This window comes from Streptomyces sp. NPDC001027 (genome assembly GCF_040299045.1).
Classification (GTDB): Bacteria; Actinomycetota; Actinomycetes; order Streptomycetales; family Streptomycetaceae; genus Streptomyces.
The window spans coordinates 1-53,134 of record NZ_JBEPBI010000035.1 but is presented as its reverse complement, the minus strand read 5'-3'; the positions used below and the strand labels follow the sequence as shown (position 1 = coordinate 53,134).

Below are 53,134 nucleotides of genomic sequence, written 5' to 3'. Positions count from 1 at the left end.
TTCCCTCGGTGTTCTCCTCCCACCGCGTGTGGTCGCCCCTGGGCGGCCGCACCCTCCCGCCGCCCCCCTCCCCCGCGGGCGGCCTTCTCCGTCACTCCCAGCCGCCGCCGGTGAGGCGCTCGTAGGCCTCGACGTACTTCGCGCGGGTCGCGTCCACGATCTGCTGGGGAAGCGGCGGCGGGGGCTGCTCGCCGTGCCGGTCCCAGCCGGACTCGGCGGAGGTCAGCCAGTCGCGCACGAACTGCTTGTCGTACGAGGGCTGCGCGCGGCCGGGCTGCCACTGGTCGGCCGGCCAGAAGCGGGACGAGTCCGGGGTCAGGACCTCGTCGGCGATGACCAGGTTCTCGTCCTCGAAGCCGAACTCGAACTTCGTGTCGGCGAGGATAACGCCCCGGTCCCGGGCGATGTCGCGGGCGCGGCCGTAGACGGCGAGGGTCGCCTGACGGAGCGCGGCGGCGGTGTCGGCGCCGACCTGGCGGGCCACCTCCTCGTAGGAGACGTTCTCGTCGTGCTCGCCGACGGCCGCCTTGGTGGCCGGGGTGAAGATCGGGGCGGGCAGTTCGCTGCCGTCGACCAGGCCCTCGGGGAGGGCGAGTCCGCAGACCGTGCGCGTCTCCCGGTATTCGGCGAGGCCCGAGCCGGTGAGGTAGCCGCGGGCCACGCACTCGACGGGGACCATTCGCAGCGACTTGCAGACCAGGGTGCGGCCGGCCCAGTCGGCGGGGGCGCCGGCGGGCAGCTCCGTGCTGAGGACGTGGTTCGGGACCAGGTCGGAGAGCTGGTCGAACCACCACAGGGAGAGCTGCGTCAGGATGCGGCCCTTGTCGGGGATCTCGGTCGGCAGCACCCAGTCGAAGGCGGACGTGCGGTCACTGGCGACCATCACGAGGTCGCCCGCCTCGTTCTGGTACAGCTCGCGCACCTTGCCGGTGTGCAGATGCACCAGGCCCGGCACCTGGAGGGGCTCGGGCTTTTCTACGAATCCGGACACGGTTCCTCCCCGTGGTTCTGTCTCAGTGGCCTGATTGTCCCGTACATCGGGATCGGCCGAGGACAGCGGGGTGGGCGAGCAGCGGGGACAGGGGAGTGGGCGGGCAGCGGGGGACAGCGGGGCGGGCGGGGCAGGGAGCGGGCGTACGGGGTCAGTGGTGTTTGCAGATGCGGTCCAGGAGGTTGGCCGTGGCGCGCTGGACGCGGGGATCCGCATGGCCGGGCCGGTCCAGGGCCGGGGACCAGGCGAAGGTGCCGGAGGCGAAGACCAGGGCGCCGGAGGGGGCGCGGTAGAGGGAGGTCTCCTGGTGTCGCAGGACGCCCTCGCTGTCGCGGTACGGGGAGTGGGCGAGGAGGATGCGGTCCTCGTGGGGCGGCAGCGCGGTCCGCGGGAAGTACCGGTCGGCCTCGCCCGCGACCAGGTGCTCGATGCCGTCGCCCTCGCCCGCCCCGGTCGCCTCCCACAGCCAGTGTCCGGCGTTGCGGACGATCAGCGGATGCGGCTCGGGCACGCGCCCCGCGTACTGGATGCCGATCAGCTGCTGCTCGGCCCGGTCGATCTCCCGCCACAGCACGGCCCGCCCGGGCCCCCTGCGTTTGCGGCAGGTGAGCAGACGCGCCGGGACGCCCGACGGCGACGGGCCCAACTCGACCTGCCAGTAGAGGGAGTTGGCGGAGAGGAAGACCAGCGAGGTGCCGCTGTCGCGGGCGAGCTCCACGGTGCGGCGCATACGCGTCGACCAGTACTCGTCGTGGCCGGGGAAGACCAGGCCCCGGTAGCGGGTGGGGTCCACGGCGCCGACGTGCAGGTCACGGGCGTCGGCGTAGGCGACGTCGTAGCCGTAGCGCTCCGCCCAGCGGATGAAGTCGTAGGCGTGGCCGACGTGCAGCGGGAGGCCCGCACCGGCGTACGGACGGTCGAAGGAGACCGTGGTCGCCGCGTCGGCCTCGCCGAGGAGCCGCCCGTCGTCGTCCCACGCGTGGTAGAGGCTGGCGCCGGTGCGGCCGTCCTCGGGATACAGGTTGTAGGCCTGCCAGGTGACGTCGGGCAGGACCAGGAGCAGATCGGCGCGACGGTGGTCGCGGACCGTGAAGGGCACGTGCGACCGGTAGCCGTCGACGGTGGTGAGGACGGCGACGTACGCGCCGACGTTCCAGTACGACGGGATCTGCAGCCGCCAGGAGAGCCACCAGTGGTGGCAGGAGACCGTGCGGTCGGCGGTCAGCGGCGGAGGCTGGACGATCCCGGACAGACGCGGACTGGTGGTGATCTTGGCCGCGCCGTCGCCGTCGTAGTGGCCGATGCGGTAGACGTCGACGCTGAACTCCTGGGGCGGGTCGACCGTGATGTGGAAGTCGACGGCCTCGCCCGGGGCGACCGCGCCGGTGGAGACGAACCCCTTGATCTGCCGGCGGACGTCGTCGGCGGACCGGGGGGCGCCGGATCCCGGCGCGATGCGCGGGGCGGGGATGCGGGGGCCGCCGGGGGTCTGGGCGGCGCCGGGCGCCGGGTTCGGGTCCACGTACCAGGGGACGACCTGACCGGTGTCGTCGAAGTACGTCTCGCTGCCCCGCAGCCAGGGGACGGGGCCCTGGCCGAAGGGGTCCGTCACGGCGTGGGCCAGCGCCCCCGACTCCCATCGGCGGATGTGCTTCGGTCCTGGTCCGGGTCCCATGGTGCTCCCCTCCCCTGTGCCCCGTGACGACTGGCGATGCGTGCGGCTGGTGACTCGTGTGGCTGGTGACTCGTGTGGCGACCGGTGACTCGTGGCGGCCGGTGACCGCCTCGTGGCGGCTCATGCGCAGGTGAGCGCGGTGCGCGGGGCCAGGTGCTCGGAGGCGGCCGGCAGCCGGCAGCCCACGGTTCCGTCGTCCTCGTCGCTCCGTCTTCGCTCGTCGGCCCGCCGCCGGTCGCCTCCGCCGCCCGCCCCTGCGGCTTGTCCTATGTCCCGCGCCCTTGCCATGGGCTCGTTCGATCCCAGCACATCACATAACGCGCGCAGACAGTCACGATTCGTTGCGAATTGGCCGAAAGTGGAAGAGGCTACTCCGGTGCGCGACCGTCGTCCGGGCCGCTGGACGGGTGCCGGGCGGGGCGCTGGGCGCGTCGCCGCGCTCAACCCAGCCGCACCGGCTTCTCCGGGCGTATCCCCAGCTCCACCAGCCACGTCCGCAACGGGACCGCGTCACCGTCCTCGACGAGGCTGAGGACGCGGGGAGCGAGGTCCGCCACCCGCTCGCCGTCGACCAGGAGGGTCGGGCCGTCCAGCCAGTCGAGGCCCGGGGTCGCGCCGACGGTGTCCATGGCGGCGCAGCACACCATCGCCGTGACGTGGTCGGCGAGCAGCTCCCGGTCGGTGCGCGGCGGCTGGAGGGGGAACAGGGGGAGCGCGCCGTCGTCCCAGAGGGCCGCGTCGGGCCCCTGCCCGGACGCCGGAGGGCCGACGGGAGCCGCGTCCGCGGTCGCCGCCTCCTCCTTGCCGACCTCGGCGCCGATGCGTGCGGCGAGGGCGGCGCTGCGCGGGTTGGCGGCCGACGGCTCGTCGCCGTCGGGACCGGCCTCGGGACGTGGGGCCGCGTCCCCGGGCGGAACGGACCCGGGAGCGGAGCCGGCGGAGCCGACGGAACCGGCGGAGGCTTCGGCCGCGGAGGCGACGGGTTCGGCGGCCTCGGCGGCGGCTCGGGCCCCGTGAGGCGGGCCGGGCGCGTCCGTCAGCGGCAGCGCGGGGGACGGGTCCGCCGACGGCGGCGCGGGGGACGGGCGGAGGGTGTCCGCCGCGAAAGGGCCGTCGGCCGAAGGAGCCGCCGTCGTCCCCGCAGTCGCCGTGTCGGTCAGGTGGTCCAGGACGCGGGCCAGGGTGGGCCCGCCCGCGTGTGCGGCGGCCGAGGGGTCGGGGGCACGGCGGACTCCGAGGGCGTCCAGCACCCGGTGGAGACGGGCCGCGTCGGTGCGCCACTTACGGTCCACGACCTCGTCGGGGTAGTCGTCCCAGGCCACCGGCGACCAGTGCGGGCCGGGCTCCGCGGGACCGCCGTGGAAGAGACGGGCGGCGAGCAGCGACGCGGCCTCGTCGACCACGCCGGGCTCTTCCAGCAGATCGCAGGCGGGACGCTCGCCGAGGCGGGAGGCGAAGCCTTCGGCCAGCCGGTCGCGGCGGGACAGCTCGGTGAGGGCGGCGACGACGCCCGCGTCCAGCCGGGACGGCCAGCGGCCCATCCGCCAGGCGGGCAGCGCCACGCGGGTGAGGAGCCGGTCCCAGCCCGCGTACGCCAGGCCCACCTGCTCCTGGGCGACGATGCGCAGCCCGTAGTCCACGGCCTGTGCGCGCTCGGCGGCCGCGGCGGCCACCCCTCGCTCCATCTCGCCGGCGTGGACCTGGCAGCCGCGCAGCATCAGCCGCGCCACCCAGCCGATCCCGGAACAGAAGGGACGCAGGACGGCACTGCGCCCGGCGCGCTCGGCGCAGACGGCCACCGCGGCGTCCAGACCGCGCACGTACCTGCGGGCCGCGGCTATGTCGGGGTGGGCGGAGGGGCCCGTACCGGCGACGACCGGGGCCAGGACGGCACGCAGCTCGCCCACCCGCATCCACCACAGGAACGGGGAGCCGATGACGAGCACCGGCGCCGTCGCCGTACGGCGGTGCAGGGGGCCGCGGGAGCCGCCGGGGCCGGCTATCTCGTCGGCGCCGCGGGACGGCGGCGAGCCGTGGGCCCGGTGGGTGCGGTCCTCCAGCCAGCTGTCGCAGTCCGGCGTGAGCGCTATCGCGGAGGGCGCGGGGACGTCCAGCCGGTCGGCGAGGTCGCGGACCAGCCGGTACAGGTCGGGGGCCGCCTGCTCGGCGACGGCGACCGTGGGGCTGACGGCGGGCCGGGCGCGTGCGATCACCAGCGCGATCACCCCGGCCGAGAGCAGGACGACGACCGCGACGACGGACACCGCCCAGCGCACGGCGTCCCAGCCCGCGCCCTCGAGACGCCCGGTGGCCCCGCCCACGAGCAGGATCACGGCGGCGGCCGCGGGCAACAGCGCGAGGGCGAGGGCGCGGCTGCGGATGCGCAGCACGGCCAGTGCCCGGGCGCGCGCCGCCCGCGCGCCCATCTCCACACCCATACCGGTCATGACCGGAGCTCACCCCCTCCCTGCAGTCCTGTGTCCCCCGGCTGTCTTCGCAGTGCTCACTCCCCCACTGTGGCACCCGCCACCGACATCGCAATGCCGGTGGGCCAAGTGCCGGAACGACGACCGGGACGCTTGCGCCGCACCCTAGTTGGCGCTCCGGCCCCCGTCAGCCGGATAGCTCAGCGCTCACTCGATGGAATGGCTTTGGGGAAAGGTGTATGACACAGGGCAACGATCAGGCCCCGGGTTCCACGGCCCCTCGATGAGGGGTCCCGTGGAGGCCCGGGGCCTGGATTCTGTCGGGAAGTCGCCTGGTGGGACGCGGGAGACGCGTGGGCCGTGAAGAGCGGGCGACCCGGCCGCGGGCTGTGGGCCGCGAGGAGCGGGACCGCCCGGGGCCGAGCGGGGCCGAGGGGGGCGTTACGCGCCCGCCGCCCGGGCGGCGATGTCCGTACGGTGCTGGGAGCCGTCGAGTCCGATGCGCGCGACCGCCCGGTACGCGCGCTCGCGCGCCTCGCCGAGATCGGCGCCGGACGCGGTGACGGACAGCACGCGCCCGCCGGCGCTGACGACCGCGTCGCCGTCCTGCCTCGTCCCGGCGTGCAGCACGTACGCGTGCGGCGCGTCCTGCGCGGCCACCTCGGCGAGGCCGGTGACGGGGTCGCCGGTGCGCGGGGCGTCCGGGTAGTTGTGGGAGGCGATGACGACGGTGACGGCCGCGTCGTCGCTCCACCGCAGGGGCGGCAGGTCGGCGAGGTCGCCGGTGGCGGCGGCCTTCAGGACACCGGCCAGCGGCGTCCTCAGACGGGCCAGGACGACCTGCGTCTCGGGGTCTCCGAAGCGGGCGTTGAACTCGATGACCCGCACGCCGCGGCCGGTGATCGCGAGGCCGGCGTAGAGCAGCCCGGAGAACGGGGTGCCACGGCGGCGCATCTCGTCCACGGTCGGCTGCAGGACGGTCTCCAGGACCTCCTCGACCAGCTTCGGATCGGCCCAGGGCAGCGGCGAGTACGCGCCCATGCCGCCCGTGTTGGGACCCTCGTCGCCGTCGAGCGCGCGCTTGAAGTCCTGGGCGGGCTGGAGCGGGACCACGCTCACGCCGTCGGTGATCGCGAAGAGGGAGACCTCCGGGCCGTCCAGGAACTCCTCGATGACGACGCGGTCGCAGGCGGCCGCGTGCGCCGAGGCTGCCGCCAGGTCGTCGGTGACGACGACGCCCTTGCCGGCGGCCAGACCGTCGTCCTTGACGACGTACGGCGGGCCGAACGCGTCGAGCGCCTCGGCCACCTCCTCCGGGGTGGTGCAGACGTAGGAGCGGGCGGTCGGCACGCCGGCCGCCGCCATCACGTCCTTGGCGAACGCCTTGGAGCCCTCCAGCTCCGCGGCCTCCTTCGAGGGGCCGAAGACCGGGATGCCGGCCTCGCGCACCGCGTCGGCCACCCCGGCGACCAGAGGCGCCTCCGGGCCGACGACGACCAGTTCGGCGCCCAGCTCGACGGCCAGCGCCGACACGGCCTCGCCGTCCAGGGCGTCGACCTGGTGCAGCTCGGCGACCTCGGCGATGCCGGCGTTGCCGGGCGCGCAGTGCAGCGCGGTGACGGCGGGGTCGAGGGACAGTGAGCGGCACAGGGCGTGTTCGCGGGCGCCGCTGCCGATGACGAGGACGTTCACAGGGGTCAGCCTAACGGTCGGAGCACGCGGCGCTTTGTGCGGGCTTCCGAAGAGCGGGGCGGCTCGGGCCTGTGCGTTCCTCCAGGAGCCGGGGCGCCTCTACTCGTTTACTCGTTGGTGAACTCCTCCACCACCGTCGCGCCCAGCTCGCGCACGATCAGCTCGTAACCGGAGAGGGCCGACTCGTTGAGGTCGGGGTCGTCGTCCTCCGGGATGTCGTCCTCGGGGGCCACCGGCTCGGGGACGGCGGGACGGGACGGCGCCGGCGGTCTGGAGGCGTCGGCTGCGGGGGCCGACGCCGGCCCGGGAGAGCCGGGAGAGGCCGCCTGGCGAGCGGGGCCGGCGGACGCGCTCGTGGCCGGCGACCCGGACGCGGCCATCGCCGACGGCCCTGTCGAACCGGCGCCGCCGTAGCCGCCCGGACCGCCGGAGCCGCCGTGCCCACCGGCGTTGCCGGGGCCGCCGTACCCACCCGGGGCGCCGCCCGCGGCACCGCCGCCTCCGCCGCCGCCGAAACCTCCGCCGAACCCTCCGGTGGCCGGGGGCGCCGAACCGCCGGACGGGTCGACGACCGCGTCGATCTTCCACTGCACGTTGAACTGCTCGGACAGCGCCTGCCGCAGCACGTCCTCGCTGCCGCTGCTCGCGAAGTTGTCCCGGGCGCCGGCGCTGACGAAGCCGATCTGCAGCGTCGTGCCGTCGAAGCCGGCGACATGGGCGTTCTGGCTGAGCAGGATCCAGGTGAACCGACGGCGGTTCTTGACCGCGTCCAAGATGTTCGGCCAGAGCATCCTGGGGTCCGGGCCGCCGGTGGGCGGCGCGTACCCGGCGGGCGCGGCGGCCGGTGCGGACGGCGCGCCCTGTGCGACCGCCGGGGCTGCCGGGCCGGGTGCCGCCGGTGTGGCCGGAGGCCGACCGCCGCCCCCTGCCGGCGCGGCCGTGGGCCAGCCGCCGGGGCGACGCCCGCTGCCCGCCGCGGTGGCGATCGGCCAGGCGCCGGGGGCGGGCTGGGCAGGAGCCTCCTCCACGGGCGGCGCGGCCGTCTCCGGAGCCGTCGGCGGGGCGGCGGGCTGGACGACGGAGGCAGGCGCGGCGGACGCGGCGGGCGGCGCGGACCGAGCGGGCGTCGGCACAGGCGCGCCGGCCCCCTGCCCGGGCCCCGGTCCCGGGCCCTGCGGCTGTCCCGCCGCCTGCCCCTGGCCTCGTACGGCGGCACGGGCCGCCGCCGCCCCGCCGCCGTGCGCCTCCGGCCCCGGCACGTACCCCATGGCGGGCGTGGCGGGCGGCATCGGCGCCATCGCGGTCATCGGCGCAGCCTGCATGGCGGGTGCGCTCTGCGCCGCCGCCTGCACCCCGCGCTCGATGCGGTCGAGGCGGGCCATGACCGAGCGTTCGTCCCCGTAGGCGGCGGGCAGCATCACGCGCGCGCAGATCAGCTCCAGCTGGAGCCGGGGGGAGGTGGCTCCGCGCATCTCCGTGAGGCCCTCGTTGACGAGGTCGGCGGCCCGGCTCAGCTCGGCGGCGCCGAAGACGCCGGCCTGGGCCTGCATGCGTTCGATGACGTCGGCCGGGGCGTCGATCAGCCCCTTCTCCGCCGCGTCGGGCACGGCGGAGAGGATGACGAGGTCCCGCAACCGCTCCAGCAGGTCGGCGACGAACCGCCGCGGGTCGTTGCCCCCCTCGATGATCCGGTCCACGACCTCGAAGGCGGCCGCCCCGTCGCCGGTGGCGAAGGCCTCGACGACGGAGTCGAGCAGCGAGCTCTCCGTGTACCCGAGGAGGGACGTGGCCATGGCGTACGTCACACCGGCGTCGTCGGCGCCGGCGAGCAGCTGGTCCATGACGGACATCGAGTCACGCACCGACCCGGCGCCGGAGCGCACGACGAGCGGCAGCACGCCGTCCTCGACGGGAATGCCCTCCTGCCCGCACACCTCGCCCAGGTACTCCCGCAGGGTCCCCGGCGGGACGAGCCGGAACGGATAGTGATGCGTACGGGAGCGGATGGTCCCGATGACCTTCTCGGGCTCGGTGGTGGCGAAGATGAACTTCAGGTGCTCCGGCGGCTCCTCGACGACCTTGAGGAGCGCGTTGAAGCCGGCCGACGTGACCATGTGGGCCTCGTCGATGATGTAGATCTTGTAGCGGCTGCGGGCAGGCCCGAAGAACGCCTTCTCCCGCAGGTCACGCGCGTCGTCCACACCGCCGTGCGACGCGGCGTCGATCTCGATGACGTCGATGGATCCCGGCCCGTTCCTCGCCAGGTCCTTGCACGACTCGCACTCCCCGCACGGGGTCGGCGTGGGCCCCTGCTCGCAGTTCAGACACCTGGCCAGGATCCGCGCGCTGGTGGTCTTCCCGCACCCACGCGGCCCGCTGAACAGGTACGCGTGATTGACCCGGTTGTTCCGCAGCGCCTGCTGCAGCGGGTCGGTGACATGCTCCTGCCCGATGACCTCGGCGAACGACTCCGGGCGATAGCGGCGGTACAGCGCGAGAGACGACACGCATACGAGGTTATAGGCGAGCACTGACATCAGACCCACGCCCAGCGCCCGCCGGCCCCCGCCCGCCCGGCCCCGGAAACGCAAGCGCCCCCCACGCACCCGCCAGAGCCGACCTACCCTTGCTGCCTTCCGGCCCTGGGGGAGTTCAGTCAGATAGCGCCGCGTGAGGGGCTCCGCACAGGCTACAGGATCCGAGCGGGGGGAACGAGTTCGCGAGCACTCCTCAACGTCTTGTATTGTTTGCCGCGGAGGATTCGCCTAGTGGCCTAGGGCGCACGCTTGGAAAGCGTGTTGGGGGCAACCCCTCACGAGTTCGAATCTCGTATCCTCCGCCAGTGCCTCACCGGGCACGATGTCGAAGGGCCCCGCTGTTCGCAGCGGGGCCCTTCGTCGTTGTCCGTCTCAGTTTCCGTCTCAGTTCGTCTCTGAGTCCGTTTCCGGGAGCCCCCAGAGAGCATCGCCGACTTGCTGCGCGACTTTGCGGAGCATGCTCCCCGTCACATGCATATATCGGGCGCGCATCCGTGCCGCTCCCCCGGGCTCCCAACCCATGATCGAGTCGATCACGACGTCCGGGACGTCGAGGATCAGCAGGACGGTCGCGGCGGTGTGGCGAGCGTCATGGAGACGACCGTTGCGGACGCCTGCGTCCCGGAGCAGCCGCTTCCAGACGTGGAAGTCGGTGTTGGGGCTCAGCGGTCCGCCGACCGGCGAGGCGAAGACGTACCCCTTGCCCTCCCAGTCGGCACCGGCCGCGATCCGCTCCCGCTCCTGTGCTTCCTGGTGCTGGCGGAGAATCTTGATCAGCGGATCGGGCAGGCCGATGGTGCGCCTGCCCGCGCGGGACTTGGTGGACTTGTGCTCGCGACGGGTCTGCTCGCGGCTGGGGCAGTAGCCCGCCTTCCGGCCGCACGGGTTGGCACCGCAGGCGTGCGCGTACTTGGGGCGCAGCCGGTTCTTACGGATACGGACGTACCCCGCGTCGAGGTCGACGTCTTCCCAGTGCAGGCCGAGCGCCTCACCCTGACGGAGGCCGAGCGCCAGGGCGACGACCCAGCGCGCGCTGTTGCGGAGCTTGGCCGCCTCGACGAGGAGGCTCTGCACCTCTTCGATCGTGAACGGCTCGATGTCCTCCTCTTCGGAGCAATGCTCAGGACTTGTGGATCGGTTCTGGGAGGGCACGCGGAGGGCGTACCTTCCCGATTGATCCTGTGATGGTCACCGAGTAGGCCCGCGTTGCAGCGCGGGTCGGGAAGGTACGCCCGTGCTCAGCGTAGTTACCGACGACGGCTCCACCCAGTCCGGCTCCCTGATCGACGAGGTCGTCCGCGATGGCGCCCGCCGGATGCCGGCCGCCGCACTGGAGGCGGAAGTCAACCAGTACATAGCCGAGTTGACGGCCGAGACTGACGAGCACGGGCGGCGCCTGGTGGTCCGCAACGGCCACCACCGGCCCCGCACCGTGGTCACCGCGGCGGGCCCGGTCGAGGTCACCGCGCCACGCGTCAACGACCGCCGCGTCGACGATGCCACCGGTGAGCGCAAGCGGTTCTCCTCCAAGATCCTGGCGCCGTGGTGCCGAAAGTCGCCGAAGATCTCCGAGGTCCTGCCGCTGCTCTACCTGCACGGACTGTCCTCCGGGGACTTCGTCCCGGCGCTGGAGCAGTTCCTCGGCGGTACTGCCGGCCTGTCGGCCGCGACCGTCACCCGGCTGACCAAGCAGTGGACCGACGATCACGCAGCCTTCCAGGCACGTGACCTGTCCGACCGCGACTTCGTCTACGTGTGGGCCGACGGGGTGCACCCGAAGGTCCGGCTCGGCCAGGCCCACTCCTGTGTCCTAGTCCTGCTCGGCGTCCGCCTGGACGGCACGAAGGAGCTGATCGCCCTGGCCGAGGGACTGCGGGAGTCCACCGAGTCGTGGGCGGACCTGCTGCGCGACTGCCGCCGACGCGGCATGCGAGACCCCGAGCTGGTGGTCGGCGACGGCGCGATGGGCCTGTGGCGGGCGCTCGCCGAGGTGTTCCCGGCCGCACGGCCGCAAAAGTGCTGGGTTCACAAGTCCCGGAATGTCTCGAACTGCCTGCCGAAGTCGGCTCAGCCCGGCGCGACGAAGGCCATGCAGGAGATCTACAACGCGGAGTCCCGCACCCATGCCGAGAAGGCGATCGAGGCGTTCGTGAAGACCTACGGAGCCAAGTTCCCGAAGGCCGTCGCGAAGATCACCGAGGACCGGGACGAACTCCTCGCGTTCTACGACTTTCCCGCCGAGCACTGGATCCACCTGCGGACCACCAACCCCATCGAGTCGACCTTCTCCACCGTCAAACTCCGCACCAAGGTCACCCGCGGTGCGGGCAGCTCCGCGGCCGCGCTCGCGATGGTGTTCAAGCTAGTCGAGTCCGCTCAGGCCAGGTGGCGCGCGATCACCGGAGCCCACCTGGTGTCCCTGGTTCGCGCCGGTGCACGGTTCGAGAACGGCGTCCTGGTCGAGCGCGAGGAAGCAGGCCGCGTGACCCCCCACGACATCCTGCAGAGTCAGACGAGCGCGCTTCCCTCGACGAGCTGCAGCAGGTCGCTGACGCGGACGAGGTCGACGACCGGTGGAAATGCCTGAGCGGCGCCACGAGCCGGCATGTCACCCTGAGGTCGCCCAAGGGCGGACCGCTGGACCTTCGCAGGAGTGAGCAATGAAGTATGTCGATCTCGATGCCCGAGTCGGCGAACTGACCGGGGTCCTCGACCCTGGCCCCTACCTTGAGCTTCTGCCTGCGCTGAGCACCAGCCTGCCCCCGGGCGCCAGGGTGTTCGCCACCGACCCGAGCCACTACGACTTCGCCGGGCGGCGCTGCGTCAAGGACCTGATGCTCCACCAGGCGACCGTCCTCCACCAGGGTCAAGCCCTCGACCTCCGCCTCCGTCACAACTGTTGGAAGCACGAGGAAGACCTGGTCATTCGTTATGCGGGGGTGACAGCCGTCCAGATCAGCACTCCGAACGAACCCTCGACCTGGGAAGACCTCGGCACGCTGATCCTGGACGAGATCCTTCCTCACGATCAGGGCTGCACTCACGAGATGGCCTTCAGGCCCGGGTCGGTCATCGTCACGTGCAACGACATCACCGCTACCTGGGTCGCAGCGCGCTGCCCCGAAGCCCACGGAGGCTGAACAAGCTCAGCGCCTCACCCACAAGTCTTGACTATTGCTCTCCTCTTCGAGCCGAGGAGCCTTGGCGATCTCTGCCGCGTTGGAGGCGACGTGCCCGCGCCTGACTGCTTCACCGAGGGCGACCCGGATCGTCCGGTGAGCGTGGTGGGCGGTGCCGGCGGAGCTCCCGGACGTCTGCATCTTCCCGTAGAAGCGCTCAAGGTGCTCCGGCTCCAGGCGGTCGAGCTTGTGAGCGCCCAGGCCGGGGACGAGGTGAACGCGGACGTCGACTTCGTACCCGTCGTACGTGTTCTCGGAGACGTACGGCTTGGCGATGTTCTCGACCCAGTGCTCGAGCCAGGCTTGCAGCGTCCAGCTCTGCCCCGGCTTCCTGAGCTAGCGCAACCTTCTCTGGTCGACGATATGGCAACGTGGCTGAGGCCGGTGGGGGTGCGGCGAGGCACATGCGTGCGTGATCGGTCTATGCACCCGCCATCGTGGCTGACTGTCGTCGGCCGAGCTTCGCACATGTGGGTCCCACGGCGCGGCCGTGACGCAGGGGGTTAAGGAAGCGCTCCCGTGTGTCGCTATGTAGGAGCACGCACGCCGCTACCCAACTGTCACAACTGCCAGTCATTGAGCGCGCCAGGAAGGTAGCGTGACGGCCGTCACACCTGGAGGGATCGGCATGGCATTCATCTCGAAGAAGAGCCCAGAGCAACAGGCGCAGGCCGCCGCGGAGAAGGAGCGCAAGCGGCAGGAGGTGGAGGAGAAGCAGCAAGCCGAGCGACTCGAGCGCGACCGACGAGCGTTCCTGTCCACACCTGTGGGTCAGGCACGCCAGCGCTTCGAGCAGGGGGACCTCGTGTATCAATGCTCAATGGACGTCATGAGCCAGCAAGCGGTCATCGTCGCGATGGTTGGCAGTGCGACCACTAAGCAGACGACCGATCCCGTAGTCGTCCTCAACGCCGTATGCCGAGAGGGCTGGGAGCTGGTGAACGGTTCCTTCGTCTTCGTGGAGCAGGGACAGCAGAGCCGCGACAAGTTCATGTCGTCCGGTCAGAACGTCGCCATCAAAGGTGAAACCGTGGGCTACTACCTCTTCAAACGCTGCGAAGCGAACCGACGCGAATCTTGACCGCCCGCCGGAAGATGACGTGGCTCCACTGGACGAAGAGCGACGGATCAGAAGGTTCTGACATCCATGGCTTGACATCAACGACGCCGGACAACGGCAAGCGCCAGCGTCTCTGGTCGGCCGACGCATCAGTCGCCAACAGCAGCTGGAGCGGGCCCGGATCGAACTCCTAAAGCGGTGCTCAGGAGCGGTTGCACAGGGTGGAGCGGAGCCAGCGGGCGAGCTCGGCGAAATCGTCGTCAGTAAGGGCTGCGACCGGATCGACGCGGTGCAGCAGCGACTGACCTTCGTGCTGCGCAGAGACCCAGAGGCGGTCCATATCGCTGATCTCGTCATCGACCCAGATGAACGAGCGGCGGCCGGCCCACGCGACAAGATGGCGGGTCTTCCAGTGCAAGCCGCGCGGCCCCTCGTCGGTGAGCACGTCTGGCCACTTGACCACAGGCAGCCGCGGCAGCCCGATGCGCGGAGCGACTGCTTCGTTCGCATCGTCCATCCACGTCGAGGCCCACACCAAATCGCACCCCAGCGCCATCAAGCGCGGACCAACGGCGGGGTCGAGTCGCTCCAGCAGCGGGTTCCCCAAAACGCAGGACACATCGGAACGGAAAGCAGGGGCCGCCCGTGGGGGCTCCCCAAACGGGATGAGTGGCCCGTCGACGTCGAGGAACAGAATGGGGCGCTCCGTTGAGCCGGTCACAGTAGAACGGTAGCCCTCTACGGCGTCGATGAGATCAAAGCGTTGCTGATCTCCCGCAGGCGCCCCTCCGGCAGAGCGAAAGCGTTGTAGGGATTTCGGTAGGAGTGCCCGCCGTCGTTGATCCAGACCCCGTCCGCCAGCCTCCAGTGGGCAGGCTCCCACTGCCCCTGGTTCTCCAAGAGCATCCCCGCTACTTCGGCGGGCTCCTCAATCAGCGTGAGAGCGGCAAGCGAGGCAGTGAGGGGAACAGCCGCGTCCTCGGGGAGCCGCGCATCACCGAGGGTCGGGAGGAGCAGCAGGAGGCGAGCGTCGGCATCGTCCATGCCCGCTGGTGCCGGCTGTCGGACAGCGGACAGAAGTTCCGGCCAGGCGGTTCCGGGCCCCATGAAGTGGCCGTCGTCCACTGCGAGGATTTCCGCCGCGGGCCAAGCCGGGTGATGTATCAGGTAGTCCACCCCTTGATCTCCGTCGAAGTTGCGGTAGACGACGTAGATGGTGTGGCCGGAGCGCAGGGGCACGGTGAACACCGGCCACTCGTGGTCGGCGGACAGTGCGCGGTAGAGGTCCATGGCCGCGTCCCAGTCGGCACCGAACGCGGCTCGTTGCGCGTCCTCGCCACGCAAGCAGGTACCGAGGTGCACCGGCCAGAACAAGGGCTCGTCCAGATAGGCGCTCCCCTCGACCAAAGGGCCGCCTTCGTATCCCGGGATCTCCAGCACCCGAGGAGCATGGCACGAGGCACGGACACTCCTGCCTCCACGCCGTCGCCAGGATGCACCACAAGCGCACCAGAACGAGCGGGGAACAGCGGGGAACCACGGTGAAAGCAGCCGAGTCCGACGAGGCCGCTCCCTCACCGTTCGCCCAGGTCAGCGCCCGGACCGGCCGCAAAAGCTCGCAGCTTCCCAAGCTGATGGCTTGGGGCCGTCTTAGGGGGTCGGCCGTCGCAGCGTGCTCCGCTCGACGATGTCCCCGGCAGTGTGGCTGAGACCAGTGGCAGTGCGGCGAGGCCCACACGCCGCCTGATTGGCTGGCGCACCCGCCGTCGTGGCTGACTGTCGGTGGCTGGGATTCAGGGGGCGTTGTGCCTTGGGATCCGACTGCGAATTGAACAACTCCTCGCGTGTCGGAGAGATGAGGCCCATAGATGCCCACATACTGGCTGCAATATGCCTGAATCATCCCTATGTCTGGGGGTATTGATGCCATCTGTGCGAACAGTCGGAGTCGACGGTGACAACCAACCTGACGACGTGCAAGAGGTGCAGGCGTTCCTCAACGTCTGGCGGGGCGGTAACGGCTTTGCCACGCTCGTCGAGGACGGCGTGGTCGGCCCCGTGACCGTCGATGCGATCAACGCGTTCCAGGAGGTCCAAGGCGGAAACGGGGACGGCCAGATTCTTGTGGCGGACACCAGCGACGTCGACGGTGGCCAGATCGCCACGGGGGACCTCGGTACCTCAGATGAGGTGCAGGGGCAGGGCGATGGGACCACCATCAAGGAGGCGTGCGAGGCCGCCAAGGCCGACTGCAAGGAGAAGGCGAACTGCTCGCAGGACAACTTGAAGATGCGGAAGTGTCTCTGTTGGCGCGGCGGGGAACTGGGGTTCACCTGCCAGGTCAAGTGCGGGTGCTCTACTCCGGTCGCTTGAGGAACCGTTGCCCGCGGGAAGTGCGGTACAGCAGAGAAGTACAGCAACCGTGCCGACCGCAGGCAGCTGTCCCGAACTGTTGACGGCCGAGTGACCTGACCGAGGGCGAAGAGGACACCTCTCATTGGTCGACGGGGCCGTTGATCGGAGAGGCACGCGGCCCACTGGTCTACTTCCCGATGCCTTGGAGCATGGCTGATGAGGCCGCCGCCTACGCAGCGGCCCTCGCGGACTCAATGGGGCTGGTCTGCTTCGACCCCCAACTGAACTGGCTCAGGCCTTGAGGCTGGGGGGTGCGCTTCCGTCTCAGTTTCCGTCTCATTCAGCGCCGTTCACGGTCGTTCAGACGGGACCGAAGTCGGTAGCCGCTCTCACAACCGTCCGCCGATGAACGCAGGTGAACGACCCCGTCCGAGGCTCCTGAGACGACCACCACAGTTGGAAAGCGTGTTGGGGGCAACCCCTCACGAGTTCGAATCTCGTATCCTCCGCAGTCGCCTGAACAGGCGAAACGAAGAGCCGGACCGTGATCGCGGTCCGGCTCTTCGGCGTGCTTTGGTTGCAGGTTTGGTTGCATTTATGTCTGACATTACGGTCATTTCACTCGGCCCGTTGGCCGCCGACCGGGTCGTCGGCGGTCTACGGGCGGCTGGACGGCGCCCCGCTCGACGGGGATCCGCGTGAGCGCGAGGTGCGCCGGTTCACCCAGGACTCCTCGTCACGGTGCGGGAGTCCCTGTCCAGCGCGGTTACCGTCGATGTCGGCCTGATCCAGGACCCCAACACCGGTCATGAGCGCCGGGCCGTGGTGGAGACCAACATGCCCTGGTTCTCTCAACTGTTACGCGGCCCGGGCCGACACCGTGTTGGACGTCGTTCTGCGCGCAGCAGATCCTCGTGGGCAGGTTCCCCTTACGATGCGCCGTTCCTCCGCGCGTCGGCAGCCTCGGTGCACATATAGGGGTACGTTTTATAGATACGTACTTCTATATCTACCGAGGTGGCGTGTGGACAAGCCTGCCGAGATGTTCGATCGCGATTACGAGTGGTCGGCGCTGGCCCGGTTCATCGGCGATGAGCAGCCCGGTGCCACGCTCGGAGTGGTCTCCGGTCGGCGCCGCCAGGGCAAGACCTTCCTGCTCGACGCGGCCTGCCGTGCCGAGGGGGGCTTCTATTTCGGTGCGACCGAGGCCGCTGACGCCGAGTCTCTGCGCCGGATCAGCACTGCGCTCACCGCTCATGTCCGGCCCGCCAGCCCCTACCACTTCGCACATTGGGCCGAAGCTGTCGACGCACTCCTTGCCCTCGGCGCCGAGCGCCCCGTGCCCGTGGTGATCGACGAGTTCCCGTACCTCGTCAGAGCCAATCCGGAGCTGCCCTCCATCATTCAAGAGGCGTTCCGTCCGCTGCGGGAGCAGCGGACCGCCTCTCGTGCGCGGTTGCTACTGTGCGGCTCGGCCCTGTCCTTCATGGGCAAGCTGTTGTCCGGCAACGCACCGCTGAGGGGCCGGGCGGGACTGGAACTTGTCGTGCGCCCCCTTGACCACCGACTCGCCGCCGAGTTCTGGAACATCACCGACCCCCGGCTGGCCCTGCAGGTCAACGCGATCGTCGGCGGTACACCCGCCTACCGGCGCGAGTTCGCGCGAGGAGACAGCCCCGACGGGCCCGACGACTTCGACGCCTGGGTTGTACGTACGGTCCTCAACCCCGAGACGCCGCTCTTCCGCGAGGCCCGTTATCTGCTGGCCGAGGAGCCTGATCTGCGTGACACCGCCCTGTACCTGTCCGTCCTGGCGGCCGTCGCCGACGGCAACGCCACCCGCGGAGGTATGGCCGGCTACCTGGAACGCAAGGCCACCGACATCGCGCACCCCATCAACGTCCTCGAAGACGCCGGACTGCTGCACCGCGACGCCGACGCCTTCCGCGACAACCGCCCGACCTACCGCATCGCCGAACCGCTGATCGGCTTCTACCACGCCATCATGCGCCCGGTCTGGGACCAGTTGGAACGGCCCGGCAGCGCCGCCCGGGTCTGGCAGGCAAGCCGTCGCCGCTTCACCAGCAACGTCCTCGGCCCCCACTTCGAACAGGTCTGCCGCGACTGGACCCTCCACCACGCCGACCCCGACCTGCTCGGCGGTCTCCCCGCCCGCGTCGGACACGGCGTCGTCCATGACCCCAAAGCCCGCACCGGGCACGAGATCGATGTGGCAGTCCTCGGTATCGCGGACGGCGGCAAGCCGCCGCTGCTGGCCATCGGAGAAGCCAAGTGGAACGACACCATGGGCATCGCGCACATCGATCGCCTCCGGCACATCCGTGACCTCATCACCCAGGCCGGACGCTACGACACCACCCGTACTCAGCTCATCTGCTTCAGCGGGGCGGGCTTCAACGACAAGGCCCACATCGCCGCCGACACCACCCCTGGCATCCGGCTGATCGATCTGGCAGCCCTGTACGGCCAGGCGTAACACCTGTGCCGAGCGAACTGATGCCTTGATGCCGGTCGACCTCGGCGAGAATGTCATGATCCGGACCAGAAGGAGCGGGAATCAGTCGAATACGCGCGCAGGTAAAGCGGTTCGCACCGCTGGCCAGTGACGATGGGCCTGACATGGCACGCCTCCGACCGGACAGAGGAGGACGAATGGGCAAACAGGTCAAGTGCGGGTCGACCCATACCAAGACCGGCAAGCGGTGCCAGAAACCGGCGATGATCGGTTACTCCCGCTGTCAGTTGCACCGAGGCGAGTGGAACCCGCCGCAGAAGAAGAAGACCAAGAAGCGCTAGCCGCAAGCTGTGGTGCGGTTCTCTGACGGGGAGTTCGGGGGCCTCGTGACGATTCTCAGGCCCCTCCTCATGCAGCTACGCCCCTCGACGACGGGCTGCGGGTCTGGGCGATGTGCCATATGTCCTCTTCCAGCGGGCTCGGTGCCGTTGGTCGCCCTGGCCGGAGCCGTTGATGCTGATCAGGGATTGCAAGGTGGCTCCGTTGTTCCACAGTCCGAGGTGGTCGCGGTGGATGGCGAGGATGCCGTTCTGCAGGGCGAAGGTTTCGGAGGGCCGGCTGAATCGGGTGGTGGTGACGAAGACTGCCAGGTCGGCGCCGAAGTGGGCTTTCGCGCCGAGAAGGTCACGCAGCTCCCGGCTGGCAATGGTGCTGGTGGTGGTGTAGCGCTTGCACTGGATGATCATTGTGCGGCCGTCTGGGAGGCGGCCGGTGACGTCAGCGCCGTTGTCTCCGGAGCCGCCGACGCGGCGGACGTCGGTGCAGCCGTCGCGCCGACAGAGAGCCGCGACCAGGTCTTCGAATTCGGTGCCGGACATCTTGTCGACGTCGGCCAGTGTCCGATGGCCGACCCGAATCGCGTCCTGCCGGCGCCAGCGCCGGTCCCCGCCGCGAAGGAGCCGGTCCGTACGTAAAAGCCACCAGGCTCCGGTAGCAAGGCCGCCGAGCACGACAGCTCCGATGAGGTACGGCCAGGCGGTCCGACTCTTCGGCATGTCCTGGTTGCAGTTCCGATTGCATTCACAGGCGCCATTCGGGACACATCAACCAAGCATGAAGGGCGCACGCTCGCATCCGTGGGGCGACTGACGACGGAGTCACGGCAGCGGTCAGAGGCCGATCATCAGGACCTTGCTGCCGCACAGCCGGGTCATGTCATCGACATCCGACGTGAGGATGGCGGCCGGGCCGGGCTGACGCAAGGCCGCTTCGGCGACGGTGGCGTCGATCGCGTACTTGTGTCCGTGCACGCCGGCGCCCTTGAGCAGCAGTGCCGCCGCCTTGGCCGCCGCCTCGGTGACCGGCTCCACCTTGACCCGGGAGAGCGCCCATTGCAGCCGGGGCAGATCCACCCTGGAGTGGCTCACCTCCACGATGGTGTTGGCACTGACGACAAGGTCCGCTCCCATGTCGTGGAACACCTGGAACATCGCCAGAACCTTCCGGTCCTGCGCCACCCAGGCCGACAGCCCCTCGCTGTCCAGGACGACAGTCTCAATGTGCCCGCTCACGCGGCGCTCGCGCCGCCGGCGGCCTGTGTCGTGCCGAAGATCCGCGCCCGCGCCTCGGCCAGCTCTTCCTCACTGAAGGTCCCGTGCTCATCTGTGTGGCTGCGCAGGTCGGCCCCCAGAAGCTGGTGCCGGATCTGTCTGGCGACCGCTTCGGCCACATAGCCGGAGATGTTGTCCGTGATCTTCTTCAGCTCCGCCACCTGCTCGGTGGGGAGTGTCACCGTGATGCGTGTGGTGTCAGCCATAGCGGCAAGCATACTGCGGTATGCGCGCTACGTGCTCTCTGTTCCCGCAGTCGGTCCGGTCAGAGGCAGTCGGGCGGCTGTCCGTTCGAGGAGGTGCTCAGCTGGGCAGTTGTGCGACCCTCCGGTTCAGCGGGTCCAGTAGCGGTATGCCTCGATCCATTGCGAGCCCTCGGGGGCGGGTTTCGGCAGCGGCAGGTCCAGGATTCCGATGTCCTGTCGGACCGCCCCCCGGGCGCAGCGTGCGACCACGCGCCCGTCCTCGGCCAGATCGACACCGACCACGCTCACCTCGACGCCGAGAACCGTCGTGGTGAACGGCACGGCAAGGTTCTCCTCGATCATCGTGAAGAAGCTGGTGAGCTGCTCATCCTCGCCGTAGGCGTCGACGGTGGCCTCTTCGATCAACGCCTCCAGCACGGCTGGTTCCCAAGTGCTCATGGCCTGACCGTAGCGCTGCACCTTACGGTTGAGGACCGGCGCGTTCAGCAGCGGCGTACCCGCCGTGGCGACGCCGTCGCCAGCAGTCAAGCAGAAGCCCACGGTTGCCAGCGTGTGACGTTGCCTGGTGGGGTTCGGTAGTGAGCGGGCCTGGGGTGGTCCGGCACGCGACAGGGCGGAAGAAAGTGGCACGAGTCGTCGTACGAGAGCCGAGTACGGGCGGCGCGAGGAGCGCACCGCCGCCGGCCCGGCAGGAGACATCCAGCTTCGGGAGGGAGCTGCTCGGCGCCGGCTGGGCGGCGGTGTTCCTGCCCGGTGAGCCCGCCCGCCTTGGGCAGCTGCTGCTGTGGAAGCCGACCGGAGCGGCAGCCGGAGACGGTATGGCGCCCACCGGCCTTGAGACCGAAGCGGTGGAACTCGTCCTGCCGCACGGCCGCTCGGTCAGGCGGCGCAGGGTCGAGGGTTACGCGCTTCCTGTCGCCGTCGCCGTCTCCGCCCTGGTCGATGCGGAGCCGACGCATCCCTCCGGCGCCGCCTGGCAGGCAGCCACTCGTTTCGCGCTGCGGCTGCTGGCCGACGGCCGCCTCCACCCGGCCATCACCTCCTCCGGTTACGACACCTGGCAGGTGGGTCCCTTCACAGCCGCCCAGCGCCGGACGCTGGACGCCCTGGCCGCCGCCTTCCCACCGCACGCCCACTGCCTGCCCGAGCCTGGCCCTGCGCCGGTACGGATCGCCGAACCGGCTGCACTGGTACGCCAGTTCTGCGACGCGGTCGCCGATGATCTGGTCCGTACGCCGGCCGCGCCGCTCGCCATGGGAGCGCTGCCGTACGCCTGGCGCGAGGCCCGTGCCGTGCCCGCCTTGCGTGAATGGGCCGAGGAAACCCAGGCGGCGCTCACCGCCGAGGTCAGTGTCTCCCTGCGCGTCGACGTACCCGAAGGACGCCGACGGCAGTTCCGGGCTGTCCTTCAACTGCACACCGCGGCGGACCCGGCGCTCGTCATCGAGGCCGCACAGCTGTGGAGCGAGCCGACCGAAGTGGAGCGGCTGCTCGGCCCGCGCGCCGAGACCGAGACCCTGCTCGCCCTGCGTCGCGGCGCCCGCGCCTGGCCCCCGCTGCGGAGGCTGCTAGACGATGCCGCTCCCGATCAGCTGCGGTTGACCGACGACGAAGCCTTCGAGCTCCTCGGGGACGCCACGGACGCGCTGCGCGCGGCCGGTGTCGACGTGCACTGGCCGCGCGAACTGGTCAAGGCGCTCACCGCGACCGCGGAGATCGGGCAGCGCACCGCCCCGGGTTCCGCCGTGGGCGGCCTGCTGGACACCGAGGCCCTCCTCGACTTCCGCTGGCAGGTCTCCCTCGGCGGCGAGCCGCTCACCGAGGCCGAGATGGATGCCCTCGCTGAGTCACGCCGCCCCCTCGTCCGGCTTCGCGACCAGTGGGTGGTCGCCGACCCGAAGCTGGTGGCCCGCGCCAAGCGCCGCCGGATGGAACCGCTCACCCCCATGGAGGCGTTGAACGCCGCGCTGACCGGCGAGGCCGTGCGAAGCGAGATGGGGGTCCCCCCGGCCGGAGGCTGGGGGAGGGACGGTGACCGGGTGCCCTGTGCGGCGGTCGGTGCGCTCGGCGACCTGGTCGCTCGTATCCGCGACCCCGAGTCCCGCACTTCCGCGCCCCAGCCCGCCGCTCTCAAGGCCACGTTGCGGGAGTACCAGAAGCGGGGCCTGGCCTGGCTGGCCGAGATGTGCGCACTCGGCCTCGGCGGCTGTCTCGCCGACGACATGGGCCTGGGCAAGACCATCACCTTGCTGGCTCTGCACCTGCACCGCCAGAGCGACCCGACCACCGCGGGCCCCACCCTGGTCGTCTGCCCGACCTCCCTGCTCGGCAACTGGCAGCGCGAGGCGGCCAGATTCGCACCGTCCACCCCCGTACGCCGCTACCACGGCGGTGACCGCCACCTGGGGGATCTGGCCGACGACGAGATCGTCCTGGTCACCTACGGGGTGCTGCGCCGCGACCGCGAAGTGCTCGCCGAGACACCCTGGTCGCTGGTGGCCGCCGACGAGGCCCAGCACGTCAAGAACCCCTACGCCGTCACGGCCCGCGAACTGCGCGCCCTGCCCGCCCGCGCCCGCGTCGCTCTCACCGGCACCCCCGTGGAGAACAACCTCTCCGAGCTGTGGGCCCTGCTCGACTGGACCACCCCCGGGCTTCTCGGCACACTCACCGCCTTCCGTGACCGGCATGCCCGCGCCATCGAGGCGGGCGAGGATCCCGAGGCCGCCGAGCGCCTGTCCCGTCTCGTACGTCCCTTCCTGTTGCGCCGCAAGAAGTCCGACCCCGGCATCGCGCCCGAACTGCCGTCCAAGACCGAGACCGACCACATCGTCCCGCTGACGGCCGAGCAGACCAGCCTGTACGAGGCACAGGTCCGCGAGACCATGGCGAAGATCGCGGAGTCGGAGGGCATCGCCCGGCGCGGTCTGGTGCTCAAACTGCTCACCTCGCTGAAGCAGATCTGCAACCACCCCGCCCAGTACTTGAAAGAGCACAGCCTGCTTCAGTCCACTTCCCTGCGGGGCCGCTCCGGCAAGCTCGACCTGCTGGACGAACTTCTCGACACCATCACCGCCGAAGGCGAATCCGTGCTGGTCTTCACTCAGTACAAACAGATGGCGGCGCTGCTGGAGAAGCATCTCGCCGAGCGCGGCGTCCCCGCTCTCTTCCTGCACGGAGGCACCCCCGTCGCGCGGCGCGAGGAGATGGTGGACCGCTTCCAGCGCGGTGAAGTACCGGTGTTCCTGCTGTCGTTGAAGGCGGCGGGCACCGGACTCAACCTCACCCGCGCCACTCACGTCGTGCACTACGACCGCTGGTGGAACCCGGCCGTCGAGGACCAGGCCACCGACCGCGCCTACCGCATCGGCCAGGACAAACCAGTCCAGGTGCACAAGCTCCTCGCGGAGGGAACCGTGGAGGACAAGGTGGCGAAGCTGCTCGAAGCCAAGCGCGCCCTCGCCGATGCCGTCGTCGGCTCCGGCGAGGCAGCCCTCACCGAACTGTCCGACGCCGAACTCGCCGAACTCGTCGCCCTGGGAAGGCAGTCATGAGCCCCGCTGTCCCCGGCCCGCGCCGTGCGCCCGCCCGCGGCAAGCGGGCCTTCGCCGCGACCTGGTGGGGCCAGGCATGGGTGGCCGCCCTGGAGGACTCCACCCTGGACGCCGGACGGCTCTCGCGCGGACGCACCTACGCCCGCCAAGGCATGGTCAGCCCGGTCACCATCGCTCCGGGCCAGGTCAAGGCCGCTGTCCAGGGCAGTCGCCCTCGCCCGTACCGCTCATCGGTCCACCTGCCGGTCCTCACCGCCCCTCAGTGGGACACCCTGCTCGACACGATCGCGGCCCGCGCCGGGCATCTCGCAGCTCTTCTCGACGGCGAGATGCCCGCCGAACTCGTCGACGACGCCCGGCACGCAGGCGTCCCACTGCTCCCCCTGCCCACCGAGCTCGATCCGGAGTGCTCCTGCCCCGACTGGGGACACCCCTGCAAGCACGCCGCCGCGCTCTGCTACGCCATCGCAGCCACCATCGACACCGACCCGTTCGTGCTCTTCTCGCTGCGCGGCCGCGGTCGCGAGGAGGTCTTCGCCCAGCTACGCGCACTCCGTACAGCAGCACAGGAAACCGCCACCCCGTCGGCACCGGCCGGCATCCCGGCCGCCGCCGCGTACGCCCACTGGGCCGAAGAGCCCCCCGAACCGCCCGAACTCCCGGAACCCGCCGCCCACACCACAGCACTGCCCGTCGCCCCGCCACCAGGCAGCGGCCTGGCCGCCGCGGACCTGGAACGCCTCATGGCCGACGCCGCCGCGCGCGCCGCCCGGCTCCTCACGGGCGACACCGCCGACCTGCACCTGACCCAGCACCAGGACGCCGTGCGCATCGCCGCGAGCGACCCCGGACCCGAGTGGTTCCACCAACTGATCCGGAAGACCGGCGCCAACCCCACTGCCTTCGCACGCCTCACCCGCGCCTGGCGCCACGGCGGCCCCACGGGCGTCACCGTCGCCGAACAGCCCCACACTCCCGACCCGACGGTGATGAAGGCCGCCCGCGCCGCCCTGGACGCGGCCCTCGTCGAGATGACCGACTCCCCCGTACATCTCAGAGCCTGGCGCAACCGCTTCACCCTCACCCACCACGGCATCCAATTGCGTCTGGGCCCCGACGCCCGCTGGTACCCCTACCGCCGAGACGACGACGGCGAATGGTGGCCCGCGGCACCAGTCGACAGTGACCCGGTCACCGCGCTCACCGCGGTCTGGTCGCAGAACGGGGAGTAAGGGGGCGATTCCGCGCAGACCAGAAACCACGAGCAGAAGCTGGACACACTCACGCTGCTCCACTTCCGTCGAAGTCGGTGCCGGTCATCGCGTCCACCTCGGCGAGAGTCCGGCACCCTGCCTCCAAGGGCGCGAGTCGGACACGACCGCCGTGACGTCAACGTCAGCAGTCCACTGCCGCTCTTTCCAGTGGTTACAGGGTTGATCGACTCCGTAGAGGCTGCTTTGGTCGCGACGCTCACGGCGTGGCCGACACGACATCGCACACACCGGACGGCGCCGACCCGTCCCAGGAGCATGATTGCGGGCCGGTGCGAAAGCCGGTCGGCACCGACCGGGTGCGGTTCTCCCTCCTGGGCTGGGTGCTCGCACCTCTAACGACATTGCAGGCCCGCAGCCTGATGGCCGAGTTCGGACCGGGGATGGACGCCCAGACGGCCTGGATGACCGCACGGCTGGCTCGACACCCGGACGAAGTCCCGTACGCGAGGTGGCGCCTGACCGGTGAGGAGAAGACCGGTTGACAGCCCAGGCAACCGAGCAGGATGCGGCACCCCCTCAGGTGCGCGCTCCGCTTCTGAGGGACATCGGTCACGACGCACACGGAACCAAGGCCGGATTCGCAGGGTTCACACGCCGACCACACGCCCGGCATCTCACCTGAGCTCTCCGCAATGTGCTTTATCGATTCAACAGGATCGCGCGAAGTCGCCGCCAGAGACACTCCGATTTACACTGGGAAAGCAGGACTTGCCAACCGCTCCGAGTGAGTGTCGGGCACGGGAGAGCCGAAGAGTGGCCAGCCCCCTTTTGCATCGGTGTTCTCGCCGGTTCCACCCCGGATATAGCGTGTTCTAACGGCGCAGGGACCATCAGCGCCGCAGACGTTTTCCGCGCTGCTCCACCGCGCGAGGGCCCCGGATTGCGCTGCTTGAGAATCATGAATCTTTCTTTGCGAAGCTGCTGCGCGCCGTACCGCCCAACCCCGTTGATCAGGCCTCAAATGCGGCGGCTTCGCACGTTGTAATGCGCCATCGACGAGGAGGAGAAATGAGCGGGTTCAGGGACATCGTAGGGCCCATTAAATTTCGGTTCATGAAGGAGGGGTGGACGAAGGGGGTGGAAATCCGCGGCCTTCCAGCGCTGAATCTGCGGATCACGTTGTCGTCCCCGCCTGGTCCGGGAGGCGACATCCAAGCGCAGCTGCACCGTCTGGGCGGCCCGGTAGGCGGCTCCGTAAGCCTGCCGGCGGACGGAGCGTCGCATGAGCACACCTGGGCCAATCTGAGTCCGGGCATGTACAAGGTCGCATTGACGAGCGGTGCACCGCTCCAGGGCCAAGCGAAGACCGGCACCTATGCGCTCAGCAGTGACGCCCCGGAAGCCGACGAGGCGTTGGCCTCCTTTGGCGGGCCCGATCTCGAAGAGCCCCAGTTCCTCGAATAGATGATTGCGGACCGCGGCTTGGCCAAAGAAGGCTGGAGGGGTCATGACGGATGGCAGTACGGTGGCCATTTACGGCATCACGCCGGAGGGCGAGCTGCGGTGGTACCGCCACGACGGCTGGCAGGACGGCACCGCAAGCTGGACCGCCGGACAAGGCGGAGTCAGAGTCAGCGGCGGCTGGGACATCTACACCACGGTGTTCGGCGGCGGCGAAGGCGTCATCTACGGCATCACGCCGGAAGGCGAGCTGCGGTGGTACCGCCACGACGGCTGGCAGGACGGCACCGCAAGCTGGACCGCCGGACAAGGCGGAGTCAGAGTCAGCGGCGGCTGGGACGCCTACACGACCGTGTTCAGCGGCGGCGAAGGCGTCATCTACGGCATCACGCCGGAAGGCGAGCTGCGGTGGTACCGCCACGACGGCTGGCAGGACGGCACCCCGAGCTGGACCGCCGGACAAGGCGGAGTCAGAGTCAGCGGCGGCTGGGACATCTACACGACCGTGTTCAGCGGCGGCGAAGGCGTCATCTACGGCATCACGCCGGAAGGCGAGCTGCGGTGGTACCGCCACGACGGCTGGCAGGACGGCACCCCGAGCTGGACCGCCGGACAGGGCGGAAACCTGATCAGCGGCGGCTGGAACATCTACAGCAAGGTGTTCGGCGGCGGTGAAGGCGTCATCTACGCCGTGACGCCCGAGGGTCAGCTGCGGTGGTACCGCCACGACGGCTGGCAGGACGGCACCGCAAGCTGGACGGCCGGACAGGGCGGGAACCTGCTCAGCGGCGGCTGGAACATCTACACCACGGTGTTCGGTGATTCCGCGGTCGGCCACCCGCGTGGGGTGCTGCCGATCGGTGACATCTTCTATCAATGCAGCCGTTTTGGCGCTGATGGCGTCCTGAGGGTAGCTGACGAGGGAACGGTGTCCGTCGACTCCGAAGAGCGGATGTCGATCAGTGGACCAGCGATGCCAGGAGAAACATTCTCCTGGCAATGGAGCCTCCTCGATGAGAGTAAAACGCTCAGATTCCGAAGAGGAGAGTACTCGATTACGGCTGATGGGCGAGCTCAGGTCGCCATAGTCAATCTCGGCGGCTCGCTTGACGGCAAGAAACTATCTGCCAAGGGTCACGCCGAAGTCGTCACGGCCAAGGTTGAAGGATCGACCTCAGTTACTGTTCCAGGTGGGTCGGCGGGCGCTGGTGGAATCGCGGTGGGGCCCTCTGCCCACACCGATGTCGAGATCAGTCCGGACGGAGCGGGCGTCGAGGTCGGCGCTTCGGCAGGCACGATCGGCGGGCACACCGAGATAACTATCGGAGGCCAAAAATACGGCACTGGAGTCGAGCTCGGACTCAAGGCAGAAGCGGGTATACATTGGGGACCCACAAGCACCATAAAGCTACCTGTCATAACGGTCAGCGGCCCCAATCCGATGGCTGGGGTAACCTCGTTCGTCACACACGCCGTAACGGACTTTGCTCGAGATCCGATTAAGACATCGGAAGAAACGCTCGGCGACATCCTCGGTGCGGGAAAGGACGCTGCCGACGCCGTCGGCCAGGTGGTAGAGCTGGGCGAAGACCTCGTCGGCTTGGCGAAGAACATATTCCAGGTGGATAACGACGACAGCAATATCGTGACCAGCAGTCAGACGTCAGGATTCCGCCCCAAGACCCTGCCGCCCGGCGCAGGCATCATTGACTGATGAAACTTCCGCCGGGGTTGACACGGACAGCACAGAAGCCGCCCCGCCACGGCTCGCAACGGACAAGCCCGTAATTACGGGCGTTCACGGGGTGCGTTCGGCGAGGAGGGTCAGTTCGTCGAGGAAGGCCTCCGCCAGCAGGTCGGCGTCCTGGCTGCCCGAGTTGGTGGCGACGCTCAGCGTGTGTCCCCGGGTGCAGCCGCCCAGCGCGAAGGTGGCCGTGTCGGCCGGGGGCACCATGGGGACGATCGTCAGGCGGCGCAAGGGTCGCCCGGCCAGCGTCTGACCCTGTTCGCGCAGGTGGACGTAGGAGCAGGCGGCAGGCGCGTACGAGGGCGCGAAGATCTTCCCGCCGGCCAGGGCCATGGTCGCCCCGGGCACCGCCGCGAGCGTGCCCTCGAACAGCTTCTCGGAGGTGCGCCGGGGCCGGGTGACCGGGGTCAGCAGACCGGTGCAGGCGGTCAGCCGGGCCGCGGGGTCGGACAGGTTCACCGGCGCGGGCACGCGGACGTTGGCGAACGCGTTGCCCAGGAACTCACCGCAGTCGTCCGGGCGTTCGTCGACCGGGACCGACAGCCAGACCTGCCCCGGCTCCCGCTCCCGACCCGTCTCCCTACCCCTGCCCCGGTCCCGGTCCCGGTCAGGGTCACGGTCGCCGTGGGAGGCCGTCCCGGTGCCGGGTGGGGCGGCTTCCGCGGCGGACAGGCACGAGCGCAGGACGCCTGAGACGGTCGCGAGGAACACCTCGTTGGTGGTCGCCGTGCGGGCGGAGGCGGCCTCGCGCGCGGCCCGCAGCACGTCGGTCCGCAGTCGTACGACCGTGTAGGCCGGCTCCCGCGTCCCCCGGTGCGGCAGGGGGACCGCGCGTCCCGCGGTGAGCAGCCCCGGCGGGCCCCCCGCGCTCGGCGCCGGCCGGACCGTCCGTCGGCGGGGGCCCGGCACCGCCAGGGAGGCGGCGCCGTCGAGCGGGCCGCCGTCGTCGAACAGGGCCCGCAGCAGAGTCGTCAGCGAACGGCCGTCGAGCAGGCTGTGATGCATCCGGAAGAGGAGGGAGAACTCCCCTTCGGCCGAGCCCCGCAGCAGGTGCAGGCTCCACGGCGGCCGGTCGGCGGGGAACGGCGTGTGGAACCACAGCCGGACGACGTCCCGCAGGGTGCCGTACGCCTCGTCGACCTGCCGGCCGAGGTCGTGGCCGTCGCGTCGCGCCCAGCGATGCCGGCCGGTCCACCAGGCGAGGCCCGTCCGGGGCCCGCCGGGGGCGACGAGGGTCTGGGTGAGCCGGGGCAGCGCCTTCCAGCGGTCGCCGACCAGCGCCCGCAGCTCGTCCAGCGCGGGCGGGACGCCCGTGAAGTCCAGGGCGATCCCCGCGTTGGGCGGGCCGAACGGCCAGCGGGCCATGCCCTCTTCCATCAAGGGCAGATGCGATCCGGGCATGAGACTGCTCCTGTCGTGGGCGTCCCTGGCGGGGGTCGCCCCGCGCGGGGCGGCCATCGGAGGACGAGGTCCTGTCCCTCCAACGGCCGATCCGGGCGGCGGTCACGTCCTGCGGGCCCCGCGGGTGTCAACGCACGGCCGTGACGGCTCCCTGATGGGGTGACACTGCCGCAGGTTTGCGGACGCGGACCGCGTCGGAGCGCCTTTAATCGGGACTCCGCGTCCGCCTTCGGGCGCCCTGTTCCCGTCCACCGCACCGGCCTCGCGCCGGACAGGAGTCGTCTGTCGTGCCTGGTCCTCAACCGCATCCCGCGCACATCGCCGTGTTCAACGTTCCGATGCACGGGCACGTCAATCCGACGCTGGGGGTCGTCGAGGAGCTCGTACGGCGGGGGCATCGGGTCACCTACGCCGTCACCGAGGAGTTCGTGCACCAGGTGAAGGCGGCGGGCGCGGAGCCCGTCCTCTACCCGGACGCGGGGGACGACTCGGAGGCGCCGGAGGAGATGGGCGAGGGGTTCGCCCGGGTCGTCGACACGGCGCTGGCCTCACTGCCGTCCCTGAGCCGGGCGTTCGACCGGGACCGTCCGGACCTGGTGCTGTGCGACGTCTACGCCTTCGCCGGACTGCTCCTGGGGGCGAGCCGGCAGACGCCCGTCGTCGTGGCGTCCCCCACCCACCTGGCCTACGACGGCATCGTCCCCGAGTTCTTCGGCGTGCCCGGGCTGCCGCAGATCCCGGGCTTCGGGAAACTGACGGCCGCCTTCGCGGAACACGGGGTGGACAGCGCGCGGATCCTGGAGCTCGTGCACCCCGAGCACGCCGTCGCGTTCTTCCCCCGCGCCTTCCAGCGCAGGGCGGACACCGTCGCGGCACGTGACGTCGCGTACGTCGGACCCGCGCTCGGGGACCGGTCCTACCAGGGTTCCTGGCAGCCCCCGCGGCCGGATCTGCCGGTCCTGCTGGTGTCGCTGGGCTCCCAGTTCACCCGGCGACCCGACTTCTACCGGTCCTGCGTCCAGGCGTTCGCGGAGCTGCCCTGGCATGTGGTGATGTCCGTCGGCCACGCCGTCGCGCCGGACGAGCTGGGGCCGCTCCCCGACACCGTCGAGGTCTATCCGCACGTGCCCCAGCTGGCTGTGCTCGCCCACGCGGACGCCTTCGTCACCCACGCCGGGATGGGCGGCACGATGGAGGCGCTGCACTACGGCGTGCCGCTGGTGGCGGTTCCGCAGATGGCCGAGCAGCGGGTCAACGCGGCCCGGATCGAGCAGCTCCGGCTCGGCGTCCATCTGCCGCGCGAGACCGTCACGCCCGAGGCGCTGCGCGAGGCCGTCCTGCGGGTGTCGTCCGACCGGGACATCCGCGCGGGCGTGGCCGCCATGCGCCGGGAGATCGCGCAGGCCGGTGGCGCGGGCGCGGCGGCCGACCTGATCGAGCGGGCCCTGTAGACCGCAGGCATCACAGGCATCACAGGCACCGCATGCAGCGCATGCAGCGCAGCCACCATCCGTACCGCACCGCAGCGCAGCGCAGTCACCGCAGGCCCGCGGTCGTCGCCGGGGCCCGCCGACCCGGCAGCCGCGGCGCCGGGACCACACACCGGCCCGGGAGGCCGGGACCCTGTCCGAGGAGCGACCCCTTGATGATCCACACCCTGGCGTCCGACGTCCGCCGCACGAGCACAGCGCGCCCGCCCCACGACGAGCCGGACCGTCGGCCGCACCTCTATCTCCGTCAGGTCCGTATGAGCGACCTGGACTCCATGCAGCATGTGAACAACGCACGGCTGCTCGAGATGATCCAGGACGCCCACATCGACCTGTTCTACCTGCGCCCCGGGCTGCCCGGGCAGGAGATCCGGCCGCGGTTCGTGTACGCACGCCACGAGCTCGACTACACCGAGCCGCTGGTGCTGGAGCCCGAGCCGGTCACCATCGTCACGACCATCGGCGACCTGCGCCGCTCGTCCTTCCGGGTCACCAGCCGCGTCACCCGTGACGCCCGGGTGTTCTGCACCTGCGTCAGCACGGCCGTCGCGTACGACCCCGACGCCCGCTGCTCGCGCCGTCTCGAGGAAGAGGAGCTCGCCCTCGCGGCCCGCCACGCCACCGCGGAGCCGGGGCGCTGACCTCTGATGCGCCCCTGGTGCGCCCCTGCGGCGGTGCAGGGGCGGCGTCGGGCGGCCCGCCTCAGCGCTCGATGCGGAGCGGCTTCGTCACGCTCACCTGGTCGACCTCCGACACCCGGATCGTCACCTTCATCTCCCAGTCCCCGGCGATGGGCAGATTGACGGCGTCGGCGCCCCAGTAGCCGCCCTTGTCAGCGACCTTGGCGTCGAGCGGGCCGACTTTCTGGTCCGGGAGGGTGAAGGAGACGCGCAGTTCGGGGACGGTGACGAAGCCGCCGTCGGGGCCGTAGACCACGGCCTGGAGGTTGTTGTCGCCGACCCGGCCCGGGTCGAGGGTGACCTGGACCTTGCCCTGAACGCTGCTGACGCCCGGTGAGCCGAAGGAGAAGGGGACGTCGGTCACGGACGCCACCGGCAGTCCGGCGTCCTGTCCAGCCGCCGCGGCCTCGGCCGCCGCCCGGCCCGGCAGGGTGCCGGTGAGGACCGTCGTCAGGACGAGCACGACGACCGCGACGGCGACCTCGACCAGCACGGACCGGCGCAGCGACCGGCGCGGGTCGACCGGCCGGCGGGCGGGGATGACGGCACGGGCGGCTGTGGAGGTGGGGGTGGTGGCTGGGGTGGGGACAGGGGCGCGGGTGGGACCGGCGGGCGAGTCGGCAGTGGGCGGCTCGTCGACGGGCGGTTCGTCGGCCTGCGGTTCGTGGGCCTGCGGTTCGTGGGCCTGCGGCAGCTGCACGTCGGAACGGGCATCGGCGTCGGCATCCGCATCCGCGTCGGCATCGGCGTCGATGCGGGCGCCGGCCTGGTGGGCGGTGCGGTCGGCTTCGGCGTCTGCCGCCTCGGCCGCCCTTCCTCCCACCGGCAGCGGCACCCTGGCCTCGCGCTTCGCGGTCGCCTCCGTCGCGTCACTCGCCCCGGTCGCCTCCGTCTCGTCGGCCGACTCCGTGGTCACCTTCCCCGGTGTCGTCGTCGCGCTCACCGCGTCGGCCGTGTTCGACCCCGCCGACGTCTTCGCCGCCTTCGCCGCCCTCGACTCCGTCGACGTCCTCGTCGTCGCCGCCGTCGCGTCGCGGACCGTGCGGCGCGACCACGCCCCCGCCATCAGCAGGAGCGTCACCGCGGCGAGCTTCGCGAGCAGGACCCGGCCGTACGTCGTGTCCGTCAGCGCGGACGTGGAGCCGAGGCCGCGCCAGGACTGGTAGACGCCGGTGACCACAAGGACGACGACCGAGAGGCCGGCCGTCCGGGAGAAGCGGGTGACCACGTACGAGGGGACGGACGCCCGGTGGAGCAGGGTGAGCAGGGCTGTCAGACCGCCCAGCCAGGCCGCCATCGCCAGCAGGTGCAACACCGAGGACGTCATCGCCGCCGGGACCTGGATGCCTGCCGACGCGTGCTCCGCGGCGGCCCAGGTCAGGGTCAGGGCCACGGCCAGCGCACCGCCCGTCACGAGCGACGCGCGCGAAGGCCGCTCCCCCTGCGGGAGCGTGCGCTGCCGCAGGAGCAGGGCCGCGACCGCCGCCAGCAGCACGAGCCGCGCCGCCAGGGCCAGGCCGGGACGGGTGCCGAGGGTGCGGCTGAGGCCCGAGAGGTCCAGGGCCTGCGCCGGGCCGGCGCCGGTCTCGTAAGGAGCGCGGAGCAGGAGCAGGAACACCGTCGATCCGGCGAGCGCCCACCAGCCGGCCACCAGCAGCCTGCGCAGCGGGCGGACGTCCGGCGGGCCGCAGACGGCGACGAAGACGCCGGTGCCGATGAGGAGGGCGGCGGCGATGTAGGCGACATAGCGGCCGATGTTGAACAGACCGCTGGTGGCCGGGTCCTCCACCGAGGTGCTGGGCAGGGCCGGCGGGACGGCGGACGGCTTGCCCACGGAGAAGGTGAAGGCGCCGGCGATCGGGTGGCTGTCCGCGGACACCACGCGCCAGGCCACCGTGAACGTGCCGGTGCCGAGCTTGCGGGGCAGCGTGACGCGCGCGGTGTCGGCGCGGCCGTCGGCGTGCCCCGCGGCGCCCGTCTTCACCCGCTTGTTGTCGGGGTCGAAGAGCCGGAACGAGTCGTCGAGCAGGCCCACCGACTCGGTGAAGGTGAGGGTGATCGAGCCGGGGGACGTCTTGACGACGCTTCCGTCCACCGGATCGGCGCCGCGCAGGGCCGCGTGGGCCGACGCCGGTCCGCCGCTGAGGCCGAGCAGGACGAGCACGGCGCCGAGCAGCACCAGCGCCTGCAGCCGCCGCCGTCGGCCGACGCGCGCCCCACCGCCGACCCGCCCGCCGACCCGCCCGTCGAACCATCCGCGACGGGACCGGCCTGAAGGTTCCTCGTCAAGTCCGCCGCCGAGCCCGCTGGGGCGGGCGACGTCGGGTCCGGGCCCGTCGCCGTGCCGGCCCTGGGGTCGCCCGCCATCGCGCCCTTCGCTCACGTCACCGCTCCGTCTTGCTCGAGAATCCGAGACCCGCGTACTCGCGGATACGTACGCGTGCACGGGCCATCCGGTTCACCTCGCGGCCTCACGGGGCGGGCGTGGCCGTCACGCGGGGAAGGCTACCTCCCGGCGCAGAAACGCCAGCTGGGCCCTCTTCTCGGGCAGATGCACGTCCGGCAGGTCGATCTCGGGCAGGGTGACGACCGGGCCCGCCTCGAAGCCCTGCCGCAGAAAGCGGGCGATCGCCTTCTCGTTGCGCACATCGGGGTCCACCACGACCCGCGGCCGGTCGAGGACCAGCAGGACGTACGTGGCGAGCACGCCCATCAGCGCCGACGACCAGCCGCGTTGCGCGCCTTGTGAGTCCGCCGGCGCGAGGAGCAGATGGATGCCGAGGTCGCCGGCGGCCACCTCGTAGCAGTCGCCGACCCGGTCCGCGGCCGGCTCGTAGGTCTGGAGGAGGGCGACCGGGGCGCCGTCCAGTTCGACCAGCAAGGCCCGGTGGGTGTCGAGGCCGGCCATGTGCGCGTAGACGTCCGCGACCTGGTCCCGGGTCAGGCCGTTCATGCCCCAGAACGCGGCCCGCTCCTCGCGGACCCACCCGTGGAGGACGTCCGCGTCGGCCTCGGCGTCTACGGGGCGGATGGCGACGGCGCCGAACCCGCCGACCGTCTGCCGGTGGACGTACGGGGACGCGGGCGCGGAGGCTGTCTCGGGCGCGGGCGCGGGCGCGGGCTCGGGCGCGGGCGCGGGCTCGGGCGCGGGCGCGGGCGCGGGCGGCGAGGCGGTCTCGTATACCGGCAGCGAACGGTCGAGCTCCGATACGGAACGGTCAGTCATGGTCGCTCTCCTTCTTCAGCAGCGCCCAGTCGGTGACGACGGGAGCCAGCCCGCCCTCTAGCCACAAGGGGAGCTGATCGTGGTGGTGGGGGTGTCCGGGGACGCCGGACGCGCCGTGCGGGACGACCCACAGGCTGTCCTCGCGGCGGGCCAGGTCCCATACGTAGCGGGCAGCGGGGCCGCGGGCGGCGAGGTCGGTCCAGCCGGGCACGGACGAGGTGCACAGCACGCAGTCGTGGTCGCCCGCGAGAGCCGGTCCCTTGTACGAGGGGTCGGGCAGCGCCCGCCAGGGGGCGAGGCGGTGGGTGTCGCCCCAGCGGACGGCCGGCTGCCCGGCCGTCTCCTCGAGGGCGTCCCGCACCAGCCGCGACCGGTCGACGCCGTACAACTCCTCGGCGCGCAGCAGGTGTTCGAGGGCGTATCCGATCCGCGGGAGGAGCGCCAGCCAGGGGAGGAGGACGTCCGGGTAGGCGGGCGGGGCCGTCAGCGCGGCGAAGGCCGGGTGCGCGGCGAGCCGGCGGACGACGGCGCCGCGCAGGGCCGCGTACCGGCCCGCGTCCTCGCTGTCGGCGTCCATCCGGCGGTCCCAGCGCAGCAGTCGCTCGCGCAGTGCGACGGCCGGGCCGGTCAGGCCGTCGAGTGCGGACACGTGCGCCAGCAGGGGCTCGGCGGAGGCGAGTCGGGTGTCCGTGTGGACGGCCGCCATGTCGGGGGCGGACCACTTCCGCCGCCGCGCCAGCAGCGTCCGGATGCGGTCGGCGCGGTGCGGCGCGGCGAACTCGACGCCCAGCCCCGCCGCCGGGCCCCGCTGATTGGCCATCACCGCGACGCCGTCGGTCAGCCCCGCGCGGGGCGTCTCGTGCCAGCCCGTCCACTCGTGGCCGGGCTCCCAGGCGGGCACGACCCGGATGCCGTTGGCCGCGGCGCGGCGCGGCACCCGGCCCGCGACCCGGTGCAGCAGACCGCCCTCGGCGTCGGCGGCCTGCACGACGTTGACGGGTTCGACCCACTGGTCGAAGGCCCGGTCCACGTCCGCGACCCGGCGGGCCCGCAGCAGCGGGAGCAGGGTCTGGAAGCCGAGGTCGGAGGTGACGCGGGGCGGATAGCGCAGGCTCACCGCGAGCGGGGGGTCGGGGATGTCGTCGTCGGGGACGTCGTCGTCGGGGCCCTCGCCTGCGACGACGCCGGGAACTCCGTCAGGCCGGGCCGGGCCGCCGGCGGGACCGGGGGCCCTGGGGGCCTCGGGGGCGCCAGGCGTGACGGGGACGCCGGAAGTGCCAGGCATGGCGGGGGCGTCAGGCGTGGCGGGGGCGCTGGGGGCATCCGGGGGGCCGTCGTCCAGGCCGTCCGGGCCTCCGGCGATCACCGGTCCCCGTTCGGTCTCGAGCACCTCCACCTCGACGGGCTCCTCCCCCGCCACCCGGACGAGTTCGGTGTGCCGGGCCACCCGCCGCCAGCTGCCGTCCGGCCCGAGCGCCTCGACGCCCGCGCCGGTGCGCCGCAGGCGTTCGCGGTAGAGGTCCTGGTAGTCGGCCATGGCGTTGGTGATGGCCCAGGCGACCGTGCCGGTGTGCCCGAAGTGGGCGATCCCGGGGACTCCGGGCACCGCGAGCCCGACGACGTCGAACTCGTCGCAGGCCAGCCGGATCTGCTGATACACGCCGGGCTCCTCGACGAAGCGGTGCGGGTCGCCGGCGATGACCGGCTGCCCGGTGACCGTGCGGTCGCCGCCGACCAGCCAGCCGTTGCTGCCGGAGGTGCCGGGCCCGTCCGTGGCGAACAGCCCGACCGCCTCCGGGCCGAGATGCCGGGCGGCCTCCTCGCGCCACAGCTTGGCCGGGAACCCGGCGAACAGGATGTGCGTGGCCAGCCAGACGGCCAGCGGCGTCCACGGTTCCCAGCGGCCGGGCGCGAGGCCGACGCGCGCGAACTCGGGTGCGAGGCCGGTGCGGGACGTCTCGCGCAGGCCCTCGTTGACGCCGTCGACGTACGCGCGCGTCCAGTCGGCCGTCTCGGGGTCGCGCTCGACCAGGTCGTCGAAGCAGCGTCGCGCCGTGTCGTCGAGGCGGGCGCGGCGCACGAGAACGTCCCAGGAGAGGGCGTCGGGTCCGAGGAACGACGCCGAGGAGCCACGCGCCCGGTGCCGTTCCACCTCGAGCTGCCAGGCGCGGTCCCGTGCGGTGACCAGCCCCTGGAGGCGGGCGAGCGACCGTGCGTCGGCGGCGCGCAGATGCGGGACGCCCCAGGCGTCGCGGTAGATCTCGGTGGTCACCCTGCGGCCCCATTTCCCATAAGGTTAGGCTCTCCTAAGTAACTGCGGCGGAATCGTACGTGAAGGGTGAAGAAGGCATGGCACAGGGGCGGGGCTGGGAGGGCGCGGTCCTCAAGTTGATGCGGGCGAAGGACTTCACCCTCACCGTGACGGGCACGGAGGACGTCACCGGCGACTACCGCCGGCTGCACGTGTCGGACGGCGGACTGCTCGCCGCGACCGGCGTCCACCCGACGATCTGGGTGCGGCTCTGGTTCGACAACGCGGGCAGGCCGCACCAGCGGGCGTACACGCTGGTCGACCCCGACCCGGCGGCCGGCGCCTTCAGCCTGGAGTTCGCCCTGCATGACGGCGCGGCGAGCGACTGGGCCCGGGCGGCCGTGCCCGGCGACACCATCGAGGCGACCGTCCAGGGCACCGGCTTCGCGCCGCCCGCCCCGGCCCCCTCGCACGTCCTCGTCATCGGCGACCCGGCCTCGCTGCCCGCCGTCAACTCGCTGCTCGGCGCGGGCGAAGGCGCGCTCGGGTCCTTCCCGGCCACCGTCTGGTTCGAGGGCGAGGCAGCCGGCCTGCCCTTCCGGACCGACCCCGCCCGCCACGACATACGGCTCGTGCCCCGACGGGACTCCGGCGCCGAGCTGGTCGAGCGGGTCAGGGCCGAGCTGCCCGGACTGCTGAAGGCCACCCCCGATCCGTACGTCTGGATCGCCTGCGACACCCACACCACCCGGACGCTGTCGGCGTTCCTGCGCAAGGAGCTGGGCGTCCCGAAGGAACGCGTGCACGCCCTGGGGTACTGGCGCGCGGACTGACCGCCCAGGCGGGATCATCGACCCATGGACGTCACCCTTCACCTCTCCCAGGATCCCGAGGCCGACGAGCTCCTCGGGCGGTCCGCGCTCGCCGCGCTGGTCGGGATGCTGCTGGACCAGCAGGTCCCGATGGAGTGGGCGTTCAAGGGACCCCGGACGATCGCCGACCGGCTCGGCGCCGACGACCTGGACGCGCAGGACATCGCCGTCCAGGACCCGGAGGCCTTCGCCGCGCTGCTCTCCGACAAACCGGCGGTGCACCGCTACCCCGGCTCCATGGCCAAGCGCATCCAGCAGCTCTGCCAGTACCTCGTCGAGCATTACGACGGGGACGCGGCCGCCGTCTGGAAGGACGCCGGCACCGGCAAGGAGCTGCTCAAGCGCCTCGAGGAGCTGCCCGGGTTCGGCCGGCAGAAGGCGCAGATCTTCCTCGCGCTGCTGGGCAAACAGCTCGGCGTGCGGCCCACGGGCTGGCGGGAGGCGGCCGGCTCCTACGGGGAGGCCAGGTCCTTCCGGTCCGTCGCCGACATCACCGGCCCGGAGTCGCTGAGCAAGGTCCGGGCGCACAAACAGGAGATGAAGGCGGCAGCGAAGGCCGCAAAAGCCGAGAAATCCGGGAAACCGGCGGGGAAGTAACCCGGACGGCACGCCTTCGCCCCCTGCGCCACGCCCCGGCGGTAACGTCCTTCGCCCCCGCATCCCGCGCATCCCCCGCATCCCTGCTCCGAACAGGTGATTCTCCCGTCCGGCATGCTGAACGTCGGGCGTGTCGCGGGGAGATGACCTCCCATGAGCACCGCACGCAGGCACCCGCCCAGCCGCACCTGGCTGCGCGTGCTCGTCGTGCTCCTCGCCCTGCTCGCGCCGGCCGCTCCCACCGGGTTCGCCGCGCCGTCGGCCGCCGCCTCGGAGATTGTCGAGCACGACGTCCTCGACCCACCGCTGCGCCCGGCCTCCTGCCCCCATCGCTCCGCCGCCGCCCCGCTCCGGCCGGCCCTTCTCCCGCCGGGCGACGCTGCGACCCGGCCGCTTCCCTCGCCGCCGCGGGACTCACACCCCTCGCACCGCCCGCACCCCTCGTCCGTGCTGCGCACGGTGATTCTGCGCTGCTGACCTGCGCCGTCCCCCGGAACGGTCAGCAAGCAACCCTGCACCCTGCGAGGAATCACCATGCCCACAGACCCGTACGCCGTCCTGCGCGCCCTGCTCCGTGCGGAGGCCGCCCGCACCGCCCGCACCGCTCCCAAGCCCCCCGCCCAGCAACCGGCCCGCCCGCAGAGGCCCTCGGGCGGCCGGGAGCGGTAACAGCCCGGCAGCGCAGCAGGACCCGGTCTCGGCCCCGTCGGGAGATTCAGCGCCTTCTGCGGGACGTCCCGAAGAGGGAACGGGTGATCTCCCGGCCGAGCTGGGCGCCGACCGAGCGGGCCAGCGACTTGAAGATCCCGCTGCTCACCACCTGTTCCATGACGGAGGAGTCACGCTCGGCCGGGGGAGCGGCGGCGGCGGGGGCGGGGGTCTTCTTCGGCGCCCGTGCCGGCGCCGGCGCTGAAGTCGGAGCCGGCGTCGGCGTCGGCGGGGTGTGCCCGTCCGGCCGCCGGCCAGCGGCTGCGGACAGCTTCTCGAACGCCGATTCCCTGTCCACAGCCTGTGCATACCGCCCGTACAGCGCGGACTCCCGCACCGCCCGGTCCAGGGCCGGGCCGTCGACCGGTCCCATCAGCGACTCGGGGGCGCGCAGCCGGGTCGCGGCGACCGGCGTCGGCGCCCCCCGTTCGCTGAGGACGGTGACGACCGCCTCGCCCGTACCGAGCCCGGTGAGCAGCTCCTCCAGGTCGTAGGAAGAGTTCGGGAACGTTTTCACGGTGGCCTTGAGGGCCTTCTGGTCGTCCGGAGTGAAGGCCCTCAGGGCGTGTTGGAAGCGGTTGCCGAGCTGGGCGAGGACGTCGCCGGGCACGTCCTTCGGGGTCTGCGTGACGAAGAACACGCCGACGCCTTTCGAGCGGATCAGCCGAACCGTCTGCGTGACGGCGTCGAGGAACGCCTTCGAGGCGTCGGCGAAGAGCAGATGCGCCTCGTCGAAGAAGAAGACGAGCTTGGGCCGGTCGACGTCGCCGACCTCGGGAAGGTCGTGGAAGAGGTCGGCCAGCAACCACATCAGAAACGTCGAGAAAAGCTGTGGTCTGTCCTGGACGGCGGCCAGCTCCAGCACCGACACCGTCCCGCGGCCGTCCGGTCCCGTGCGCAGGAACTCGGCCGTGTCGAACTCCGGCTCGCCGAAGAAGGTCGCCATGCCCTGCGCCTCGAAGGCGGTGAGCGACCGCAGGATCACCCCCGCGGTGGCGGTGGACAGGCCGCCGACGCCCTTGAGCTCCGACCTGCCCTCGTCCGAGGTGAGGAAGGCGACGACCGACCGGAGGTCCTTCAGGTCGAGCAGCTCCAGACCCTTCTGGTCCGCGTAGTGGAAGATCAGGCCGAGGGACTGCTCCTGCGTCCGGTTCAGCTGGAGCGCCTTGGACAGCAGCACCGGCCCGAAACTGGTGACCGTGGCCCGCAGCGGAACGCCGTGCCCGAGGCCGCCGAGGGCGTAGAACTCGGCGGGGAAGCCTGTTGCCGTCCATTTCTGGCCGACTTCCGCGGCCCGTCCCCGCACCCGGTCGTTCGCCTGCCCGGGCGCCACGATTCCCGACAGATCGCCCTTGACGTCGGCCAGGAAAACCGGCGCCCCCTGCGCCGAGAGCTGCTCGGCGATCAGCTGGAGCGTCTTGGTCTTCCCGGCGCCGGTGGCGCCCGCGACCAGACCGTGCCTGTTCAGCATGCGGAGGGGGATGCGGACGGGGCACTCGGGCAGACACTTGCCGTCCCACAACAGGGCGCCCAGGTCGAGGGCGGGTCCGCTGAAGGCGTACCCGGCGGCGATGTCACCGGCGCTCGTCGGCTCGCTCATCGGCAGCCCCTCGTTCCGTTTTACCCCCGTTCATCATGTCTTTTCCAGCGTCGCACTCCGTCTCCATGGCTGCGCCCGGAACGTCGGGACCGGTAGGCTTTCCGTGTGATCTTCAAGCGCATCGGAAACGGCCGGCCGTACCCCGACCACGGCCGGGAAAGCACCCGGCAGTGGGCGGACGTCGCGCCGCGCCCGGTCCGCCTCGATCAGCTGGTGACCACCAAGCAGCAGCTCGACCTGGAAACCCTGCTCGCGGAGGACTCCACCTTCTACGGCGACCTGTTCGCGCACGTCGTGAAGTGGCAGGGCGACCTGTACCTGGAGGACGGACTGCACCGCGCGGTGCGGGCGGCGCTCCAGCAGCGACAGGTGCTGCACGCCCGCGTCCTCGAGCTGGACTGAGCCCGGCCGGGCCGCGGCCCGGATTTCCACAGGCTTCCACAAGGCCTCCGTCAGGCCTCGGCGGGACCGTTCGTCCGTTCTCTCGGGCCGCCGCCGGGCTTCGCCGTGCCTCCGGCGGGTCCTCGACGCGGCCTGCAGCGGCCTCGGGATTGACCCTTTCGGGTTCTTTCCCGCGCCCCGCGCGGTGTCGGATGATCGTTTATTAGTCACGGCCGCCCGGGCGCACTACGCTGCGCCCATGAGCATGCTGACTCCCCCCGGCATGGGCGGCAAGTACCGGATCACGGGGGACAAATACCCCCGCATGCGTCCCCATCGTCGACGCGGCCGGCTTGCCGTCGCAGTCGTCTCCTGCGGCGCCGTGCTCGGCGTGGCCGGCTGGGGCACCCTGCAGCTCATCGACGTCTTCACGGGCGGCGGAGGCACCGCCACGGCGGCGGACGGCTGCCCGAAGAACACGACGAAGGCGGGCCCAGCGGCCTCCGCGTCGGCGTCCGCCGCCAAGGGCGCCGGCGCCGGTGCGGGCACCCCGGCCGGAAAAGCTACGGGCGTCGGTGCCGGTGCGGTGCCCAAGCCCGCGCAGATCACGGTGAACGTCTTCAACGCCACCACCCGCAGCGGCCTCGCGAAGACGACCGCGGACGAGCTGAAGAGACGCGGCTTCAAGATCGGCGAGGTGGGCAACGCCGCCAAGCAGTACGACAAGAAGGTCGCCGGGACCGGGATACTGCTGGGTCCCGCGTCCTCGCTCAACACCTCGCTGCCGGTCCTCGCGACGCAGCTCGCCGCCGCCGAGCGCCGCACCGACGCCGCCCGCGCGGGCACGGCGGTCGACCTGATCATCGGCAACGGCTTCAAGGCCCTCACCAGCCAGGCGGAGGCGACCAAGGCCCTGACGGCGCTGAGCGCCCCGCACCCGACGGCAGGCGCCGACACGAAGAAGAAGGGCTGCTGACGACCGAATCGCCGGCCGTCAGCACCTCCGGCCTCCGGCCGTCAGCAGATCCGGCCGTCAACAAATCCGGCCGACAGCAGATCCGGCCGCCCGGTGCCGCGTCAGGAGTCGACGCCACGACTCTCGATGCGACGGCCCCCTGCGGTCGGGACGGCGCTACTCCGCCGCCCCGTACAGCCGGTCGCCCGCGTCGCCCAGGCCCGGGACGATGTATCCGTGCTCGTTGAGGTGGTCGTCGACGGCCGCCGTGACCACGGTGACCGGAGAGCCCGCGAGCTCGCGCTCCATGATCGCCACGCCCTCCGGGGCGGCCAGCAGCACCACGGCCGTGACGTCGTCGGCGCCGCGCCGGATCAGCTCGCGGATCGCGGCGACCAGCGTGCCGCCGGTGGCCAGCATCGGGTCAAGGACGTACACCTGGCGGCCGGAGAGGTCCTCCGGCATGCGCGTGGCGTACGTGGACGCCTCCAGCGTCTCCTCGTTGCGGATCATGCCGAGGAAGCCCACCTCGGCCGTCGGCAGCAGCCGGACCATGCCGTCCAGCATGCCGAGGCCGGCGCGCAGGATCGGGACGACCAGCGGGCGCGGGTAGGAGAGCTTGACGCCGGTGGTCGAGGCGACCGGCGTCGTGATGTCGACCTGTTCGGTGCGCACGTCCCGCGTGGCCTCGTAGGCGAGCAGGGTGACCAGCTCGTCGGCCAGCCGGCGGAAGGTCGCGGAGTCCGTGCGCTGGTCGCGCAGGGTGGTGAGTTTGTGGGCGACCAGAGGGTGGTCGACGACGTGGAGACGCATGTCGACAACAGTAACCGGGGCCGTCCCGCCCGGCGTCCCCACACTCGGTGAACCTTTCCCCCGGACTTTCCGCTGCTTCGGCCGTTCGCTGGCGTCGCACCGCCCGTCGGAGGGAAAGTGGGAGGCAGGTATGGAGACGGACCGGGGTACCCGGGGTGGTGTGCTGATGCCTGACCTGCCCGACCCGACCGACGGCGACCCGCCGACGAGGCCGCCCGAGACCGACGCGGAGCGCCGCCGGCGCCGTGCCAGATTCCTGCGCGAGCTGGCCGAGGCCCGGGAACTGCGCGACCGGGTCCAGCCGCGACGCGCCAAGACCGCCCGCCTGCGCCACGCGATGCGGATGCGCACGTTCCGCTGGTAGTCCCGGCCGTGCGGCGGTGCGCCGGACTTGGGGCATACGGGGAAGATCACCACCGTCACGGGTGTCGCGTGGAGTGTCCTGTGGGGCGGGCGTGCTTGGCCTCTCGGGAAAGCCGCGTACGATCCGCTCGTGGCGGCAACGAGTGCGCTGGTGAGTCGCTCACGGACGTGACCGCGGACGTGCGATCAAAACCACCGGACACAGGGAGCCGAAGACGTCCCCTGAACGCCTTGTTTCTGCCACGATTCCGAGTGGGCGGGGCTCGGAGCCCGAGCTCTCCGCCCAGACAACCTCCGCCGGGGGGACCCCCAACCGGCACGCCTAGGACCAGTGGGAGAGTCACGGTGTACTTCGCCGCACTGCTCGCGCGCACCGAAGACGGGTGGGAAGCGAGCGACACAGAGCTCGACGATGTGGAGACCCTGTCGGATCTGGCCGACCTGGCCCGGGAGGCATCTCCGGACGAGGACACGGTGCTCGTGCTGATCGAGCAGGAGGACTCCTGGTTCGGGGTCGTCCGCATCGACGGTGAGGAGGATCCCCGCATCTACGTCTCCGACGCCGCTGCCGCCGCCCGCAGCTCGTACGGCGAGATCCTGCTCACCGACGAACTGCTCGGAAGGGATCCGGACGACGACGACCTGGACGCCCTCGACCTCGACGGCACCGAGGACGGTGAGGACGACGACGAGGACGAGGGTTCCGACGGCGCCGCGAGCGGCGCTTCCGCCGAGGCCGTGCCGCACGGCCCGGTCGGCGACGCCGGCATCCTCGACGACCTCGGCGTCAGCGAGAAGGAGCTGAAGGGGCTGTCCGACGACGCGCTCACCGAGATCGCCGACGCCCTGGGCGCTTCGGCGGTCCTGGAGACGGTCCGCTGACGGCACCGGAGGCGCCGCCCGATTCCGTGCCCGACCCCGTGCCCGACCCCATGCGCGACCCCTGGCGGGCCGCCATGGGGCTCGCCCTGGACGAGGCCCGGCTGGCCGCTCGGGGCGGAGACGTCCCGGTCGGCGCCGTGGTGCTGGCTCCTGACGGCGCCACGGTCCTCGCCCGGGGACACAACGAACGCGAGGCCGTCGGAGATCCGACGGCCCACGCGGAGGTGCTGGCCGTCCGGCGGGCGGCCGAGGCGATCGGCGAATGGCGGCTGTCCGGCTGCACGCTCGTCGTGACCCTCGAACCGTGCACGATGTGCGCGGGCGCCCTCGTGCAGTCGCGGGTGGACCGGGTCGTCTACGGCGCCCGCGACGACAAGGCGGGCGCGGCCGGCTCCCTGTGGGACGTCGTCCGCGACCGACGGCTCAATCACCGGCCCGAAGTGATCGAGGGCGTGCTCGCGAAGGAGTGCGCGCAACTCCTCACGGACTTCTTCCGCGAGCGCTGATCCGCCCGCCGCAGAACGGATTTCAAACCGGGCCCCACCTTGCTGTAAGGTCTCCCTCGGTAGCGTGTCCGAGCGGCCGAAGGAGCTCGCCTCGAAAGCGAGTGTGGCGCAAGTCACCGAGGGTTCAAATCCCTCCGCTACCGCTCTCACACCCCCCTGATCAGCGGGAACGCGATCAGGGGGGTGTTTTGCGTGCCTCGACGGGTGCGTTCGGCTCTTCTTCGGTGACATCGCAGAAACCGTTCACGAACGCGCCGCACGCGATCAAAAGCGGTGTGTAAATCGCACTTACGGATACACTCGCCGCCGTCAGCGGGGCCCGAGCGGCCACATACAGGGGAGGCCAGGTGGCGGTGAACGCCAAGAAGATCGCCGTCTACGTGCTCGTGGTGTTCGTGCTGTACGTGATCATCACGGACCCGGCGAAGGCGGCGGACTACGTCCAGATAGGCTTCGAGGGCATATCGGACGCGGCCCAGGCCATCGGCGACTTCTTCACCTGGCTCGCCGACGGGGCGCGGTAGCCGAGACCGTCGCACGCACCGGGAGTTCCCATGATCCGCCACCTGGTCCTTTTCAAGCTGAACGAGGGCGTCGAGCGCGACGACCCCCGGGTGGTGCAGGGCGAGGCGGCCTTCCGCGCCCTGGGCGGACAGATCGACGAGCTGCGCTTCTGGGAGCTGGGCTGGAACATCAGCGAGCGGCCCATCGCCTACGACTTCGCCATCAACTCGGCGGTCGAGAACGCGGGCGCCCTCAAGCGGTACCTCGAGCACCCGGCCCACCAGGCGGGCGTCGCGCTGTGGCGGGAGTTCGCCACGTGGGTCGTCGCCGACTACGAGGCCTGAGCCCCCAGCGCGCCCGACCCAGCCCTCCGCCGGACCGGCGGGGGGTTTTGCGTGCTCCCTTCCCAGGCCGGCACCCCCTCGGCCTTCAACACGGTGTTATGGGGTGCTTGCACACAGTGCACATGTCTTGTGATGCTATGACCGCTTTTGACGGATGAGTTGACCGATGTTGACCTGACGAAGAGGTGGCGTTGACCTTGTCGGCCAGTACTGCGCCGCCTCAGACAGAGGCGCCCCCGGCACCCGTCACGGCGTCGGCCACGGCCCCCGTTCCAGGCCCGGGCCCGGTCACGGCCTCGCCCCCGGCACCCGCCCCGGCGCCCGCCATGGAGGCCGTGGAGACCGTGGAGGCCCCGCCGGCCGGGGAGTCCGCGGAGGCCTCTCCGACCGGAGAGTCGACGGAGCCCGCTCCGGCTCCGGAGCGACGCCGTGGCGCCGACACCCGGGCGCTCACCCAGGTGCTCTTCGGCAAGCTCAAGGAACTCCAGCCGGGCACGCCGGAGCACAACCGCGTGCGCGGGGCGCTCATCGAGGCGAACCTCCCGCTCGTGCGCTACGCGGCCGCCCGTTTCCGCTCCCGCAACGAGCCGATGGAGGACGTGGTCCAGGTCGGCACCATCGGCCTGATCAACGCCATCGACCGCTTCGACCCGGAACGGGGCGTGCAGTTCCCGACGTTCGCGATGCCCACGGTCATCGGCGAGATCAAGCGGTACTTCCGGGACAACGTCCGCACCGTGCACGTGCCGCGCCGGCTCCACGAGCTGTGGGTGCAGGTCAACAGCGCGACCGAGGACCTGACGACCGCCTTCGGCCGCACCCCGTCGACGGCGGAGATCGCCGAGCGGCTGCGCATCGGCGAGGACGAGGTGCTCTCCTGCATCGAGGCCGGCCGCTCGTACCACGCCACGTCACTCGAGGCCGCCCAGGAGGGCGACGGCCTGCCCGGCCTGCTGGACCGCCTCGGCTACGAGGACCCGGCGCTGGACGGCGTGGAGCACCGCGACCTCGTCCGCCACCTCCTGGTCCAACTCCCGGAGCGCGAGCAGCGCATCCTTCTGCTGCGCTACTACAGCAATCTGACGCAGTCCCAGATCAGCGCGGAACTCGGCGTCTCGCAGATGCACGTCTCCCGCCTGCTGGCGCGCAGCTTCCAGCGGCTGCGCTCCGCCAACCGCATCGAGGCGTGACCCGGATCCCTGACTCGGATTCCCGACCCGGCCCCCTGACCCGGCCCCCTGACCCGGTCCCCTGACTCCGGACGCCCGTCCCCGGGCACCCCGCCCGCTGTCTTCGGGTACCCAGCCCCTGTCCCCGACCCCGGGCTTCCCCCTCGAGGTCCCTCGACACGTAGCTCGATGGGGTGTCGCACGCACGACCGACCCGTCATCACTGGGAGCGAATCGCCCACCTTCGCCCTTCACGGTGGATCCCTGGTGAAAAACCGTCACACCCCCTTTTTCCAGGGCTGATTCGTCACTCACATGTCGACATGTCACTACAGCGTGTTGCCGACATGTGACATTCTGCCGGAAGAGCGTTTGCCGGGGCTTCGGCTCCGGTATTCAGGTGAAGGCTGACGTTCCTCAAGCGGGGGCGTTGCGCCGCGACCGTCCCGCGACCCAAAGGGGGTGGCATGTCCGCAGAACAGGGCAGCTCGAAGGTGCTCACGCTCACGCTCACGCCGAGCGAGTCCGCGCCCGTCGCGCCTGTCGAGCCCGACGTGCTCGACGACGTCACAGCCCCCGAGGCCCCGCAGGCCCCGGCTCTCACGGCCACGGGGGCCATCGACACCCGCACCCTGTCCCGCTCCCTGTTCCTGCGACTGGCCACGCTCGCCGAGGACAGCCCCGAGCGCGTGTACGTCCGGGACACCCTCATCGAGCTCAACCTCCCGCTCGTGCGCTACGCGGCGGCGCGCTTCCGCTCGCGCAACGAGCCGATGGAGGACATCGTCCAGGTCGGCACCATCGGCCTGATCAAGGCGATCGACCGCTTCGACTGCGAACGCGGCGTGGAGTTCCCGACGTTCGCGATGCCGACGGTCGTGGGCGAGATCAAGCGCTTCTTCCGTGACACGTCGTGGTCGGTGCGCGTCCCGCGTCGCCTGCAGGAGCTGCGGCTGGCGCTCACCAAGGCCAGCGACGAGCTCTCGCAGAAGCTGGACCGCTCCCCGACGGTCGCCGAGCTCGCCGCGGTGCTGGGCGTCTCCGAGGAGGACGTCGTCGACGGCCTCGCCGTCGGCAACGCCTACACGGCCTCCTCGCTGGACTCCCCCGCCCCGGAGGACGACGGCGGCGAGGGCTCCCTCGCGGACCGCCTGGGCTACGAGGACACCGCGCTCGAGGGCGTGGAGTACCGCGAGTCGCTGAAGCCGCTGCTGGCCAAGCTCCCGCCCCGCGAGCGCCGCATCATCATGCTGCGCTTCTTCGCCAACATGACCCAGTCCCAGATCGGCGAGGAGGTCGGCATCTCCCAGATGCACGTCTCCCGCCTCCTCACCCGGACGCTGGCCCAGCTGCGCGAAGGCCTCATCTCCGACTGAGGCGCGAAACCGGTCGGCGCACGCACAGGGGTTCCTCACTGACGGTGCGTCAGACACACTGGCGCGATGCGCAGTCCGACACGGGCACATGGCCGCCGGGGCGCCCTCTGGGGCGCGTCGGCGGCCGCCGTCGTCTTCGCCGCGGGAGCGGCGGGCCTGCTCGCCGGATGCGCCGGAGACGGCGGTGGGGGCGGCTATGTCGCTCTCGGCTCGGCGGGCGATTCCGCGCGTCCAGGCACGGGCGGGTCCGGGTCCGGGGGACCGACGGGCGGGATTCGGCTCGTTCCGCTGGACGGCGAGAGCGGATACCCCACCGGAGCCCCGGGCCCAGGCCCTCGTCCGGGTACGACGACCCGGCCTCCCGGCAGCGGTACGAGTACGGGCGCCGATGGCGATGACGACACCGATGCGGCTGGCGATGCCGAGGCCAATGCCGGGGGAGACCGGGCGCCGCTGCCGCCCCGGGCCTCGGGCGCCTCGGGCGGTCCCGGTGGCGGAGCGCCCTCGAACCCACCCTCGGCCCCGTCCTCGCCCGGCCCCACGGCCCCGTCCGGACCCTCGTCCCCCGGTCCGGCCGCGCTCAGCGTCAGCGAGCCGGTCCGCGTGGGCACGGAGCAGCGGTGGTGCGAGGACGTGACCCTCGTCTTCCACAACTCCGGCGGCAGAGCGGTCGCTTCCGGCGCCGTCCAGTTCGGCGCCCATGTCGTCGATGGGCTCGGCATCGACTGGGCCACGCGTGAGTCGACGGTCCCGCTGCCGACGCCGATCCGCGCGGGCGCACGGACGGAGAAGACGTGGACGGTGCGCGTCGACGCGTGGCGCGTACCGCTGGGCATGCACATCGAGACCCGGGACGTCTCGGTGCGGTGGCGCTGACGGCCGTTCGTCAGTTCGTTCGCTGGTTCAGTTCGTCAGCCCCGCCGACGGCCTGGAGCCCTGCCGGGGCCCGTTCGCCAGTCCCGTCAGTCCCGTCGGGCGAGCCGGGGGGGCAGGCGGGGGCCGTGCACCCGGCGCGCGGGTGCACGGGACGCCCGCGTTACTTCAGCGCAAGCCAGGCGACCGCGGCGACGATCACCAGTGCGGCGACGACGCCCACGATCAGGCCGATGCGGGAGCCGCCCTGCGCGGGAGCCGGCGCGGCGGCCCGGGGAGCGCCCTCGTCGACGAACGCGCGGAACATCTGGGTGCTGCCGGCGGGGTCGTGGTTGCCCTGGGGGCCCTGGGTGTTAGCCATGGGCCGAGACACTAGCGAAAACGGGTGGGCGGGCCCAAGTGGGGGTGGTGCGGAGCGCCATCCGCAGCGCGGCCGACGCGGTGTGACCGGTGGGCTCGCGTCGGCCCCCTTCCCGCTCCGACCTGCTCGTTTACCGCCGTAATACTTGCCTTTGCCAACTTTTTGCGGCGACGACGGCCCATTTATTTGCCTGTAGCAACCAATAGCTCCTATGGTTGCCCCAAGCAACGAATCCGGGAGGCGTGATGGCCGAGCAGGCGCAGTTCGCGGAGCTGGTGCATCAGCTCAGCGCCGTCGGGGCCGTGAAGCGTGACCTGGGGCGGATCCTGCCGCAGGACTGCTCGGCCGGCTCGGCCGCGGTGCTGACGCTGCTGGCCCGCCACGGCGACATGCGCATGAGCAACCTGTCCGAACTGCTCGCCGTCGACATGTCCGTGACCAGCCGGCACGCCGCGCATCTGGCCGAGCGGGGCTGGATCCTGCGCTCGCCCGACCCGGCGGACAAACGCTCTCGCATCCTGCACCTCACCCCAGAGGGCCACGCGGTGCTCTCCGATCTCTACCGCCGCAGCACGGACCTGCTGGCCGAGCGACTGGGCGACTGGACCGACGCCGAGGTGGGCCAGCTCGTGGGACTGCTGACCCGGCTGCGCGCCAGCTTCGGCGACTGCCGGACCGTCACCCACCGGCCGCCCTCCCCGCCGCCCGAGCTCTCACCGCCCGACCTGTCCCAGCCCGAACCCTCCCCGCCCGAACCGCCGCCGCCCACTGCGCACCGGCCACCCGGACCCCCGATTCCCGTTCGCGAAGGCGAACGGATGCAAACCACCCGTACACCCGCACAAGCGACGTAGGAGAAGGAAGCTCATGGCAACGACCACACCAGCCGGTGTGCGGGCCCACGCGAAGCACGGCGGAGGGTCCCACGGCTCCGCCGCGGACGCCCCGATGACCCACCGGCAGATCATGGAAGCGCTCTCCGGGCTGTTGCTCGGGATGTTCGTGGCGATCCTGTCGTCCACGATCGTCTCGAACGCCCTCCCCGAGATCATCGGCGACCTGGGCGGCGGACAGTCCGCCTACACCTGGGTCGTGACCGCCACCCTGCTGTCGATGACGGCGACGACCCCGCTGTGGGGCAAGCTCGCCGACCTGTACAGCAAGAAGGCGCTCGTCCAGATCGCGCTCGTCGTCTACGTGCTGGGTTCGGCGGCCGCCGGGCTCTCGCAGAACCCGGGCATGCTGATCGCCTGCCGTGTCGTGCAGGGCGTCGGCGTGGGCGGTCTCTCCGCCCTGGCGCAGATCGTCATGGCGGCGATGATCTCCCCGCGTGAGCGCGGCCGTTACTCCGGTTACCTGGGGGCCACCTTCGCCGTGGCCACCGTCGGCGGTCCGCTGCTCGGCGGCGTCATCACCGACACCTCCTGGCTGGGCTGGCGCTGGTGCTTCTACGTCGGCGTCCCCTTCGCCGTCATCGCGCTGATCGTGCTGCAGAAGACGCTGCACCTGCCGGTCGTGAAGCGGGACGTGAAGGTCGACTGGGCCGGCGCGTTCTTCATCTCGGCCGCGGTCTCGCTGCTGCTGGTCTGGGTCACCTTCGCCGGTGACAAGTACGACTGGCTGTCGTGGCAGACGTACACGATGATCGCGGGCTCGGTCCTGCTCGCGCTGCTGTTCGTGCTCGTCGAGACCAAGGCCGCCGAACCGATCATCCCGCTGCGCCTGTTCCGCAACCGCACCATCACGCTGTCGTCGATCGCCTCGATGTTCGTGGGCGTGGCGATGTTCTCCGGAACCGTTTTCTTCGCGCAGTACTTCCAGCTGGCCCGAGACGAGTCCCCGACGATGTCCGGCATCATGACGATCCCGATGATCGGCGGTCTGTTCGTCTCCTCCACCGTCTCCGGGCAGCTCATCACCCGCACCGGAAAGTGGAAGGCCTGGCTGGTCAGCGGCGGTGTGCTCATCACCGCGGGCCTCGGCCTGCTGAGCACGATCCGCTACGACACCGATTACTGGAAGACCGCGGTCTTCATGGCGCTGCTGGGTCTCGGCATCGGCATGATGATGCAGAACCTGGTGCTGTCGACGCAGAACCAGGTGGACCCGTCCGACCTCGGCTCGGCCAGCTCCACGGTGACGTTCTTCCGTTCCCTCGGCGGTGCGATCGGCGTCTCGGCGCTCGGCGCCGTCATGGCCAACCGCATCACCGACTACGCCAAGGACGGCATCGCCGGCCTCGACCCGAAGTACGCCGCTCTCGCGTCCGGTTCCGACTCCTCGAACCAGATCCCGGACATGGACAAGCTGCCCGCGCCGCTGCGCACGGTCATGGAGAGCGCGTACGGCCACGGCATCGCGGACGTCTTCCTGATCGCCGCGGTGCTGGCGCTGCTCGCCTTCCTGATCACCCTGTTCATCAAGGAGGTCCCGCTGCGGACCAAGGGCGCGCTGGCGCAGGCGGCGGAGAGCGACACCCCGGCCGCCACGGAGACCACGGCGGGCGCGGAGATCCCGGCGGGCGTGGAGATGCCGGCGGGCGTGGAGATGCCGGCGAAGGCGGAGATCCCGGCTGCGGGCACGGTTGCGGCTCCGGCCGCGGGCACCGTTGCGGCTCCGGCTGCGGGCACTGCTGCCGTGGCGGTCGCAGGCGAGGCCCGGGAGGGTCGCTCGGGCGGCGTCCCCGTGCACGGCTTCGTCCGCGGCGCCGAGAACGCGCCCGTCCCGCAGGCCGCCGTCACCCTGATCTCGCTGACCGGACGGCAGCTCGGTCGGGCGGTCGCCCAGGCCGACGGCTCCTACGCGGTGGACGCTCCGGGCACGGGTTCGTACGTGCTGATCGCCTCCGCGGACGGCTTCCAGCCCCAGGCCTGCACGGTCGTGGTGAACGGCGCGGAGCCGGTGGCGTACGACGTCCTGCTCAGCGGGACCAGCGGGCTCACCGGTGTGGTGCGGGCAGCCGAGTCGGGCGAGGGCGTCAAGGACGCGATGGTGATCGTCACCGACGTGCGCGGCGATCTGCTGGCCACCGGAACCACCGGTGAGCAGGGCGACTTCTCCTTCGCCGAGCTGGTGCCGGGCGCGGTGACCGTGGCGGTGAACGCCGTCGGGTTCCGGCCGCGCGCCCTGCCCGTCGAGATCGGCGTCACGGGCGTGACCCGCACGGAGATCGTCCTCGACGCGGGAGCCCAGCTCCAGGGCGTCGTCCGGGCCCCGCACGGGCCGCTGGCCGACGCGCGCGTGACGCTCGTGGACGCGGCGGGCAACGTGGTCGGCGCCGCCACCACGGGCCCCGACGGGGCGTACGCCTTCGCCGACCTCGACGGCGGCGAGTACACGGTCATCGCGACCGGCTACCCGCCGGTGGCCACCGCGCTGACCGTCGCGGGACCCGGCGTCGACGGCCACGACATCGAGCTCGCCCACCCCGGCGAGTAGTCCAGGGCCGGCCGCAGGCCGCCGGAAGCCGGAAGCCGGAGACCGGAGATTCAGAGGCCGGGGACCGGCAGGTTGTCGCAGAAATCCCTCCGGCCCGGTGCGGGCCCACCCACCGCACCGCCCCGGTGACCCTCCAGGAGAACCACAGAAACATATACCAA

The 53,134-nt window shown here is 71.3% G+C and carries 46 protein-coding genes, 2 tRNA genes, 1 other RNA gene and 3 pseudogenes; 31 read left to right on the top strand and 21 right to left on the bottom strand.

Annotated elements, in window-relative coordinates; genetic code table 11:
• Window positions 1-91: 91 nt before the first annotated feature.
• From ABT300_RS13300 to ffs, 6 genes are all read right to left on the bottom strand, one after another.
• Window positions 92-991, bottom strand: a complete 900-nt coding sequence (locus ABT300_RS13300) for a phosphoribosylaminoimidazolesuccinocarboxamide synthase (RefSeq protein WP_351674566.1) — start codon at window positions 989-991, stop codon at window positions 92-94.
• A 151-nt stretch (window positions 992-1,142) separates the two neighbouring features.
• A complete protein-coding gene (locus tag ABT300_RS13295; protein ID WP_351674564.1) occupies window positions 1,143-2,666 on the bottom strand; it encodes a N,N-dimethylformamidase beta subunit family domain-containing protein in 1,524 nt (507 codons plus the stop codon).
• Between the two features lie 440 nt (window positions 2,667-3,106).
• Complete coding sequence (locus ABT300_RS13290) at window positions 3,107-5,113, bottom strand: hypothetical protein (RefSeq protein ID WP_351674563.1); 2,007 nt, start codon at window positions 5,111-5,113, stop codon at window positions 3,107-3,109.
• 420 nt (window positions 5,114-5,533) lie between these two features.
• A complete protein-coding gene (gene purD / locus ABT300_RS13285; protein ID WP_351674561.1) occupies window positions 5,534-6,784 on the bottom strand; it encodes a phosphoribosylamine--glycine ligase in 1,251 nt (416 codons plus the stop codon).
• Between the two features lie 107 nt (window positions 6,785-6,891).
• On the bottom strand, window positions 6,892-9,291 hold the full coding sequence (locus ABT300_RS13280; RefSeq protein ID WP_351674559.1) for a DNA polymerase III subunit gamma and tau: 2,400 nt from the start codon (window positions 9,289-9,291) through the stop codon (window positions 6,892-6,894).
• Window positions 9,292-9,368: 77 nt separating this feature from the next.
• Window positions 9,369-9,467, bottom strand: an RNA gene (gene ffs / locus ABT300_RS13275) — signal recognition particle sRNA small type.
• A gap of 71 nt (window positions 9,468-9,538) precedes the next feature.
• Here ffs and ABT300_RS13270 point away from each other — a divergent pair.
• Window positions 9,539-9,626, top strand: a tRNA-Ser gene (locus tag ABT300_RS13270).
• Window positions 9,627-9,705: 79 nt separating this feature from the next.
• On the opposite strand, the pseudogene ABT300_RS13265 reads toward ABT300_RS13270, so the two are convergent.
• A pseudogene (locus tag ABT300_RS13265) lies at window positions 9,706-10,431 on the bottom strand (site-specific integrase); the annotation flags it as partial.
• A gap of 124 nt (window positions 10,432-10,555) precedes the next feature.
• On the opposite strand from ABT300_RS13265, the gene ABT300_RS13260 reads away from it, so the two are divergent.
• Window positions 10,556-11,908, top strand: a complete 1,353-nt coding sequence (locus ABT300_RS13260) for an IS256 family transposase (RefSeq protein ID WP_351674557.1) — start codon at window positions 10,556-10,558, stop codon at window positions 11,906-11,908.
• A gap of 73 nt (window positions 11,909-11,981) precedes the next feature.
• Window positions 11,982-12,461, top strand: a complete 480-nt coding sequence (locus ABT300_RS13255; RefSeq protein WP_351674556.1) for a hypothetical protein — start codon at window positions 11,982-11,984, stop codon at window positions 12,459-12,461.
• A gap of 39 nt (window positions 12,462-12,500) precedes the next feature.
• Here ABT300_RS13255 and ABT300_RS13250 read toward each other — a convergent pair.
• A pseudogene (locus tag ABT300_RS13250) lies at window positions 12,501-12,836 on the bottom strand (tyrosine-type recombinase/integrase); the annotation flags it as partial.
• A gap of 262 nt (window positions 12,837-13,098) precedes the next feature.
• On the opposite strand from ABT300_RS13250, the gene ABT300_RS13245 reads away from it, so the two are divergent.
• A complete protein-coding gene (locus ABT300_RS13245) occupies window positions 13,099-13,581 on the top strand; it encodes a hypothetical protein (RefSeq protein WP_351674554.1) in 483 nt (160 codons plus the stop codon).
• A gap of 181 nt (window positions 13,582-13,762) precedes the next feature.
• Here ABT300_RS13245 and ABT300_RS13240 read toward each other — a convergent pair whose 3' ends face one another.
• Window positions 13,763-14,281 carry an HAD domain-containing protein gene (locus ABT300_RS13240; RefSeq protein ID WP_351674552.1) on the bottom strand — a complete coding sequence of 173 codons (519 nt, stop codon included), beginning with the start codon at window positions 14,279-14,281 and terminating at the stop codon, window positions 13,763-13,765.
• 17 nt (window positions 14,282-14,298) lie between these two features.
• Entirely contained in the window at window positions 14,299-15,000 is a 702-nt protein-coding gene (locus ABT300_RS13235) for a hypothetical protein (RefSeq protein ID WP_351674550.1), read from the bottom strand.
• A gap of 534 nt (window positions 15,001-15,534) precedes the next feature.
• On the opposite strand from ABT300_RS13235, the gene ABT300_RS13230 reads away from it, so the two are divergent.
• The 3 genes from ABT300_RS13230 (at window position 15,535) to ABT300_RS13220 (ending at window position 18,732) form a co-directional block, all read left to right on the top strand.
• Entirely contained in the window at window positions 15,535-15,933 is a 399-nt protein-coding gene (locus ABT300_RS13230; RefSeq protein ID WP_351674549.1) for a peptidoglycan-binding domain-containing protein, read from the top strand.
• 1,006 nt (window positions 15,934-16,939) lie between these two features.
• Entirely contained in the window at window positions 16,940-18,412 is a 1,473-nt protein-coding gene (locus ABT300_RS13225) for an AAA family ATPase (RefSeq protein WP_351674547.1), read from the top strand.
• 176 nt (window positions 18,413-18,588) lie between these two features.
• The gene (locus ABT300_RS13220) at window positions 18,589-18,732 is read left to right on the top strand and encodes a hypothetical protein (RefSeq protein ID WP_199832028.1); all 144 of its coding nucleotides are present in this window, start codon (window positions 18,589-18,591) and stop codon (window positions 18,730-18,732) included.
• A gap of 75 nt (window positions 18,733-18,807) precedes the next feature.
• On the opposite strand, the gene ABT300_RS13215 is transcribed toward ABT300_RS13220, so the two are convergent.
• From ABT300_RS13215 to ABT300_RS13200, 4 genes are all read right to left on the bottom strand, one after another.
• Entirely contained in the window at window positions 18,808-19,401 is a 594-nt protein-coding gene (locus ABT300_RS13215) for a restriction endonuclease (RefSeq protein WP_351674545.1), read from the bottom strand.
• 159 nt (window positions 19,402-19,560) lie between these two features.
• Entirely contained in the window at window positions 19,561-19,962 is a 402-nt protein-coding gene (locus ABT300_RS13210; RefSeq protein WP_351674544.1) for a DNA-binding protein, read from the bottom strand.
• Entirely contained in the window at window positions 19,959-20,207 is a 249-nt protein-coding gene (locus tag ABT300_RS13205) for a type II toxin-antitoxin system CcdA family antitoxin (RefSeq protein WP_351674542.1), read from the bottom strand. Before ABT300_RS13205 ends, ABT300_RS13210 begins: the two co-directional genes overlap by 4 nt.
• Before the next feature lie 126 nt (window positions 20,208-20,333).
• Window positions 20,334-20,747 (bottom strand): hypothetical protein, encoded by a 414-nt coding sequence (locus ABT300_RS13200; RefSeq protein ID WP_351674540.1) that lies wholly within the window; start codon window positions 20,745-20,747, stop codon window positions 20,334-20,336.
• Between the two features lie 83 nt (window positions 20,748-20,830).
• On the opposite strand from ABT300_RS13200, the gene ABT300_RS13195 reads away from it, so the two are divergent.
• The 5 genes from ABT300_RS13195 to ABT300_RS13175 all read left to right on the top strand — a co-directional run bounded on the left by ABT300_RS13195 (window position 20,831) and on the right by ABT300_RS13175 (window position 28,150).
• Window positions 20,831-23,761, top strand: coding sequence for an SCO1167/SCO6262 family helicase (locus ABT300_RS13195; RefSeq protein WP_502977928.1), 2,931 nt, complete (start codon window positions 20,831-20,833; stop codon window positions 23,759-23,761).
• Window positions 23,758-24,993, top strand: coding sequence for an SWIM zinc finger family protein (locus ABT300_RS13190; RefSeq protein ID WP_351674539.1), 1,236 nt, complete (start codon window positions 23,758-23,760; stop codon window positions 24,991-24,993). The genes ABT300_RS13195 and ABT300_RS13190 overlap by 4 nt, the downstream gene beginning before the upstream one ends.
• Before the next feature lie 245 nt (window positions 24,994-25,238).
• Window positions 25,239-25,517, top strand: a complete 279-nt coding sequence (locus ABT300_RS13185) for a hypothetical protein (RefSeq protein WP_351674537.1) — start codon at window positions 25,239-25,241, stop codon at window positions 25,515-25,517.
• A gap of 571 nt (window positions 25,518-26,088) precedes the next feature.
• Window positions 26,089-26,439, top strand: a complete 351-nt coding sequence (locus ABT300_RS13180; protein ID WP_351674535.1) for a hypothetical protein — start codon at window positions 26,089-26,091, stop codon at window positions 26,437-26,439.
• Window positions 26,440-26,482: 43 nt separating this feature from the next.
• The gene (locus ABT300_RS13175) at window positions 26,483-28,150 is read left to right on the top strand and encodes a tachylectin-related carbohydrate-binding protein (protein ID WP_351674533.1); all 1,668 of its coding nucleotides are present in this window, start codon (window positions 26,483-26,485) and stop codon (window positions 28,148-28,150) included.
• Between the two features lie 84 nt (window positions 28,151-28,234).
• On the opposite strand, the gene ABT300_RS13170 is transcribed toward ABT300_RS13175, so the two are convergent.
• Entirely contained in the window at window positions 28,235-29,584 is a 1,350-nt protein-coding gene (locus ABT300_RS13170; RefSeq protein WP_351674531.1) for a wax ester/triacylglycerol synthase domain-containing protein, read from the bottom strand.
• 287 nt (window positions 29,585-29,871) lie between these two features.
• Here ABT300_RS13170 and ABT300_RS13165 point away from each other — a divergent pair, with 287 nt between their 5' ends.
• Entirely contained in the window at window positions 29,872-31,035 is a 1,164-nt protein-coding gene (locus ABT300_RS13165) for a macrolide family glycosyltransferase (RefSeq protein ID WP_351674529.1), read from the top strand.
• A gap of 194 nt (window positions 31,036-31,229) precedes the next feature.
• Window positions 31,230-31,715 (top strand): acyl-CoA thioesterase, encoded by a 486-nt coding sequence (locus tag ABT300_RS13160; RefSeq protein WP_351674527.1) that lies wholly within the window; start codon window positions 31,230-31,232, stop codon window positions 31,713-31,715.
• Between the two features lie 61 nt (window positions 31,716-31,776).
• On the opposite strand, the gene ABT300_RS13155 is transcribed toward ABT300_RS13160, so the two are convergent.
• The 3 genes from ABT300_RS13155 to ABT300_RS13145 form a co-directional block, all read right to left on the bottom strand.
• Window positions 31,777-34,137 (bottom strand): copper resistance CopC/CopD family protein, encoded by a 2,361-nt coding sequence (locus ABT300_RS13155; protein ID WP_502977927.1) that lies wholly within the window; start codon window positions 34,135-34,137, stop codon window positions 31,777-31,779.
• Between the two features lie 108 nt (window positions 34,138-34,245).
• Window positions 34,246-34,980 (bottom strand): GNAT family N-acetyltransferase, encoded by a 735-nt coding sequence (locus ABT300_RS13150; RefSeq protein WP_351674525.1) that lies wholly within the window; start codon window positions 34,978-34,980, stop codon window positions 34,246-34,248.
• Window positions 34,973-37,252, bottom strand: coding sequence for a penicillin acylase family protein (locus ABT300_RS13145; RefSeq protein ID WP_351674524.1), 2,280 nt, complete (start codon window positions 37,250-37,252; stop codon window positions 34,973-34,975). Before ABT300_RS13145 ends, ABT300_RS13150 begins: the two co-directional genes overlap by 8 nt.
• Before the next feature lie 77 nt (window positions 37,253-37,329).
• Here ABT300_RS13145 and ABT300_RS13140 point away from each other — a divergent pair, with 77 nt between their 5' ends.
• From ABT300_RS13140 to ABT300_RS13125, 4 genes are all read left to right on the top strand, one after another.
• The gene (locus tag ABT300_RS13140) at window positions 37,330-38,064 is read left to right on the top strand and encodes a siderophore-interacting protein (RefSeq protein ID WP_351674522.1); all 735 of its coding nucleotides are present in this window, start codon (window positions 37,330-37,332) and stop codon (window positions 38,062-38,064) included.
• 24 nt (window positions 38,065-38,088) lie between these two features.
• Window positions 38,089-38,700 (top strand): HhH-GPD-type base excision DNA repair protein, encoded by a 612-nt coding sequence (locus tag ABT300_RS13135; protein WP_351674520.1) that lies wholly within the window; start codon window positions 38,089-38,091, stop codon window positions 38,698-38,700.
• Between the two features lie 153 nt (window positions 38,701-38,853).
• Complete coding sequence (locus tag ABT300_RS13130) at window positions 38,854-39,177, top strand: hypothetical protein (protein WP_351674519.1); 324 nt, start codon at window positions 38,854-38,856, stop codon at window positions 39,175-39,177.
• Between the two features lie 57 nt (window positions 39,178-39,234).
• Window positions 39,235-39,369 (top strand): hypothetical protein, encoded by a 135-nt coding sequence (locus ABT300_RS13125; protein WP_351674518.1) that lies wholly within the window; start codon window positions 39,235-39,237, stop codon window positions 39,367-39,369.
• 46 nt (window positions 39,370-39,415) lie between these two features.
• Here ABT300_RS13125 and ABT300_RS13120 read toward each other — a convergent pair whose 3' ends face one another.
• Window positions 39,416-41,008, bottom strand: a complete 1,593-nt coding sequence (locus tag ABT300_RS13120) for a helicase HerA-like domain-containing protein (protein ID WP_351674516.1) — start codon at window positions 41,006-41,008, stop codon at window positions 39,416-39,418.
• 105 nt (window positions 41,009-41,113) lie between these two features.
• On the opposite strand from ABT300_RS13120, the gene ABT300_RS13115 reads away from it, so the two are divergent.
• Both ABT300_RS13115 and ABT300_RS13110 read left to right on the top strand, forming a co-directional pair.
• Window positions 41,114-41,410, top strand: a complete 297-nt coding sequence (locus ABT300_RS13115; protein ID WP_004943146.1) for a type II toxin-antitoxin system VapB family antitoxin — start codon at window positions 41,114-41,116, stop codon at window positions 41,408-41,410.
• 262 nt (window positions 41,411-41,672) lie between these two features.
• Window positions 41,673-42,365 carry a LytR C-terminal domain-containing protein gene (locus tag ABT300_RS13110; protein WP_351674569.1) on the top strand — a complete coding sequence of 231 codons (693 nt, stop codon included), beginning with the start codon at window positions 41,673-41,675 and terminating at the stop codon, window positions 42,363-42,365.
• 156 nt (window positions 42,366-42,521) lie between these two features.
• On the opposite strand, the gene upp is transcribed toward ABT300_RS13110, so the two are convergent.
• On the bottom strand, window positions 42,522-43,157 hold the full coding sequence (upp, locus tag ABT300_RS13105) for a uracil phosphoribosyltransferase (protein ID WP_319279606.1): 636 nt from the start codon (window positions 43,155-43,157) through the stop codon (window positions 42,522-42,524).
• Window positions 43,158-43,323: 166 nt separating this feature from the next.
• Between upp and ABT300_RS13100 the strand changes: the two genes are divergently transcribed.
• The 9 genes from ABT300_RS13100 (at window position 43,324) to ABT300_RS13060 (ending at window position 49,177) form a co-directional block, all read left to right on the top strand.
• Window positions 43,324-43,521: a hypothetical protein gene (locus ABT300_RS13100; protein WP_319279607.1), complete on the top strand. Its 198-nt coding sequence runs from the start codon at window positions 43,324-43,326 to the stop codon at window positions 43,519-43,521.
• Window positions 43,522-43,865: 344 nt separating this feature from the next.
• On the top strand, window positions 43,866-44,402 hold the full coding sequence (locus tag ABT300_RS13095) for a tRNA adenosine deaminase-associated protein (RefSeq protein ID WP_351674514.1): 537 nt from the start codon (window positions 43,866-43,868) through the stop codon (window positions 44,400-44,402).
• Window positions 44,403-44,476: 74 nt separating this feature from the next.
• Window positions 44,477-44,908 carry a tRNA adenosine(34) deaminase TadA gene (tadA, locus tag ABT300_RS13090; protein WP_351674567.1) on the top strand — a complete coding sequence of 144 codons (432 nt, stop codon included), beginning with the start codon at window positions 44,477-44,479 and terminating at the stop codon, window positions 44,906-44,908.
• Between the two features lie 58 nt (window positions 44,909-44,966).
• Window positions 44,967-45,051, top strand: a tRNA-Ser gene (locus tag ABT300_RS13085).
• Between the two features lie 204 nt (window positions 45,052-45,255).
• Window positions 45,256-45,432 (top strand): hypothetical protein, encoded by a 177-nt coding sequence (locus tag ABT300_RS13080; protein WP_173985603.1) that lies wholly within the window; start codon window positions 45,256-45,258, stop codon window positions 45,430-45,432.
• Window positions 45,433-45,462: 30 nt separating this feature from the next.
• Complete coding sequence (locus ABT300_RS13075; protein ID WP_351674512.1) at window positions 45,463-45,756, top strand: Dabb family protein; 294 nt, start codon at window positions 45,463-45,465, stop codon at window positions 45,754-45,756.
• Between the two features lie 185 nt (window positions 45,757-45,941).
• Window positions 45,942-46,946 (top strand): RNA polymerase sigma factor SigF, encoded by a 1,005-nt coding sequence (locus tag ABT300_RS13070; protein ID WP_351674510.1) that lies wholly within the window; start codon window positions 45,942-45,944, stop codon window positions 46,944-46,946.
• 446 nt (window positions 46,947-47,392) lie between these two features.
• Window positions 47,393-48,301, top strand: coding sequence for an RNA polymerase sigma factor SigF (locus tag ABT300_RS13065; protein ID WP_319279613.1), 909 nt, complete (start codon window positions 47,393-47,395; stop codon window positions 48,299-48,301).
• A gap of 603 nt (window positions 48,302-48,904) precedes the next feature.
• The gene (locus tag ABT300_RS13060; RefSeq protein ID WP_351674508.1) at window positions 48,905-49,177 is read left to right on the top strand and encodes a hypothetical protein; all 273 of its coding nucleotides are present in this window, start codon (window positions 48,905-48,907) and stop codon (window positions 49,175-49,177) included.
• Between the two features lie 160 nt (window positions 49,178-49,337).
• Here the strand turns inward: ABT300_RS13060 and ABT300_RS13055 are convergent, their stop codons facing one another.
• Window positions 49,338-49,535, bottom strand: coding sequence for a hypothetical protein (locus tag ABT300_RS13055; protein WP_351674506.1), 198 nt, complete (start codon window positions 49,533-49,535; stop codon window positions 49,338-49,340).
• A 245-nt stretch (window positions 49,536-49,780) separates the two neighbouring features.
• Here ABT300_RS13055 and ABT300_RS13050 point away from each other — a divergent pair.
• Together ABT300_RS13050 and ABT300_RS13045 are read left to right on the top strand one after the other, a co-directional pair.
• Window positions 49,781-50,245: pseudogene (locus ABT300_RS13050) on the top strand (MarR family winged helix-turn-helix transcriptional regulator); the annotation flags it as partial.
• A 238-nt stretch (window positions 50,246-50,483) separates the two neighbouring features.
• On the top strand, window positions 50,484-52,973 hold the full coding sequence (locus ABT300_RS13045; protein WP_502977929.1) for an MFS transporter: 2,490 nt from the start codon (window positions 50,484-50,486) through the stop codon (window positions 52,971-52,973).
• Window positions 52,974-53,134: the final 161 nt, after the last annotated feature.

Bases quoted from the DNA above. Each gene is read 5' to 3' on its own strand.
- ABT300_RS13295 (WP_351674564.1), bottom strand. From the start codon at position 2,666: ATGGGACCCGGACCAGGACCGAAGCACATCCGCCGATGGGAGTCGGGG.
- ABT300_RS13290 (WP_351674563.1), bottom strand. From the start codon at position 5,113: ATGACCGGTATGGGTGTGGAGATGGGCGCGCGGGCGGCGCGCGCCCGG.
- ABT300_RS13255 (WP_351674556.1), top strand. From the start codon at position 11,982: ATGAAGTATGTCGATCTCGATGCCCGAGTCGGCGAACTGACCGGGGTC.
- ABT300_RS13220 (WP_199832028.1), top strand. From the start codon at position 18,589: ATGGGCAAACAGGTCAAGTGCGGGTCGACCCATACCAAGACCGGCAAG.
- ABT300_RS13205 (WP_351674542.1), bottom strand. From the start codon at position 20,207: ATGGCTGACACCACACGCATCACGGTGACACTCCCCACCGAGCAGGTG.
- ABT300_RS13190 (WP_351674539.1), top strand. From the start codon at position 23,758: ATGAGCCCCGCTGTCCCCGGCCCGCGCCGTGCGCCCGCCCGCGGCAAG.
- ABT300_RS13180 (WP_351674535.1), top strand. From the start codon at position 26,089: ATGAAGGAGGGGTGGACGAAGGGGGTGGAAATCCGCGGCCTTCCAGCG.
- ABT300_RS13175 (WP_351674533.1), top strand. From the start codon at position 26,483: ATGACGGATGGCAGTACGGTGGCCATTTACGGCATCACGCCGGAGGGC.
- ABT300_RS13170 (WP_351674531.1), bottom strand. From the start codon at position 29,584: ATGCCCGGATCGCATCTGCCCTTGATGGAAGAGGGCATGGCCCGCTGG.
- ABT300_RS13160 (WP_351674527.1), top strand. From the start codon at position 31,230: ATGATCCACACCCTGGCGTCCGACGTCCGCCGCACGAGCACAGCGCGC.
- ABT300_RS13150 (WP_351674525.1), bottom strand. From the start codon at position 34,980: ATGACTGACCGTTCCGTATCGGAGCTCGACCGTTCGCTGCCGGTATAC.
- ABT300_RS13140 (WP_351674522.1), top strand. From the start codon at position 37,330: ATGGCACAGGGGCGGGGCTGGGAGGGCGCGGTCCTCAAGTTGATGCGG.
- ABT300_RS13135 (WP_351674520.1), top strand. From the start codon at position 38,089: ATGGACGTCACCCTTCACCTCTCCCAGGATCCCGAGGCCGACGAGCTC.
- ABT300_RS13130 (WP_351674519.1), top strand. From the start codon at position 38,854: ATGAGCACCGCACGCAGGCACCCGCCCAGCCGCACCTGGCTGCGCGTG.
- ABT300_RS13125 (WP_351674518.1), top strand. From the start codon at position 39,235: ATGCCCACAGACCCGTACGCCGTCCTGCGCGCCCTGCTCCGTGCGGAG.
- ABT300_RS13120 (WP_351674516.1), bottom strand. From the start codon at position 41,008: ATGAGCGAGCCGACGAGCGCCGGTGACATCGCCGCCGGGTACGCCTTC.
- ABT300_RS13110 (WP_351674569.1), top strand. From the start codon at position 41,673: ATGGGCGGCAAGTACCGGATCACGGGGGACAAATACCCCCGCATGCGT.
- upp (WP_319279606.1), bottom strand. From the start codon at position 43,157: ATGCGTCTCCACGTCGTCGACCACCCTCTGGTCGCCCACAAACTCACC.
- ABT300_RS13100 (WP_319279607.1), top strand. From the start codon at position 43,324: ATGCCTGACCTGCCCGACCCGACCGACGGCGACCCGCCGACGAGGCCG.
- tadA (WP_351674567.1), top strand. From the start codon at position 44,477: ATGGGGCTCGCCCTGGACGAGGCCCGGCTGGCCGCTCGGGGCGGAGAC.
- ABT300_RS13075 (WP_351674512.1), top strand. From the start codon at position 45,463: ATGATCCGCCACCTGGTCCTTTTCAAGCTGAACGAGGGCGTCGAGCGC.
- ABT300_RS13065 (WP_319279613.1), top strand. From the start codon at position 47,393: ATGTCCGCAGAACAGGGCAGCTCGAAGGTGCTCACGCTCACGCTCACG.
- ABT300_RS13055 (WP_351674506.1), bottom strand. From the start codon at position 49,535: ATGGCTAACACCCAGGGCCCCCAGGGCAACCACGACCCCGCCGGCAGC.
- ABT300_RS13045 (WP_502977929.1), top strand. From the start codon at position 50,484: ATGACCCACCGGCAGATCATGGAAGCGCTCTCCGGGCTGTTGCTCGGG.